This window comes from Paraburkholderia sp. BR10882 (genome assembly GCF_040948855.1).
GTDB lineage: Bacteria > Pseudomonadota > Gammaproteobacteria > Burkholderiales > Burkholderiaceae > Paraburkholderia > Paraburkholderia nodosa_A.
On sequence record NZ_JBFPKP010000011.1, the window covers coordinates 112,671 to 170,341 of the forward strand.

Here is a 57,671-nt window from a genome sequence, read left to right on the forward strand (position 1 = left end):
CTTGCGGTAGTTCGTTTCCAGGTTCTTCACCACGACCTGTTGCTGGCCGACCAGTTCGTCGATCAGCATGGCGAAGCGACGACCTTCGGTTTCCATGATCGTGACGATGCCCTGCGTCGGGTCCGTGCGCGCGCCTTCGACGTTGAACGCCTGATGCAGCGCCACGAGCGGGAGATACTCGCCGCGCACGCGCACCACGCGGTCGCCGTTGGTGACCGTGTAGATGTCTTCGTGGCGCGGCTGCAGCGACTCCATCACGAAGTTCAGCGGCAGGATGAAGATCTCGCTGCCGACCTTCACCGACATGCCGTCGAGAATCGCCAGCGTGAGCGGCAGCACGATGCGCGTGGTGCTGCCCTTGCCCGCGTGCGAGGTGATTTCCACGTGGCCGCCCATCGCCTGGATGTTGCGCTTGACCACGTCCATGCCCACGCCGCGGCCCGAAACGTCCGTCACCTGCTCGGCGGTCGAGAAGCCGGGCAGGAAGATGAGGTTCCAGACCTCGTCGTCGGACATGCTGTCGCTCACCTGCATGCCCTGCTTGATCGCCTTGGCGAGAATCTTGTCGCGGCGCAGGCCCGCGCCGTCGTCGCTCACCTCGATCACGATGTTGCCGCCGTGGTGCGCGGCGGACAGCACGAGCTGGCCCGTGGCGTCCTTGCCCGCGGCGCGGCGCGCTTCCACGGTTTCGATGCCGTGGTCGAGCGAGTTGCGCACGAGGTGCGTGAGCGGGTCGATGATGCGCTCGATCAGGCTCTTGTCGAGTTCGGTCGCCTGACCGAAGGTGACAAGCTCGACTTCCTTTCCGAGCTTCGCCGCGAGATCGCGCACGAGACGCGGGAAGCGGCTGAAGACGTAATCCATCGGCATCATGCGGATCGACATCACCGCTTCCTGCAGATCGCGGGCGTTGCGCTCGAGCTGCGCCATGCCGTTGTAGAGACGGTCGTGCAGCGCCGGGTCGAACGTGCTGGTGGTTTCCGCGAGCATGGCCTGCGTGATGACGAGTTCGCCCACGAGGTTGATCAGCTGGTCGACCTTTTCGACGCCCACGCGAATCGAACTGCCTTCCGCCGATGCGGCGGCGGCGGCCGGTCGCGCCTTGCGCTCGCCTTCGGCTTGCGCGGGCGCCGGGGCGCTCGCGGGCGGGCGCGGCATGTCTTGTTCGGCATGCGCGGCGGGCGGCGGGGCCGGGATCACGGCGCTCGCAGCAGGGGCCGCAGCCATCGGTGCCGCGGGAGGCGCGGCCGGTGTTGCCGCGGGCGCGGCGGCGGGTGCGGCCGCAGCCGGTTGCGCGTCGCCCTGCGGCGCGGCGCCACGGCCGATCGAAATCTGTTTCTCGTCGATCACGAAGCAGCACACCGCGATGATGTCGTCGGAGGTCACATCGGTTTCGAGCCACAGCGTGAGGTCGTCGCCGGTCTTCACCTGGCCGAGAATGCGGCCGAGGTTGCCGAGCTCTTCGACGAGCAGCTCCTGGTCCTTCGCGTCGACGGCACGCAGCGTGACGCGCAGGTGCGGACCTTCCACCGCAGCGTCGGCGCCGGCTGCGGGCGCCGACGCTGCCGCATCGATCGCCTCGCTCACGACGTGCTCGGGCGCGCCCGAACCTGCCGAGGCCAGCGTGCTGTGCATTTCGAAAGCGGCTTCGAGATCTTCTTCCGAATCGCCGGCGCTCGCCTGCGCAGCCGGTGCGGGCGCGGGGGCCGGCGCCGGTGCGGGTTCAGGCGCGGGTACGCCGCGGCTTTCCGCGTAGAGGCGCTCGAGCTTGGTGCGCACGGCGGCCGCTGCCTGCGCATCGGGCTCGGCGCTCGCGCGGTAGGCGCCGAGCTGGTCGGAAAGCACGTCCTTCGTTTCGAGGAACGTGTCGATCATGTCCTTGCGCAGCACGAGCTCGTTGTTGCGAGCGCGGTCGAGCAGCGATTCGAGAATGTGGGTCGTCTCGGTCAAGGCCGTGAAGCCGAACGTCGCCGCGCCACCCTTGATCGAGTGCGCCGCGCGGAAGATCGCCGCCAGATCCTCGGGATCCGGGCGACCGACGTTCAGGTTCAGGAGAAGCTGCTCCATCTGAGCGAGCAGCTCGTCCGCCTCGTCGAAAAACGTCTGATAGAACTGAGTGATGTCGAGAGTCATTGCTCTTTCACCGCGTTAATTGCCTGGGGGGTGCCTGGTCGTTCGCCGCGCGGCACCTCAAGGGTGGGCCTCGCCGAGTGCGCTCGCCAGATCGACGAGCAGCTCGGGGTCCACCGGTTTTTCGATCCAGCCGGTCGCGCCTGCGTCGCGTACGGCTGCCTTGAAGCCTTCGTCCGATTCCGTGGTCAACACGAGGATGGGCGTTTCGAAGTACGAAGGATTCGCCCTCAACTGCTTGATCAGGTCGAGTCCGCCCATGCGCGGCATGTAAAGGTCGGTAAGCACGAGATCGAAGCGCTGGGCGAGCGCATGCTCGAGCCCTTCTTCGCCGTCGCTCGCCACCGTCACCTCGTAGCCTGCCGAGCCGAGCGCCGCCTGCAGGATCTCCCGCATGGACACCGAATCGTCGATCGCCAGAATGTTCCTGATCATCCGTTCCTCGTTGTCATTGCGCTGCCGGCGCGACGGCCGGGGCGACCGCCGGCCCCACCGGCGCCACCGTGGTCGCCACCTTCGGCGCGATCGCGACCGGTGCCGGCGCCGCCCGGCCCATGCCGGCGTCCGGCGTGAGCGCGGGCAGGCTCTTGCCCGAACCCGCTGCGTCGTCGGAGAGCGTGGTAGTGGTCGAGTCGTCGTGCATGAGCGCGTCTTCGGACTTCTTGTTCAATACGATGATGCTGATGCGGCGGTTCTCCGGGTCGAGCGGATCGGCCTTGTTCAGGTTCTGCGTGGAAGCGAGACCGAGCACGCGCAACACCTTCGATTCGTCCATGCCGCCCGCGATCAGCTCGCGGCGCGATGCGTTCGCGCGGTCGGCGGAAAGCTCCCAGTTGCTATAGCCCTTGTCGCCGCCGGCGTAGGGCACGGCGTCGGTGTGGCCCTGCACGACGATGCGGTTGGGCACGTCGTTGAGCGTCTTGCCGATCGCCTGCAGGATGTCGCGCATGTACGGCTCGACCACGTCGCGCGCGGTGGCGAACATCGGGCGCTTCTGCGAGTCGACGATCTCGATGCGCAGGCCCTGCAGCGTGGAGTCGATGCGGATCTGCTGCTTGAACTGGCGCAGCACCGGGTTCGCCTCGATCGCCGCCATCAGCTTGACTTGCAGGTCGTGCAGGCGCACCTGCTCCTTGCGTTCGAGCGAGCCTTCGAGCTGCTTCGTGGCGTCGTCGTCGTTGTGCTTCGGCTGGTTGCGCTCGGAGCGCTCGGTCGCGCCGTCGCTGCGGCGCGTGACGCCCTGGTCCTGCGACGAGATGTCACGGCCGCCGCCCTTCAGGATGCTCGAGTCTTCCGCGCTGCGGTCGCCGCCCCAGAGCGTGATCTTCATCGGCTGGTTGAAGTAGTCGGCGATGCCCTTCAACTGCACCGTCGAAGCCGACGAAAGCAGCCACATCAGCAGAAAGAACGCCATCATCGCGGTCATGAAGTCCGCGTAGGCGAGCTTCCACGCGCCGCCATGATGGCCGGCCTTCTTCGGCGCGGCGCGCTTGACGACGATTGCGCGGTCCTTGTTGTTGCTCATGGGCCGTCCCTTACTTCGCCTTCACGCGGCGCACGTGCTCTTCGAGTTCCGTGAACGACGGACGCTCGGTCGAGAACAGCACCTTGCGGCCGAACTCCACGGCAATCGCCGGCGCGTAGCCGTTCAGGCTCGCGAGGATCGTGACCTTGATGCACTGGAACATCTTGGTCGACTCGGTCACGCGCTGCTCCGCGAGGCTCGAGAGCGGGCCGATGAGACCGTACGAAAGCAGAATGCCGAGGAAGGTGCCGACCAGCGCCTGGGCGATCATCTCGCCGAGCACTGCGGGCGGCTTGTCGGCGGACGCCATGGTGTGAACCACGCCCATCACCGCCGCGACGATACCGAACGCCGGCATCGCGTCGCCCACCTTCGCGAGCGCGTGGGCAGGCGCCTCGCCTTCGGCGTGGTGCGTTTCGATTTCCTCGTCCATGAGGCTTTCGATCTCGAAGGCGTTCATGTTGCCGCCCACCATGAGACGCAGGTAGTCGGTGAGGAATTCGACGATGTGGTGGTCGGCCAGGATCTTCGGATACTGCGTGAAGATCGGGCTCTTCTGCGGATCGTCGATATCCGCTTCGAGCGTGAGCGTGCCTTCCTTTCGCGCCTTCGCGAGCAGGACATAGAGCAGCGCGAGCAGCTCCATGTACACGTCCTTGTTGTATTTGGCGCCCTTGAACAGCGTGGGAAGCACGCGCAAGGTGGCCTTGATGGTCTTGATGCCGTTGCCGAGGATGAACGCGCCGACGCCAGCACCACCGATCATGAGCAGTTCCATCGGCTGCATGAGTGCGGCCAGATGGCCGCCCTCGAGTGCGTAGCCGCCGAAGACGCAAAGGATCGTCAAGAGGGTTCCAACGATAATCAGCACTGCCGGGTCCTCACTAGAAATGCGCCGCGAACCGCCGTCGGCCCGCGCCCTTAGCTGGGTTTACGGCAACGGCGCGAAAAACTTTGGGTTTGAATGGGCGCGGATCGCAAGCCGGCCGGGCGTCTGCCGTCTGCTCGACGTCGACATGCCGGATGAATCTGGGGCCGGTTCGCAAAGCCGCGCGGGAAGGGATTGCAATTCGTGTCTATGACTGCGTGTGACGATGCGCCGTGCTTGCGGCACGCGCCTTCCGGCGAAGCCGCAGGGGCCTCTGCGCCGGGACGGGCCGGGTTTATCCGGAGTCCCGGCCTGCATGGAGTGCGGCAAACCGCATCGATCAGGGACAAGCGGCGTTGATCTGCCTCAAGCGGCGATCTGCGACGCAAGCGCGTTGCGCCGTGTGCGCCCCGCCCGCGAGGGCGGCTGGCACAGCCCGCAGACGAAGCCACGCTGCGGGTCGTGCGCGTGAGCGACGTAGCGGCCGCCGCAACGGCTGCATGGCGTCATCTGCAGGAGGCCCGAGGTGAAATAGCGCACGAGCGTCCAGGCGCGCGTGAGGCTCAGCGCGGGCGTTTCGTCATGCAGCCGCAGGTGCTCGAGATAGAGCCGGTAGCTCTTCACGATCGCGTGGATCGGCTCGCAGCGCGCGTGGCGGCTCATGAACATGAACGTGTTGTAGAACAGCGAGGAATGGACGTTGGGCTGCCAGGTCATGAACCAGTCGGTCGAAAACGGCAGCATGCCCTTGGGCGGCGACTCGCCCTTCACTTCCTTGTAAAGCCGGATGAGCCGGTCGCGCGAGAGCGAGGTCTCCGCTTCGAGCAGTTGCAAACGCGCGCCCAGTTCGATCAGCTCGATTGCGAGCGCGATCTCTTTTACCTCCTGCACCACACTCTTTGTCGCCATAGACACCCGTTGGAAGCCGCAATGGAATGCGCCTGGCCCCTGCCGCCGTTCGCGGGCAGCAAGGGTGCAATGCGCCGCAGCGCGCTGCGGCGCTGGGCGAAGCGGTTCAGCCGATCTGTTCGACGTCCTGGCCCGCCATGATGATCGCCGAGTGCGTCAGCGCGGTTTTGCCCTTGTCGGCAAGCGCGCTCAGGATGGCGTGGTCGTCGAACCGGAAGCGGCAAAGCAGCTGGTTCGATGCGGCAAGGCGTACGGTCTGCGCGAAAGTGAGATTAGCGAGCACCTCGGCAGACTGCTCGGAGATGCCCATACGGAACATGCCCGTCGGCTTGTCCTCGCGCAAAAGACGTTGCGCGAGCAACAGATACGACAGGTTCACTTCCTTGATCTCATTGAGCATGTCGCTGTGCGTCGTCGCGCTCATGGATTCCCCCGAATCAAATCGCGGCGGCTGGTCAGACCGCCCGCGGAAAACGTTTGCTCGCCCAGATACGACTCAAGTGCATCCGAACGGCCTGTTTATGGTCGTGGGTCCATTGTGGCTGGGGCGGGAACAAATGGAAATCGGACGGATGCCGCGACGCGTTGCGAGAAAAAGTTTCGCAAACGTGTAGGAATTTTTCTGACAAAGAGGCGGGAGCAGCGGCGGGAGGCGGGGCGCGTCATGTCATGCGCATAGGCCGCGGATTTATCGGTTAATTATAGGCTTTTTCATGGATGCGTCACGCGTGCGTGCTATTCGCTGCGCGCGCGTCACTCGCGGCGTGCCTTTTGACCCTTGTTCCGGCGCAGCGGGCACGCGGCTTGCGCAATGCGCGCCCAAGCCGCGTCACGCTTTGCAATGGCCTCTTACACCTGCTGTATCCCGCTGTAACAACTTTAAGCGTTTGCAAAACCGCGTGTGTCGGGCCGCGAAATGGCCATAATCGGTCTCAGGGATAACCCGATACCGTTGTACCGCCGCAGTGCCGCATCACAGAGTTCGTTGCACACGCGGCTTTTTTGCCAGGAGATCGAACAATGCGAATCGCACAAATTGCGCCACTTTATGAAGCCGTTCCGCCCAAGCTTTATGGCGGCACCGAGCGCGTCGTGTCCTACCTGACCGAAGCGCTGGTCGACCTCGGCCACGACGTGACGCTGTTCGCCAGCGGCGATTCGGTCACCTCGGCAAACCTCGAAGCCGCCTGGCCGCGCGCACTGCGTCTGGACCCCACGATCCGCGACGCGCTGGCGCCGCACATGGTGCTGCTCGAGCGCGTGCGCCGCGTCGCGCACGAATTCGACGTGCTGCACTTCCACCTCGACTATCTGCCGTTCCCGCTCTTCACGACCATGGACACGCCGTTCGTGACGACGCTCCACGGCCGCCTCGACCTGCCGGAGCTGCAACCGGTATTCGAGCAGTTCCCGAACGCACCGGTCATCTCGATTTCGGACTCGCAGCGCCAGCCGTTGCCGCAGGCCGCGTGGCAGAACACGATCTATCACGGACTGCCAAAGAACCTGCTCACGCCGCAAGCTGATCGCAAGCCCGAGTACCTGGCGTTCCTCGGCCGGATCTGCCCGGAAAAGCGTGTGGACACGGCGATCAAGATCGCCGCGCTCTCCGGCCTGCCGCTGAAGATCGCCGCCAAGGTCGACAAGGTCGACCAGGACTACTTCAAGACCGAGATCGAGCCGCTGCTTTCGCAGGCCCACGTGGAGTTCGTCGGCGAGATCAACGAAGAGCAGAAGCCCGCGTTCCTTTCGGGTGCGAAAGCGCTGCTGTTCCCGATCGACTGGTCCGAGCCATTCGGCCTAGTGATGATCGAGGCGATGGCCTGCGGCACGCCGGTGATCGCCTTCAATCGCGGTTCGGTGCCGGAAGTGATCGACCCGGGCGTGACGGGCTATGTCGTCGAGGACGTGCAAGGCGCCGTGGCCGCGCTCCAGAGTATCGATTCGCTTTCGCGCGTGGCGATTCGCAACCAGTTCGAACACCGCTTTACGTCGCACATCATGGCCGGCAATTATGTCGACACTTATACGGCGCTGATCGAAGCCGCACAGCGTCCGGTACTGCGTCGCGTCGCCGCCGGTTGAGTGCGAAGCATTCCAGATTTCGCGATAAATCCAGACGAATGCGCGACGTGAATCGTTTGCGAGTCGCTGAATAGCGCCATTACGCGTTGATTACAGAAGACTCACAAAAAAGAGCCGCATGAAACATGCGGCTCTTTTTGCATTTTCGGCTACACCGCTATGACGGCCGGGCTGTTCCCCGGCGGCATGCGTCAGGCGATCAGGTAGCGTTCGCGGTTCTTGCCCGCGATCCACTTGGGCGGCTTGCCGCGGCCGCTCCAGGTCGCGCCGGACTTGGGGTCCTGATAGCGCGCAGGCAGCGGCGCCTTTTTCGGCGGACGCCCGCGGCGCGCGGCCTCGGCAAAGCCCAGGTCCTGGGCGGAAAGGCCGTATTCGGCGATCTTTTCCCGGATCGTGGCGATGACGTCCGCGATCTCCGTCCGCCGCGCCTCTTCGGCCTGAGCCTGGAGTTTTGCGATCTGCGCCTTGATCTCTGTATATTGCGACATTTCTATTCCCCCTTCATTGCTCTTGAAACCTGCTCTTGAAACCGGCTCGATCGGAGATTAGACGTAAATAACGGAATTCGCAATCGCTATTAATACTGCTTTTTCACGCTATTCTTCAATTTAACGTTCGACCGACTCCAGCGCAATTGCGTACACATCGATCGTAATAATTCGATCAATTACGTCGAAATTGACAATCCTTGACAGCATCGAAAAGGGCGACTGCCTAGAATCTGGCATTTCCCGGTGCCGGTGCTTTACGCGGCCCCTTCAAAAATCGACTTTTCGAGGTGTCACGCAATGCACTTATCCAGGCGGCTCATCGCCGAACTGATCGGCACTTTCTGGCTCGTTCTGGGCGGCTGCGGCAGCGCGGTGCTCGCGGCCAACTTCGCCGGGCCGGTTCACGGACTCGGGATCGGGTTCGTGGGCGTGTCGCTCGCCTTTGGCCTGACCGTGCTCACCATGGCCTACGCCATCGGCCACATTTCGGGCTGCCATCTGAATCCCGCCGTGAGCGTGGGCCTGACCGTGGCGGGCCGCTTCCCGGCGCGCGACCTCGTGCCCTATATCGCCGCGCAGGTGGTGGGCGCGGTGATCGGCGCTTTCGTGCTTGCGCTCATCGCGACGGGCAAGCCCGGCTTCGACCTCGTCGCGAGCGGCTTCGCGACCAACGGTTACGGCGAGCAGTCGCCGGGACACTACGCCATGGGCGCCGCGTTCGTGTGCGAAGCGGTCATGACCGCGGTCTTCCTGTTCGTCATTCTCGGCGCAACCGACAAGCGCGCACCCGCAGGCTTCGCGCCGATCGCCATCGGCCTGTGCCTCACGCTGATTCATCTGATCTCGATTCCCGTCACCAATACCTCGGTGAATCCGGCACGCTCGACCGGCCCCGCGCTGTTCGTGGGCGGCGAGGCGATCTCGCAGCTGTGGCTGTTCTGGGTCGCGCCGATCGTCGGCGCAGTGATCGCAGGCATCGTGTACCCGGCGGTGGCGGGGCGGGGCGAAGCGGTGGCGGCGGTCGGCGCGCGCGAGACGGCTTGACGGCCTCTGACGCGCGCTGACACGTCCGCGCGGCCCGAGCCGCGCCGCATTGCGACACGTTCTCCGTGCAGTTGCAAACGGGCGCTTCGGCGCCCGTTTGTCTTGCTGAGCGCGGGGCGCTCCGGGTGCGCTGCTGGCCGGGCCCGTGACGGCTGCGCTGCTAGAATCGGGCGACCTTCCCATTGTCTTGCGACCTGGAGCATCACGCCCAGCATGAAGCGCTCACGCCCCCGGCCAGGCCGGATCGCCTCGACGCTCGCCGCCGCGCTGAGCGCACTGCTATGCGCCTGCGCGCCGCTGCCACACGCCAACGGAGCCGCTAACGCCGGCGAGACAGCGCAGACGAATGCGAGCAGCGCGCCAGCCACGCGCAACGTCGAAACGCTCATCTTCGTGAGGCACGGTGAAAAGCCGCCAGAGGGATTCGGCCAACTTAACTGCAAGGGGCTGAACCGAGCGCTTGCGCTGCCGGCCGTGATCGCGGCCAAGTACGGCAAGCCCGATGCGATCTACGCGCCCGACCCCGGCGAGCAAAAGGAAGACAACGGCCATGCCTACAACTACGTGCGCCCGCTCGCGACGATCGAGCCGACCGCGATCCAGTTCGGCATGCCGGTCCAGACGCCGTATGGCTATTCGAAGATCGACGCGCTGCAAAGCGCACTCGTCGATCCGCAGTGGCGCGGCCGCACCGTGCTCGTTGCATGGGAGCATCGGGAAATCGAGACGCTCGTACGCCGCGTCGTCACCGCGCACGGCGGCAGCGCGAACGACGTACCGCGCTGGGAGAGCGCGGACTTCGACAGCATTTACGTGGTGCGTATCGACTGGAGCGGCGGCGCCGCGCGCGCGCGTTTCTCGCACGAGCGCGAAGGGCTCGACGGTCGCGCGGACGACTGCCCGTGCGCGCAACTGCCCGCCGCGCAGTAATCGTCCCGCGGTTATCGTTCGAATGGAATCGAGGTGGTGGCGGCGCTAGCGACCGCGCCCGCGTGAATTACGACGCGAGTTCGTCGCTGAGCGCGAACAGCTTGCGAAGATGATGCGCGACACCGGCTTCGAAGTTGTTGCCGATGCGCGGCACCCGAGGCAGTCGCTTGATGAGATCGGGATTGGCGTTGTTCATCATGAACGGATGACCCGCCGTTTCGAGCAGGTCGATATCGTTCATGTTGTCGCCGAACGCGACGCAACCCGCGGCGTCCACGCCGAGCCGGTCGAGTACGACGCGCAGCGCGCGGCCCTTCGAAACGCCGGCCACCATCACTTCGAGGCAATCGGGCAGGGAATAGGTGACGTAGAGCGCGTCGCCGAACTCGCGCGCGAGATTCTGCGCGACGTGCGCGAGATCTGCCGGATCGCCGATATAGAGCGCCTTGGCGATGCCTGCGCCCGCGTAATCGCGCAGATCCGCCACGCGGTACTCGAAGCCCGAGTCCTGGTGATACGCGAGCAGTTCGGGCGCGTCGCGGTCGATGAGCCAGGCGTCGTCGGTATAGATGCTCACGATCACGCGGCCGTGCTCGCCCACGGTGTCGGCGGCGACCAGACGCTCGACCATGGGCGCGCTCAGATTGCTCGCGTGGATCAGTGTGTCGTCGGGTGCGTGCACGCGCGCGCCGTTCGCGGTGATGAGATATGGCCGGATGCCGAGCACGTCGCGAATACCGGCCACGTCGCAATAGTGGCGGCCGGTCGCGATTACGAACGGCAGCCCCTGCGCATCGAGTGCGCCCAGCGTGGCAACCGTGAACGGATCGACCTGATGGTCGCTATTGAGCAGCGTTCCGTCGAGATCGGTTGCAATGACCTTGTACATGGTGATCAGACAGCCAGCGGGAAACGTTGAATCGTAGCATCTGCGGCACGGCTATGCCCTTGACCTACGTTCGCGCCCTTTCTCACTTGCCGCTCAGTTGTCCGCAGCAGCGCGCGCCAGCCGCTGGGCCTCCATCTGCGCGAGGCGAAGCGCGCCGGACGTGGAATCGGCGAGCGGCGCGCGCAGGCGATCGCGCACCGCTTGCGGCACCCACTCGCGCAGCGGTTGCCCAAGGCCGCCCGAGAGCGCCGCCGGCAGCTCGCCCGAAGGATCGAGCGCGGTGATGAGTTTCGCGATTTCCACGCCGGCTTCGGCGAGCAGCTTAGCGACGAACGGATGTTCGCGATGCGCGAGGACGACCGGTGCGAGGCTGGCGTAAGCTGTCTGGTTGGCCGCGCACTGCCATACGATGAGACTGTCGCGATCGGTGGCCCGCGCGTGTGCGAGGAGGGCCCGTGCGAAGTCGTCCATGGGCACGCGTGCATCGAGCGCCTGCTGCGCCCAGACGATCGCGCGCAGGCCGAACCACGCGCCACTCGCTTCGTCGCCCGAGGGAAAGCCGAAACCGCCCGCAATGCGGCACTGACCGTCCTCACCAAGCACCGCTGCGATGCTGCCCGTGCCGAGGGCGACCACCACGCCCGGCGCGCCGCCGTGCGCGCCCAGCAGCGTCGTGTAGGCGTCGCTTTCCACCGCCAGTCCGGCCACGGGAGGAGCGGCAGCGAGAAACGGCGCCAGCCAGTCGGGGTTGTTCACGCCCGCGAGCCCGCAGCCAAGCACGCATTGCGACCAGTCGAACGCAAGCCCCGCGTGCGCAAACGCCGCGCGGCAGCCCTCCTCGATCGATTGCCAGGCCCGCGCGATACCGAGCCCGAGCCCCGACGGCCCCGCAGCCGCGCGCGCGAGTTCGACGCCGTTCGCGTCGCCAAGCGCGATGCGCGTGCCCGTGCCGCCGCCGTCCACGCCAATCAACCAGGTGTATTTCTGCATGGTGTCCGCCGCGCCTCGCGCGCCTGTGAGTCCGGTTCGAAAGCCAAAATTCTTGTCGTGCCGCAGAGACTAACGGCTTCCCCGGGTTCGCACAATCGGCCATCCGGCCAGGGTGGCGGCGCTGCACCGATCCGCTATGCTTGCGTGGCTCGAACGATGTCTCGCAAGGAGAACTTACCGTGACACACCGCTGCAACTGGGTATCGGCCGGCGCGTCGCCGCAGTATGTGCAATACCACGACGAGGAGTGGGGCGTGCCGTCGCGGGACGACCAGCATCTGTTCGAAACGATCGTGCTCGAAGGCGCGCAGGCAGGGCTCTCGTGGTCCACGATACTCAACAAGCGCGAAGGCTATCGCCGCGCCTTCGCCGACTTCGACATCGAGAAGGTTGCGCGCTTTACGCCCAAACACGTCGAAACGCTCATGCAGGACGCCTCGATCGTGCGCAACCGGGCCAAGATCGAGGCCGCCATCGCCAACGCCCGCGCCGTGCAGCAAATCCAGACGGAGCACGGCTCGCTCGCGAAGTTTGTCTGGTCGTTCGTGAACGACACGCCCATCCAGAACGACCTTGCCTCGTATCGCGACGCACCAGCGTCTACCGAAGTCTCGGACGCCCTTAGCAAGGCGCTCAAAAAATACGGCTGCAAATTCGTTGGTACGACGATCTGCTACGCGTTCATGCAGGCTGTCGGCATGGTCAACGACCATGAGCGCGACTGCATGTGCCGCAAGGCCTGCGCGGCGCTTGGCAAAAAGAAGCGCCGCTCCTGAGCGCAGTGACACTTGCGCGACTCGGGTAACTCCCGAGCGAGGCAGGACGCGCCTTGGAAACCTTCGTCCCGCATGGCTTTGTGGCACGCCGGCGCGACTGCGCCCGGCACTGGCCAACCCAATTTTTGATCGCTACGGTGCGCCACCCCACGGTTTTCCGCTGGCGTGCCGTTATAACGGGAAGTGAATGCAGACGCGTCAGGGGAACGGTGAGGGATGTCGGCTGGAAGGCCGGCGGCGCCGCATTAGAAGGGAATTAACCTGTGCCCGGCAGCTGGGCAACAGGGGGTTGAAATGAAAAACGTCCACTTCCTGAGTCATCAGGAAATCTTCGACCGCGCGGTGGCCCATCTCTTTGGCCAGGGGCGCGCGGCACTTCTCCCACGCGGAGGCGGCGCCTACCGGGGCGGTGGCTGTGGCGGCGGCTCCGGCAGCGCGCACAGCTATGGCGGCGGTTGCCCGGTCGGCAGCTTCATCCGGCCACGCGACTATATGAGCGCCATGGAAGGCATACCCGTGCGCTACCTCGGCCGTGAGACGAACGACGTGCCGCTCTATATGGATGTGGGCGTCGCCGCGCTGAAGAAGGCGCTGCTGCGCGCCCATATCAACATATACGACCCCGCCACGATCACTCTGCTGAGTTGCCTGCAGAACGTGCACGACGTGTTTGGCGTGTGGGAATGGCGCGAACGCCTTTGTTCGATTGCCGCGCAGTTCGGCTTGTCGCCCGCGCAGCTGAAGAACGCTGCCTGAAATCGGCCGGCACGCGCAACACGCGCTGCGCATCGGCGCGGAGTTTCTAAGCGCAAATAGGCACAAACGCAAACGGCGGCGCAGCTTCTTGCGAAGCATGCGCCGCCGTCTGGCGGAACACCGAAAAGCGAAAAAGCTTAGTGGAGCTTCTTCGGCAGCATCTGGCTGCGCAGGCGCTTGTGCAGGCGCTTAACAGCAGCTGCCTTCTTGCGCTTGCGAACTGCCGTCGGCTTTTCGTAAGCTTGACGCTCACGCAGCTCGGCGATCAGGCCGTTCTTTTCGATTGCACGGCGGAAGCGGCGAATCGCCACTTCGAACGGCTCGTTTTCCTTCAGAAGAATCGTCGTCATGTATTTCCTAACTCAAATCGCTTAATACGGTTCAAAGGCGCGAGCGTCAAAGCCGCTCACGCGCCGGCCCTCCGGTCGTTCGCCACGCTGGGGCCGAACGAGAGGCAAGGCGGCCACGGAGGCCGGAAAAGAGAAGTAGGGGGTTCACAGCGGAACGCGATCAGGTCGACCTTGCTGCAACACACCTGACCGCCGGTTTGCGGCCGCCAACAGTAACGAACACGGCAACAAAACAGGCAAAGATCTCAATTCACTCCCAATGATATCAGGAAAAGATCCGCCTGACCAGGGTTTCTTGAGTCTACTCAGGGACTTGCGCGGCTTGCCGCGGCCGCCGCGCCCGCCCTGTCGATTAGGACACCTGGGTTAATGCCTTTGCCGTCAGGCGCTCGCGTCGTTGAGCGCCTGGATGTCGGCCGGATCGAGCTTCAGCCGTACCGCTGCTGCAAGGCTCTCCAGCTGATCCAGCGAGGTCGCGCTCGCGATCGGCGCGGTAATGCTCGGGCGCGCGATCAGCCACGCCAGCGCAACTGCCGCGAGCGTGCTGCCGTGACGCTCAGCCACATAGTCGAGCGCCGCGAGGATCCGGATGCCGCGGTGGTCGAGGTACTTTTCGACGCGCGAGCCGCGCGTGCTCTTCGCGAGATCCTCGCGCGAACGGTACTTGCCCGAGAGAAAGCCGCTCGCGAGGCTGTAATAGGGCACGACCGCGAGCTTCTGCGCCATGGCCACCGGTTCGAGATCGGCCTCGTAATGAGCGCGGTCGTACAGGTTGTATTCGGGCTGGATGATCTGGTACGCGGGCAGACCGGATTTCGTCGCAACCGCGAGCGCCTCCTCGACGCGCGCGCCCGTGTAGTTCGACGCGCCGATCACCCGCACCTTGCCGGCCTCGATCAGCCGTTGGTACACGCCGAGTGTTTCCTCGAGCGGGACTTTCTGGTCGTCCTCGTGCGAGAAGTACACATCGATGTAATCGGTCTGCAGACGACGCAGCGAATCCTCCACGGCAGCCGCGATGTTGGCGGCGGAAAGCCCCGGGCGGCGTGCATCTTTTGCGACCTTCGTTGCGATCACCACCTTGTCGCGTTTGCCGCTTTTCGCGATCCACTTGCCGATGATCGTCTCCGATTCGCCGCCCTGGTTGCCGGGCACCCACGCGGAATACACATCGGCGGTGTCGATGAAGTTGAGGCCGGCGTCGGTGAAGGCGTCGAGGATCGAGAACGAGGTGGCTTCGTCTGCGGTCCACCCGAAGACGTTGCCGCCGAACATGAGCGGGGCGACCTGCAACGAGGAAGTGCCGATCCTGCGTAGTTCCATGGGGCCTCCAGAAGAAAGGGCGGACGGGAATCGCTGAGGATACGCCGCCTCGCGGCGCGCTGCAGCGGGCAAGGGCGCGCAGCCGCGGAAGTGCACCGGCGCCCTGCACTAAACCACACGCGATACCTGCCGTAAACACGCTTGCAAACTGCAAGACGCAGAAATGCGTGAAGGAAGCGGGAAGCACGAAGCGCGGCGCAACCGGATTTTTTATGCACCGCGCAAATGAGGTCTCGATTGTCGGTGCTTCCCCTCAAGTTTTTTTTACCCACGCCGACAACCTTCACTGAGGCGGCCAGCAATGAAAGATTGCACCCGCCGCGGCCATAGTGGCTTGTAACGGGCTTTCAGCCCGCTTAGGAGAATTTCCATGCTCGGAATTAACAGCAACATCAACTCGCTCGTCGCGCAACAGAACCTGACGGGCTCGGGCAGCGCGCTGTCGCAAGCGATCACGCGCCTGTCGTCGGGTAAGCGCATCAACAGCGCAGCTGACGATGCAGCAGGCCTCGCGATCTCGAACATCATGCAGACCCAGATCAACGGTCTGAATCAGGGTGTGTCGAACTCGAACGACGGCGTTTCGCTGGTTCAAACGGCATCGAGCGGTCTGTCGTCGCTGACGAGCAGCCTGCAACGTATCCGCCAGCTGGCTACGCAAGCGGCCAACGGCTCGATGACCTCCGACGACCGCGCAGCACTGCAAAAGGAAGTGAACCAGCAAGTTTCGGAAATCAACCGTATCGCGTCGCAAACGACGTACAACGGCATGAACGTGCTGAACGGTTCGCTCGGTAACGTGTCGTTCCAGGTTGGCGCGAACGTCGGCCAGACGATCAGCCTGAGCCTGACGCAAAACATGTCGGCGGCTTCGATCGGCAGCGGCGTGCCGCAAGCTGGCCAAACGCTCGGCACGTTCAGCGGCCTGAGCCTGAGCTCGGCTGGCGCCACGGTCGCAGCCTCGGCAGCAACGATCACCTCCGTCAATGTGGTCTCCGACGGCAGCGGCGGCTTCACGTTCACGGACCAGAACAACCAGGCACTGAGCCAGACGGCGGTCGGCGCTCTGTTCACGGCCTCCAACGAAGCCAGCAGCACCGGCGGCGGCTTCCAGGGCTCGGGTACGGCGGTCACGCTCACCGACGGCGGCATGTCGGCGGCTATGGCTGCAGCAGCCGGCTCGGCGGGTTCCGCAGCGGCCGCCGCCGCTGGTGTCGCCATGGAAACGCAGATCGGCGCGTACAACGCACCGACGGACGTTGCTAACGTCAACATCAGCACGGCAAGCGGCGCAAGCATGGCCATGGAGTCGATCGACAACGCGCTGAACACGCTGAACAACCTGCAAGCAACGCTCGGCGCAGCGCAAAACCGCTTCACGGCAATCGGCACGACGCAGCAAGCTCAGTCGACCGACCTGTCGACCGCCCAGTCGTCGATCCAGGACGCCAACTTCGCGGAAGAAACGGCGAACCTGAGCAAGGCGCAAGTGCTGCAGCAAGCTGGTATCTCGGTGCTGGCACAAGCGAACTCGCAGCCGCAGCAGATCCTGAAGCTCCTCCAGTAATACGAGCTTCTGTAGCCCAAGCGTTGCGCGCCCGGCCGCCATACCCGTGAGCGCAACGCAAGCCAATCGGGAGGATCACCTCCCGATTGGCATTTTCCAGACCTGAACCGATTCACACTGCAACGCCGACGCACGGAGCCCCTTCATGTCCACCGTAACCAGCTCGACAGCCAGCACGATCGCAAGTAGCGTCGCCGCCACGACCGCAGCGAGCAACGCCGCTCTGCAGCAAGCAGCCCAGTCGATCGTCAGCGGCTCGACCGGCAACTCGTCGATGGACGTGAATTCGCTCGTTACGGCGCTCGTCAACTCCAAGATCGCCGGCCAGGCCGCCACGATCAGCGCCGAGCAGACGCAGGACAACACCGAAATCTCCGCGTACGGCGCGCTTTCCGCCGCGCTTTCCGCACTTCAGGCAGGCCTCTCGCCGCTCTCGGATGGCACGACCCTCAGCGCATTCAGCACGACGCTCAGCGGCACCGGCATCACCGCCACAGCAGGCAGCGGCGCGGCAGCAGGGTCATACTCGCTCGATGTCAAGCAGGTGGCACAAGCCCAGGTGCTCACCTCGACCGGCTACGGTGCAACAACGGCGCTCGCGTCGGGCTCGTCCACGATGACGCTGACGGTTAACGGCGCCAGCACCACGATCTCGCTCGACAGCACCAACAGCACCGTTGCGGGTATTGCATCGGCGATCAACTCGGCCACCAACAATCCGGGCGTGACGGCAACGGTCGTCAACGGCGCCGACGGCGCGCACCTTGTGCTGCATTCGACGTCGACCGGTTCGCAGAACGGCATCAGCATCGCGATCAGCGATTCGAATTCCAGCGACGCACTGAAGAACCTCGCCGTGACGACCACGGCAGGTACGGCGATCACGAGCTCGAGCGCGACTTCCGCCAACCTCACCGCTAACCAGTCGACGATCTCCAACACGACCAACTGGACACAGTCCACGGCCGCACAGGACGCCTATTTCACGATCGACGGCACGGGCGCGACCAGCACGACGAACACCGTAAAGACCGCGCTGTCTGGCGTGACGCTGACCCTCACCGCAGCGGCGGTCGACACGTCGAGCACGGGCAGCGGCGCACAAACGCTTACGGTTGCGCAGAACACGAGCGCGGAATCCAGCGCGATCAACAATTTCGTCACGCTGTACAACACGCTCGTGACGACGATGTCGACGCTCACGTCCTTCAGTTCGACCTCGACGTCGCAGGGCGTGCTGCTTGGCGACTCGACGCTGAACATGATCCAGAACCAGCTCGCGACGATCGTGGCGACGGGCGTGAAGAGCGGCAATACGACGACCAGCCTGGCATCGATTGGCGTCACCCTGAATTCGGACGGCTCGCTCTCGGTCGACAGCGACACGCTGAATACGGCACTGCAAAACAATCAGTCGACCGTGGCGGCGCTGTTCAATTCGACTAACGGCGTCGCCGCCCAGTTGAATAACAACATCACGAGCTATCAGTCGAGCACGGGCGTCATCACGACGCGTACGAACGCGATCCAGACTGACCTGACGAACCTTTCGACGCAGCAGTCCAATCTCGCGGAATACCAGTCGCAGCTCACCAGCATGTACACTGCGCAATTCACCGCGCTCAACACGCTGATGGCGACGATGAACAACAACCAGCAATACCTCACGCAGCTCTTCGGCGGCACCAACAGCGCAGGCGCGCTGGCCACCAACAAGAGCTGAGCGCATCCAGCAGGAGAGACGACATGGAATTCGGGGCGCCCATCGATCGCATCTGGCAGATCACGAAAGACATCGAGCAGGCGGCAGCCGTCGGCGAATGGGAAAAGGCGGCCGAGCTTGCGAACGAGCGCTCACCCCTTCTCATGTCGCTCTCCGCGAAGCAAACGGGCGCCGCGCTCGAGGTGCTCAAGCAGGTTCACGCGGTCGATACACTTGTCGCCGCGGCGGCGGAGTCGGCACAAAGCACGCTTAGCGCCGAGTATCGTTGCGCCATGCAGGCAACGCGGAACGTGAATCTGTATCAGCGCGTTGCGCAGTTCTGAAGTCCGGACCTCGCACAGCGTCCAGAAATAACAACCAACCATTGCGCCTTTCGGGGCGCATTTGCGTACCTCGGCCCGCCTCGTGCGGGCTTTTCTTTTACGCGCCCTCATTACACACGGCTCGGGCCGCCACGGCCGACTACCCAGCTTCATTTTCGCCCGTTGCTCGCGCCAACCGAATTGGCGGGCGTTTTGACGTCAACTCGGCAATTCGTTCCGACGGGGCGCCCTGGATAATTGCCCTACTTCTGCTACCTGCGGCGCAAGCACGCCTTCGTCATGACCGCTTTCCATACTCCGACCGACCTCACCGCGCTCGTCCCCCAATCGCAAATGGGGAGCGACATTCAGCTCGTCATGGAAGCCGGGATCGAGCACCATCGCAAGCAGGAATACGACGAAGCTGAAGCGCTCTACGCCATTGTGCTGGAAGCGGATAGCGATCATGTCGACGCCAACTACCACATGGGCGTGCTGTATATGCAAACGGACCGGCCAGCCGAGGCCGTGCCGCACTTCGAAGCAGTGCTCGGCCATACGCCGAACTTCGCGCAACTGTGGGTCTACTACTTCAACGCCCTGACCGCCAGCAACCAGTTCGAAGCCGCGCGGATGGCGCTCGACGTGGCGCAGAAATGCGGCGTTCCTGCGGACGCCATCGATGCGTTGAAGGCTCGCCTGCCCCAGCTTGACGCCGCGTCGGCGCCCGCGCGTGAACCTTCGCACACGGCCGAAGCGATCGAAGCTATGCCGAAACAGCAGACGGCGGACACGCCCGCAGCGAAAATCGATCCACGCCGCGCAAGCGCGACGGAGTTGCGTAAGTTTGCAGATCTCTTCAACAGCAAAGAGACCGAGGCTGCGCTGACGCTTGCCCGTCGCTTGACGAAACAAAACCCCTCGCATGGCGAATGCTGGATTATGCTCACGCACGCCCTGCAGCGCGCAGGCCAGTATGCGGAATCCGTGACGTCGGCCGAGCGTGCCACCAGCCTGCTGCCCAATAGTCTCCCCGCTCAGATCATGCTGGCCGACGCGCTGCATATCACGCGGCAGTCCCAGCGAGCCGTATCGCACTGCCGCAAAGCGCTCGAAAAGCATCCCGAGAGTCCACAGCTGCATCGCACACTGGGCGCCGCCCTGCAGGCAACGGGCCGAACAGGCGAGGGCATCGCCCAGATGCGCCACGCCGTGGAACTGGCACCTCGTGACGCTATCGAACTCGACGCGCTGGCTAACGCGCTGAACGAGGATGGCCAGTACGATGAAGCGGAAAGCGCCTTCCGCAAGGCACTCGAACTCGCGCCGATGCAGGCTGCAACGCACAGCAACCTGCTGTTCTGCCTGATGCACAAGACCGATCTCGATGCAAAAAGCGCATTCGCCGAATTCAGCGAATTCGGGAAGCGCCAGGAAGCCCCCCTGCGTGCGCAGCGTTCGGAGCACACCAATGTTCGTGACCCCGCGCGGCGACTGCGAATCGGCTTCGTTTCGGGCGACCTGATCAATCACCCGGTCGCCTATTTTTTCCAGTCGATCGTAGAGCATCTGGCCCGCGATACAAGCCTGTCACTGCACGTCTATTCGAATTACGTGATCACCGACGCGTTCACGAATACGATCCGGGAGCACGCGCAAGAGTGGCATGAAGTCTTCGGCATGACCGACGCCGCGGTCGCGGAAAAGATTCGCGAAGACGGTATCGACATCCTGATCGATCTGTCCGGCCATACAGGTCGCAACCGCCTCGTGGCCTTCGCGCATAAGCCCGCGCCCATTCAGGTGAGCTGGATCGGCAATCCGGCCACGACCGGCCTGACGTCCATCGACTATTACATGTCGGACCGGTTCGTCACGCCGCTCGAACAGTTCGCCAGCTGCTTCACGGAAAAGCTCGTGTTTCTGCCTGCTCTCGCGCCATTCAAGCCGTACAAACAAGCGCCGGACGTGAACGAGTTGCCCGCCTTGAAAAATGGCTTCGTGACGTTCGGCAGCTTCAGCCGTCTGGTCAAGATCGGGCCGGAAGTCGTGGCGCTCTGGGCGCGCGTGCTGCGCGAGATACCGACTTCGCGCATGCTCATTGGCGCGATCACGTCGGTCGAACAAATGAACAAACTGGCCAAGCTGTTCGCAAGCGAAGGCATCGACGTGAGCCGCATCAGCTTTATGCAGCGCAAGAATACCGAGGTCTACCTGCAACAGCACCAGCAGGTCGATGTCTGTCTCGACGCGTTCCCGTTCGCCGGCTCGACCACGACCATGCACGCCCTGTGGATGGGCGTTCCCACTGTGACGCTGCCCGGCGTTTCGATGGCGAGCCGTGGCAGCACGGGATGGCTCTCGCACCTCGGGCTCAACGAGGCGTTCGTCGCGCGCGACAAGGACGACTTTGTGAGCAAGTGCGTCGCGCTGGCTGACGATCTCGATGCGCTCGCAACGGTACGCCGCGAGTTGCGCCAGCACTGCATGCAGTCGCCCATCATCAGCGCGAGCACGATCGCCAACGCCGTATCGCGTGCACTGCGCACCATGTGGCGGCGCTGGTGCGACGGGCTTGCACCCGAGCATTTCGAGGTCCTGGCGCAGCCGCAAGATGCATCGGCGGAGCCAGTTGTGGAACCGGCGCGCGAGCAGCAGCAACCGGACATTGCGCCGACAGCTGGATCGATCACGTCGATCGACGCGGTGACCGACATCCCCGCAGCGATGAAACCCATCCGTATCGTCTGCGGCACCCGTCGCACCCGTGAGCAGTTCTCGAATGAAACGGCGCTTGGCCGCTCGCTAAAGCTCTATGCGCACCTGCCAAACGTCGAACTCCAACTGTTCGACAACAACACGCGCGGACTGTCCAGCATCTACAACACGGCGATCGAAGAGGCTAAGCAGCGCCCGGCCATCCTCGTCTTCATTCACGACGACGTCTGGCTCAACGACTTCTTCTGGACCGAGCGCATCCGCGAATCCCTCGCCCGTTTCGAGGTGGTGGGGCTCGCCGGCAACCTGCGCCGCGTGCCGCGCCAGCCTGCATGGGCCTTCGCCACGCCCGATCTGCAGTGGGACGAGCGCAAATATCTGAGCGGAACCGTGGGTCACGGCACGGGTTTTCCGTGCAACATCGCGTCGACGTTCGGGCCTTCCGGACAGGAATGCAAGCTCCTCGACGGCCTGTTGCTGATCGCGGATAGCGATACGCTGGTAAAGAGCGGCCTGCGCTTCGACGAGCAGTTCAAGTTCCACTTTTACGATATGGACTTCTGCCGCCAGGCTGAACTAAAGGGGCTCCGCATGGGAACCTGGCCACTGAGCGTGGTTCACGAGAGTGGCGGAGCCTTTGGGACACCCACCTGGCGGGAAGGGTACGCGTCTTATTTGGGCAAATATGGAGAGTGAGGCGCGCGGCGGGCGGTAGTCGTAATTGTCGAGATACCGCCGTCGTCGAAACGCCTTCACTGCCTCTCACAGCGATATCCACCGGAGCCTATATTGGATCAAACTCCTGTCCATCAGCATCACAATCCGGACTTACTTAACCTCATGCCGCAAGGCGCACGCCGCGTGCTGGAAGTCGGCTGCAGTTCCGGAGCGCTGGCGCGCGAATACAAAAAAACAAATCCGGGTGTGCACTACACCGGGATCGAGATTGTCCCGGCTTATGCCGAGATGGCACGCGAACACTGCGACCGCGTAATCGATGTAGACGTCGAGCGGGTAACTGTCGAGCAAATTCGTTCGGACCTCAATGCCGATTGCTGGGTCTTCGGGGACGTGCTCGAACACCTTCACGATCCCTGGGCACTACTGAGGAAAATTCGCGGGACGATGGATCGCGGCGGGTGCGTTGTTGCGTGCATTCCCAATGCGCAGCACTGGAGCGTGCAGGCTCGTCTGAGCTTTGGCGATTTCCGGTATCAGGACTCCGGCTTGTTCGACCGCACACATATCCGCTGGTTCACGCGCGTCACGATGCTGGAGATGTTTCGCGACGCGGGGTTTGTCGTCGATGCTGGCAAGGCGCGGATCTTCCACGAGCCGCAACGCGAGGCCTTTTTGCCCGTCATTCGTGCTATGGCGAGCGCAGCGGGTGCCGATGCAAACGCAGCGGTCGAGGACGCGAAGGCGTTCCAGTTCGTGTTTCGGGCGGTCGTACCTCCTCAGCTTTAAATATTCCCATTCGTTGCACCGACCAAGGCATGGAAATGACGGACGGCTTTCTGCACAAGTATTTTCTTAATAACCCGGACAAGCGACTGCATAAGTGGATTCATTACTTTGACATTTATGAGCGTCACTTCACGCGCTTCAGAAATAAAGCGCCCGTGATGATCGAAATCGGCGTATTTGGCGGTGGATCACTGGCAATGTGGAAGGAGTTCTTCGGAGCCGGATCCAGAATCATAGGGGTCGATATCAATCCTCAGTGCAAGGCCCATGAAGCAGAGGGTATCGAGATTTTCATCGGCAGCCAGGACGACCCTGCCCTGATCGATCAGATATTCCGCAAATATCCGGAAGTCGACATCGTTCTCGATGACGGAAGCCATGTCATGAATCACATGATCTCTTCCTTCGAGCTGATGTATGACCGGCTTCACAAGAACGGAATTTATATGGTGGAGGACACTCACACCTGCTACTGGCCTGAATATCAGGGCGGCGTGGGGAGGCCTGGGAGTTTTATCGAATTTGCCAAGAACAAGATCGACGAACTGAATGCGGTTCATTCGAGAGGCAAAATCCCAATTTCAACCTTCACGAAGAGTACCGATTACATCGCCTGCTACGACAGCATCGTTGCGTTCGAACGTCGTCCGCAAGGACAGCGGCAAGCACCGATTACTTGCGCCATGGTTGAAAACCCGGCGACTATGTAATTTCGACATCCCTTGCTATGGCGCTCAATGCGACTGTTTGCGGGTCGCCAAGCGCCATCCGCTGCACCTTTGGCGTTGGGCTCGGTTCTATTGCCTGGTGCCCGCGCGCAGTTGATCGGCGGGCTCGGTCGCAGCACGTCGCCGGTGAGAGTCGGCGAACTGCCGGGGGCTTTACGCAACGTCGCGCAAGGTCGCTACCGACCCGAAGCCGGACGGAAAAATTCGCTGGAGAACTCCCGCACGGCGTATGCGCGCGGCGTAGAAAATCGCTGAAATCTTCGACAGACTTTGGCGCGCCCGGCTGGGATCGAACCAGCAACCCCTGCCTTCGGAGGGCAGTACTCTATCCATTGAGCTACGGGCGCGTTGACTTGCTGGCGCCGCCGACTGACCGAAGAATACGGAAAAGGCAGCGCCGAAGAGAGACCGAGAGAATAACCGGTTTCGGTTAAACCGTCCACCGCACAGACTATTAAGGGTCGCATCTCCACGAGGCACAACCCAGGCGAAACAGCGCAGGCCACCGCCGGTCCGCTCCGGGTAAACGCCCGCTGAACTCCCTCCGCGCCCAGCCACCAGCCGGAAAACCTTCCGTCTATAATCGTCGGTGTTTGATCTGCCGCATGGCCATTGCCGTCCTGCTGTACCGCTCACCATAAAACCAACGGGAGTCGAGACAAGCATGAGCGAAGCACCCCACGGAGCCCCGATCAAAACGCCCGGCCAGCTGATCGCCGCTGTCATCGCCGGGTTTGCCGTCCCCATCGTCATCATCATTTTGCTCGTCTATTACGTCGACAACACGACGCGCACCGGCGCGGGCACCGACGAACTTTCCACCCAGCAGGTCGCCGCGCGCATCGCGCCGGTCGCGCAGGTCAACGTGCGCGACGCCAACGCGCCGCACGTCTACAAGACCGGCGAGCAGGTCTTCCAGGCTGTCTGCTCGGCGTGTCACGCCTCGGGCGCCGCCGGCGCGCCGAAGTTCGGCAACTCGGGCGACTGGGCGCCGCGCATCGCGCAGGGCTTCGACACGCTGTGGAAAACGGCGCTCTCCGGCAAGGGCGCGATGCCCCCGCGCGGCGGCACGAGCCCCGACGACTACAGCGACTACGAAATCGGCCTCGCCGTCGCCTATATGGCGAACCACGCGGGCGCGAACTTCCAGGATCCGCCCAAGCCCGCGCCAGGCGCTGCCAATGCAGCCAATGCGGCTTCGGGCGCGGCGGGCGCTGCACCGGCCTCCGGCGCATCGGGTGCCGATGCGAACGCCGCCCAGGCGCAAGCCGCCGCAGCGGCGATCGCGGCCATCCCGCAGGCTTCGTCCGCTCCCGCAGCAGGTGGCGGCTCGCAAAGCGCCGACGCCTCGCAGGCGGGCAAGGCACTCTATCAGCAGGTTTGCCAGGCGTGTCACGCCGCGGGCGTACTGGGCGCGCCGAAATTCGGCAACAAGGCCGACTGGGCGCCGCGCCTGAAGGACCCGATGGACACCGTCTACAACTACGCGCTGCACGGCAAGGGCCAGATGCCTCCCAAGGGTGGCTCGACGGCATCGGACGCCGACGTGAAGGCCGCCGTCGATTACATGGTCAGCGCGGCGAAGTAAGCCGTCACGCGCGCGCCAAAGCGCAAAACGATCCCCGCCCGCAGCGATACGGGGCGGGGATTTTTATCTGCGTCGATGAAACAGCGGTCGCGCGTCAGCGCACGGGACGCGCGAATTCGCGGGCAAAAGCGAACGCACCCGAAGCGTCCCCGGCGAGCGCGCCGTAACGCGCAGCCAGTTCGGCGGGAGCGAGCCACGGATAGCTCAAGCCCTGTTGCAGGCGCTCGAGCCGCGCACCGTCCGGGTCGTCGATCACGTCCATCCGGGCAATGTGAATGTGGAATGCCGATACGCGCGGCGCGATGTCGTTCGAATCGAAAGTCCAGCGATACGTGCCGTGACCGATGCGCAGCGCGCCCGCCGCGTCCTCGCGCATCACGACGAGCCAGGGCAGCGCTTCGATCGTGCGCTCGCGCGCAACGAGCGCAGTGGCCTCGCAAAGGTAGTAGGTGCGGCAGCGCGAATAGCGCTCGCCGAAATCGCTGACCAGCGTCTTCGCGATCGCTTCGGCGCCGACGCTGCGCGCCGGAAACGCGATGTTCGGTGTGGCCAGCGAGAACGTCAGTTCCGCATCCTGCGCGAACGCTTCGTAAATCCGTGCGGGCTTCGTGTTGTCCTTCGCGTCGATATACGTTTCAAGCGCGTGACGGTAATGCTGGAGTAATGGATCTTCCATCTGCGGCAGCGAGCGGGTCAGAGGCGTTCACTCTACAGCCGCCCGCGTCCCAAAAAAGCAAACACCCGCTGCATGCCAGGGTCATCACCCCTTCTGCAACAACGCCTTCAAACTCGCCAGCCGGTCCTTCGGCGTCATCGGCGCTTCTTCGGCGGTCGGCGGCGGCGCGTCGTCGAGGCCCATCTCCGGAATGAAGCGCGACGCCTCGCACACCACCGTCTCGCGCGCCCGCTTGCGCTTCTTGCACCAGTTCAGATGCAGGCTGCGCTGCGCCCGCGTGATCGCCACGTACATGAGGCGCCGCTCTTCCTCGATGCGTCCTTCGTCGATCACATCGTCTTCCGAGCCGCCGCGGTGCGGCATGATCCCCTCTTCCACGCCAACCAGGAACACGTGCGGATACTCCAGTCCCTTCGACGCATGCACGGTCGAAAGCCGCACGGCGTCCGGGTCCTCTTCCTTGCCTTCGAGCATCGACATCAGCGCGACGGTTTGAATCAGCCCCATGAGGTTCTTGCCGGTGTCGGCGAGACCGTCGGCGTTGTCATATCCGGTGGCTTCGCTGTCTTCGCCGATCTCCTGCTCGGGCTTGGTGCCCTTGCGCTTGAGCCACTCGAGGAATTCGAGCACGTTCTGCCACTTCGACTGCGCCTGGCGCTCGTCGAAGGCGTCGTAGAGATACGCCTCATAGTGAATCGCATCCATGAGGTCGTCGAGCACGACCGTCGCCGGGTCCTTCTGCGCGCGCTCGGCGAGGCGCTGCATGAAATCGCAGAACACGCGCATCGGCTCGACCTGGCGCGCCGAAAGCCGCGCCTCGATACCGCCCATGTACACGGCCTCGAACAGCGACACCTTCGCCTGCCCCGCGAACGAACCAAGCGCTTCGAGCGTGGTGTTGCCCACGCCGCGGCGCGGCGTGGTGATCGCGCGGATGAACGCGGGATCGTCGTCGTGGTTGGCGATCAGACGCAGGTAGGCGCAGATGTCCTTGATCTCGGCCTTGTCGAAGAACGACTGGCCGCCCGAGAGCACGTAGGGAATGCGCTCGCGACGCAGCACCTGTTCGAAGATGCGCGCCTGGAAATTGCCGCGATACAGAATCGCGTAATCGCGAAACTGTGCACGGCGCTCGAACTTGTGCGCCGAAAGCCGGAACACGACCGACTCGGCTTCGTGCTCTTCGTCGTTGCAGGGCGTGACGGTGATGGTGTCGCCCATGCCGTGCTCGGACCACAGCTTCTTCTCGAACAGCTTCGGATTGTTCGCGATGACGTTGTTCGCGGCCGTGAGAATGCGCACCGTCGAGCGGTAATTCTGCTCGAGCTTGATGACGTGCAGCTTCGGAAAGTCCTTGCCGAGCTGCGCGAGATTTTCGAGCGTGGCGCCGCGCCAGCCGTAGATGGCCTGGTCGTCGTCGCCCACGGCCGTAAACGCCGCGCGCGGGCCCGCCAGCAGTTTCAGCAGTTCGTACTGGCAGGCGTTGGTGTCCTGGTATTCGTCGACCAGCAGGTAGCGCAGCTTGTTCTGCCAGCGATCGCGCACCTGCTCGTTCTTCGCGAACAGCTCGGCAGGCAGGCGGATCAGGTCGTCGAAGTCCACCGCCTGATACGCGTGCAACGTCGCCATGTAGTTGCGATAGACGATGGCCGCCTGGTGCTCGTCCTCGTTCGAGGCCGTGGCCAGCGCCTGCTCGGGCATCACGAGTCCGTTCTTCCAGAGCGAGACGATCGACTGGATCTTGCGGATGAAGCCTTTGTCCGTCGAGCCCACCTGCTCCTGGATCATGGCGAAGCAGTCGTCGGCGTCCATGATCGAGAACTGGGGCTTCAGGCCCAGGTGCTCCGCCTCCTGGCGCAGGATCTGCACGCCGAGCGAGTGGAACGTGCAGACCGTCAGCTGGTTGGTCGGCACCTTGCGGCCTTCCTTGCCGGGCGTGGTGAGCGTCTTGCCTTCGAGCAGCTTGCCCACGCGCTCGCGCATTTCGGCGGCGGCCTTGTTGGTGAAGGTGACGGCGGCGATATGGCGCGGCTCGAAGCCTTTCGCTTCGATGAGGTGCGCGATCTTCTGCGTGATGACACGCGTCTTGCCGCTGCCCGCGCCGGCGAGCACGAGACAGGGACCGTCGAGATAGCGCACCGCTTCGTTTTGGGCGGAATTGAGGCCTGCGGACATCGTTGCTGGATTGGAAAAACGGGTGGTACGGCTGGGAGGCGTGCGAACGGGGCGCGTAGCCTTTCGTGACGCCGCACGGCGCGAGGCGTGCGTACGTCGCAGCGGCCTCTCACGCGGGAGGTGCGATGTTAACACGGTACAGCGATACGCCGATGGCGCCCCCGATGTTCCTCTTTCCACAGCTCACCCGTCCCTCGCCTCGCTCCGCACGCTCTACGCGCCGTGCCACAATAACGGGCTCCCGCCACCCGCACTCGCTGGAAAGAGGAAGCGCTCAATGACTGCACCGCAACCGCTGCAAATCGGCCTGATGGGCTACGGCTTCGCCGGCCAGACTTTCCACGCCCCCGTGATCGCGCATAGCGGCGCCGCGCAGCTCGCCGCCATCGCCACGAGCCAGGCCGAACGCGCCCAGGCCGATTACCCCGACGCCGCGATCGTGCCCGACCTCGACACGCTGCTCTCGATCGACGCCATCGAATGCGTCGTGATCGCCACGCCCAACGACACGCACTACGACCTCGCGCGCCGCACGCTCGAGCGCGGCAAACACGTGCTGGTCGACAAGCCGGTCACGCTCACTTCCGAGGAAGCGCGCACGCTCGCGGCCATCGCGAAGCAGCGCGGCCTCGTGTTCGCACCGTTCCACAACCGCCGCTGGGACGGCGATTTCCTCACCGTGCGCGAGCTGATCGAGCGCGGCGAACTCGGGCGCATCACGCACTACGAATCGCACTTTGACCGCTTCCGCCCGCAAGTGAAGCAGCGCTGGCGCGAAGACGCCACGCGCGGCGGCGGCCTGCTCTACGATCTCGGCCCGCATCTGATCGACCAGACGCTCGCGCTCTTCGGCGCACCCGAGTCGATCACCGCATTCGTTCACACGCGCCGCGAAAACGCGAGCGCGCCGGATTACGCGCACCTCGTGCTGCGCTACCCGCACCACGACGCGGTGCTGCACGCCAGCGCGCTCGCCGCGTACGCGCCGCGCTTCGCGATTCATGGCACGCGCGGCAGCTATCTGAAGAACGGGCTCGACACTCAGGAAGATCAGCTCAAGGACGGCCTGCGCCCCGGTCAGGCCGGCTTCGGCGCGGGCAATGAGACGGGCCGCCTGCACGTGCTGCGCGACGACAGCCAGGAGGCCGATCTCGAAGTGCCCAACGCTGCGGGCAACTACGCCGATCTGTACCGCGCGCTTGCGGCGGCGATCCGCGAAGACAAGCCGTTCCCGGTGAGCCCGCAGGACGCCATCGACGTCATGACGCTCATCGAACTCGCCATGCAAAGCGCGAAGGACGGCCGCACGCTGGCGTTCGTGCGCCAGTCCTGAGCGCACCGGCGCGCGCTTTCGGCTGCGACGTCGACCTTGCATGGCGCCGACGCCGCTGAAAGGTCCATACAAATGGTTACATCTGGTTGCCGCGGTGGGGTCATCACGCGGCAATCGCCAGACGTTTGTGGACATGCAAGACCCAAAAAAGCAACGACAAGCCAAGGAGAGTCTGAATGACCCGCTACATCCACGCTCTACGCCTGATCGCCGCCGGCGCGCTCGTTTCGACCCTCGCCGCGTGCGTGGTCAACCAGCCGGCGCACCACGCCGCTGCACCGCCGCCGCCCGGCCCGAATCCCCACGAAGTCGCCGTCGATCGCCTGCATCAGGTCGACAGCCGCATCGACAACCTGGGCCATCGCATCGATATGCGCGTGAGCCAGGGCTACTACCCGCCGCCCCAAGGCGGCGCGCTCCATCACCGCCTCGACACGATCCGCGGCGAAGCTCACGACATGGCCGCGCAGCACGGCGGCGGCATCTCGCCCGACGAGCAACACGTTCTGAACGAGGAACTCGACACGGCCGCTCGTGCCATCGGCGAGTAAGCGCCACACGCATTGGCCTGTCGGCACGGACCGCGCGCTCGCGGCTCGTGCCGACCCATCTGCCCACCCGAACCGCCCCCGTTTTTCTCCGGCGCGATGCATGGCGCGTTATTCATCTGCGCAAGCCAATGCCAGCAAGGCTCACGCCCCTTTGCTGGCGCCGCGCGCAGAATTTTTCCGCATTGACATAGCCCCGAGGCGTCGCGCACAATCGCTGCGCGCGCCGGGAGAGCGCGCCGTTTGCCTTAGCTTGCTTTCGCAAGTGCAACCGGCGCCGCCGAAGGGGCAACCCACAAACTCTCAGGCAAAAGGACCGTGCGCGCCGGACCGCTGATTCGCTGCCTTTGCGCTTTTTGCGCGAGATGACGCGAAGCGGCACACAGTCCGCAACTCTGGAGAGCGGCAGTAGAACCGGCGGCGGCGGATCGTAACCCCCACGCGTTCAGGCTGCCCACCGAAGGGGCGCGCGCCAACTGCAACAGGGCGCAATCTCTCAGGTACCGAGGACAGAGGGGCCATGCAAGAACCGACCACGGGCATCGTGCCTGCGGCGCTTCCTGCATGGCCTTTTTCGTTTTCGCGCGAATTTTCGCGACCGCCTGAGGCCCCATGACCGAACTCAAACGCACCCCGCTGAACGACACGCACCGCGCGCTGAATGCCCGCATGGTCGACTTCGGCGGCTGGGACATGCCCGTCAACTACGGCTCGCAGATCGACGAGCATCGCGCCGTGCGCACCGACGCCGGCATGTTCGACGTCTCGCACATGTGCGTCGTCGACTTTTCGGGCCCGAAGACGCGCGAGTTCTTCTCCCGCGCGCTCGCCAACAACGTCGCCAAGCTCACCACGCCGGGCCGCGCACTCTACTCGTGCATGCTGAACCCCGAAGGCGGCGTGATCGACGACCTGATCGTCTACTTCTTCGCCGACGACCAGTTCCGCACCGTCGTCAACGCCGGCACAGCCGAAAAAGACATCGCCTGGTTCGAGAAGCTCAACGCCGAAGGCGGCTTCGGCCTCACCATCACGCCGCGCCGCGATCTCGCGATCGTCGCCGTGCAGGGCCCGAACGCGCGCGAAAAGGTCTGGCAGGTCGCGCCCTCGTCGCGCAGCGCCACCGAAGTTCTCAAACCCTTCAACGCCGCGAAGATCGAAGCCACGCCGTTCGGCGAGCTGATGATCGCGCGCACGGGCTACACCGGCGAAGACGGCTTCGAAATCGTGGTGCCCGCCGCCGCCGTTTGCGAACTCTGGGACGCCCTGCAGCGCCAGGGCGTGAAGCCCTGCGGCCTCGGCGCGCGTGACACGCTGCGCCTCGAAGCGGGCATGAACCTCTACGGCCAGGACATGGACGACGGCGTCTCGCCGCTCGACGCCGGCCTCGCCTGGACCGTCGACATGAAGGAGCCGCGCGACTTCGTCGGCCGCGGCGCGCTGGAGGCGAACGGTTCGCGTTCGGCCTTCGTCGGCCTGATCCTGCAGAAGGAAAACGGCAAGGCCGGCGGCGTGCTGCGCGCGCACCAGAAAGTGCTCACGCCGCACGGCGCGGGCGAGATCACGAGCGGCACGTTCTCGCCGAGCATGCAGGAATCGATCGCCTTCGCGCGCGTGCCGCAGGGCGTGCAGCCGGGCGATGTCGTGCAGGTGCAGATCCGTGACAAAGCCCTTCCCGCAAGCGTGGTAAAACTGCCGTTCGTGCGCAACGGCAAGGTGCTCGCCGCCTGATCCGCGAGGATCCTGCCAGCGCGCACGCCCTCCCCCTTTCGAGCAACAAAAACCGAACCACGCACTGGAGCAACCATGAGCATCCCGGCCGAACTGAAATACACCGAATCGCACGAGTGGATCCGCACCGAAGCCGACGGCACGCTGACTATCGGCATCACCGACCACGCGCAGGAAGCGCTCGGCGACATCGTCTTCCTCGAACTGCCTGAAGCGGGCCGTGCCGTCACGGCCGGCGACGCCGTTGCCGTGATCGAGTCGGTCAAGGCCGCCTCGGACATCTACGCGCCGGTCGCAGGCGAAATCATCGAAGCGAACACGTCGCTCGTCGACACGCCCGACCAGGTGAACGGCGCGCCGTACGAGTCGTGGCTCTTCAAGATCAAGCCCGCCGCCGACGCCAAGCTCGACTCGCTGATCGACGCCGCCGCCTACGAAAAGGCGATCGGCGCGTAAATCGCAACCTTGCCTTAACCGCCATGGCGCGGCGGCGCGCTCAGAACGCCGCCCGCGCCCGCAGGAATCCCTATGAAGCTCGAACACCCGGATCGTCTGATGAACTCCCCGCTCTCGCTTGCTGCACTTGAAGCGCACGACGCTTTCGCCGCCCGCCACATCGGCCCCGACACGGCCGACCAGCAGGCGATGCTCGACGCGCTCGGCTTCGCCTCGCGCGCCGCGCTGATCGATGCGGTGATTCCGGCGAAGATCCGCCGCAACGAGACGCTGCCGCTCGGGCCGTTCTCGCAGCCGCGCTCGGAAGCCGAGGCGCTCGCCGCCCTGCGCGCGCTCGCGGACAAGAACCAGGTGTTCCGCTCCTATATCGGGCAGGGCTACTACGACACGCACACGCCGGCCGTCATCCTGCGCAACGTGCTCGAAAACCCGGCGTGGTACACCGCGTACACGCCGTACCAGCCGGAAATCTCGCAGGGCCGCCTCGAAGCCCTCTTGAACTTCCAGCAGATGATCACCGACCTGACCGGCCTCGCGATCTCGAACGCGTCGCTGCTCGACGAAGCCACTGCCGCCGCCGAAGCCATGACGCTCGTGCAGCGCGTGGGCAAGTCGAAGTCGAACGTGTTCTTCGTCGCCGACGACGTGCTGGCGCAGACCATCGAAGTCGTGAAAACGCGCGCCAAGCCGATCGGCATCGAGGTAAAGGTCGGTCCGGCCGCTGAAGCAGTCAATGCAGGTGCCTTCGGCGTGCTGCTGCAATATCCGGGCGTGAACGGCGACGTGCGCGACTACCGCGCGCTCGCACAAGCCGTGCACGCAGCCGGCGGCGCGGTGATCGCCGCCGCCGATCTGCTTGCACTCACCGTCCTCACGCCGCCGGGCGAATGGGGCGCGGACGTGGCCGTGGGCAACTCGCAGCGCTTTGGCGTGCCGATGGGCTTCGGCGGCCCGCACGCCGCCTACCTCGCGGTGAAGGACGAATTCAAGCGCCAGATGCCGGGCCGTCTCGTCGGCGTGACCATCGACGCGCAAGGCAACCCGGCGCTGCGCCTCGCGCTGCAAACACGCGAACAGCACATCCGCCGCGAAAAAGCGACGTCGAACGTCTGCACGGCACAGGCGCTGCTCGCGATCATGGCGAGCATGTACGCCGTCTACCACGGCCCGCAAGGCTTGAAGCGCATCGCGCAACGCGTGAACCGCGTCGCCGCGATCCTCGCCGCGGGCGCGAAGCAACTGGGCTACACGCTCGTGAACGAAGCGTTCTTCGACACGCTCACGTTCGAAGCCGGCCCGCGCACCCAGGCGCTCCACGACGCGGCCCTCGCGCGCGGCATGAACCTGCGCCACGTGAGCGAGACGAGTGTGGGCGTGTCCGTCGACGAAACCACCTCGCGCGCCGATCTGGCCGACCTGCTCGCCGTGTTCGCGCAAGCCGCGTTCGCCGGCGAAGCGCCGTCGGTCGACAAGCTCGACGCCGAACTCACGCAAGCCGCCGCGTTGACCTTCCCGGCCGCGCTGGTGCGCGAAAGCGCGTACCTCACGCATCCGGTGTTCAATCGTCACCATTCGGAAACGGAAATGCTGCGTTACCTGCGCAGCCTCTCCGACAAGGACCTCGCGCTCGACCGCTCGATGATCCCGCTCGGCTCGTGCACGATGAAGCTCAACGCGACCTCGGAAATGCTGCCGGTGACGTGGCCCGAGTTCGGCCGCATCCACCCGTTCGCGCCTGCGGAGCAAACGGTTGGCTATCGCGAGATGGTCGATCAGCTCGAACAGATGCTCGTGGCCGCAACGGGCTACGCCGCCGTTTCGCTGCAGCCGAACGCAGGCTCGCAGGGCGAATACGCGGGCCTGCTCATCATCCAGGCGTACCACGCCTCGCGCGGCGAAGCGCATCGCAACGTCTGCCTGATTCCCGCTTCGGCGCACGGCACGAACCCCGCATCGGCGCAGATGGCCGGCATGCAGGTGGTCGTGGTCGCGTGCGACGCGCAAGGCAACATCGATCTCGCCGACCTCAAGGCCAAGGCCGAACAGCACGCGGCCAAGCTCGCGGCGATCATGATCACGTACCCGTCCACGCACGGCGTGTTCGAAGAGAACGTGCGGGAAGTCTGCGAGATCGTGCATGCGGCGGGCGGCCAGGTGTACGTGGACGGCGCGAACATGAACGCGATGGTGGGTCTGGCGGCGCCGGGCCAGTTCGGCGGCGACGTCTCGCACCTGAACCTGCACAAGACCTTCTGCATTCCGCACGGCGGCGGCGGCCCGGGCGTCGGTCCGGTGGCGGTGGGCGCGCACCTCGCGCAGTTCCTGCCGAACCAGCTTTCGTCGGGCTACAAGCGCTCGACCGATAAGGGTCACGGCATCGGCGCGGTGAGCGCGGCGCCTTACGGCTCGGCCTCGATCCTGCCGATCTCGTGGATGTACATCGCCATGATGGGCGCGGCCAACCTGACCGCTGCGACCGAAAACGCGATCCTCAACGCCAACTACGTGGCGAACAAGCTCGCGCCGCACTTCCCGGTGCTCTACAGCGGCCCGGGCGGGCTCGTCGCGCACGAGTGCATTCTCGACCTGCGCCCCATCAAGGATGCAAGCGGCATCACCGTGGACGACGTGGCCAAGCGCCTGATGGACTACGGCTTCCACGCCCCGACCATGAGCTTCCCGGTGCCGGGCACGCTGATGGTCGAGCCGACCGAGTCGGAGTCGAAGGAGGAGCTCGACCGCTTCATCGACGCGATGGTTGCCATCCGCGAGGAAATCCGCGCCGTGGAAGACGGCCGCGCGGACAAGGAAGACAATCCGCTGCGTCACGCGCCGCACACGGCCGCCGTGGTGGTCGCCGACGACTGGAAGCACGCCTACTCGCGCGAGCAGGCCGCCTACCCGGTCGCATCGCTCGTCGCGCGCAAGTACTGGCCGCCGGTCGGCCGCGCCGACAACGCTTACGGCGACCGCAACCTGTTCTGCTCGTGCGTGCCGCTTAGCGAATATGCGGGCGAACATGCAGACGAAACCGCCGGCGAATAAGCCCTTGTGAAGCCGCCGCGTGACCTTCGGCTCACGCGGCGGCGGTCATCCCTCTCACATTTGCCGCCGCAAACCGCTAACATCACACACCTGTCAGCCTTGAATCAGGGAGTCGCGCATGGCGCGGAAGGTGCGAATGGTTCCATTGCGGAACTCGGTGCGGGACTTGCCGCATGCCGCAACGCGGAATTCGGTCCGGCAGGCCCGGCACGCGCGCGGTGCGCTGTTACGCCGCCCGCAGCGCCTTGCCGCTGCGCTGGCGCTTGCCTGCGCCACCTTCACCGCGACCTTCGCCGGTGCGGCCCATGCGGCCATGAACTTCTGCGCGGCCCCCGCGCTGCAATCGAGCGAGCGCACCAACTCCGATCCGGGCGTGAAGGCGCTCGTGGCCGAGGTGCTGACGCACGTGAACGACACGCCGCGCCCGCTGCCGCGCCTGCACACCGAGGGCACGCTGCCGCACGAGGGCATCTACGACCAGAGCGTCGAGGCGGCGAAGGAACTCGACCTCATGCGCAACGCCGCGCTCGCGTGGCGCGCGACGAGCGACGAGCGCTTCCTGAAGCTCGTGGACCGCTTTCTGCTCGCCTGGGTCACCACGTACAAGCCGAGCTTCAATCCCATCGACGAAACGCGTTTCGAGGGGCTGATACTCGCCTACGACATGACCGCGAGCGCGCTGCCCGTGAAAACGCGCAACGCGACCATGCAGTTCCTGAACAGCTTCGCGACCGGCTATATCGCGCAGATCGACGCGCAGCCGCGCCCGCTCAAGGGAAATTTTGCGAACAACTGGCAGAGCCATCGGGTCAAACTGATAGCGATGATCGCGTTCACGCTCGACAACCGCAAGATGATCGCGACGGCGCAGCGGCTCTTCGTCGAGCATCTCGGCGACAACGTCGCGCCCGACGGCTCGACACTCGACTTCTCCGAGCGCGATGCACTGCACTACGTGACCTACGATTTGCAGCCGCTCGTGACCGCCGCGCTCGCCGCGCGCCGCCACAACCGCAACTGGCTGACCGAACGCGCGGCCAACGGCGCGACGCTCGCGGGCGCGCTCGACTGGCTCACGCCGTATGCGCTCGGCCAGTGGGACCCCAAAAACGCCGCCGAACTGTTTCACCTCGCGGCGCGACTCGACGGCCGCTTTGCACCAGTCGCGCTGAAACTCGCGCCCACGCCGCCCGCGTGGCTCGCCGTCTGTCTGCCGTTGCCGGCGCGGTAAAACGCGCGCGGGATGCGGCGGCGGCACGGGAAATAACGATGCCGCCGAACGCGCCGCATCCCTACAAACCAACGTCAGACAAGCAGGAGCAGTACCCATGGCAGTAAGCGTTTTCGATCTCTTCAAAGTCGGCATCGGGCCCTCCAGCTCGCACACGGTCGGGCCGATGCGCGCAGCGCTGATGTTCGCCGAAGGACTCGAGCGCGACGGTCTGCTTGCGAGCACGGCCGCCGTGAAGGTCGAGCTGTACGGCTCGCTCGGCGCCACCGGCAAGGGCCACGGCACTGACCGCGGCGTCATGCTGGGCCTCATGGGCGACGCGCCCGACACCGTCGATCCCGACACCATCAGCGAGCGCCTCGAAGCCGTGCGCACCTCGCGCCAGCTCGCGCTGCTCGGCCGCCATCCCATTGCGTTCGTTCCGAAGGAGCACGTGGCGTTCTATCGCCAGGCGCTGCCCGAGCACCCGAACGGCATGAAGCTGCGCGCGCTCGATGCGAACGGCGACACGCTGCGCGAAAGCACGTATCTGTCGGTAGGCGGGGGCTTCGTCGTCACGGCCGGCGCGCCGAACACGAAGGTGCTCGCGGCGGCCCAGCAATTGCCGAATCCGTTCACCACGGGCGCGGAGATGCTCGCGCTGTGCGCCTCGACGGGCAAGAGCATCGCGCAGTTGATGCTCGAAAACGAGCGCGTCTGGCACAGCGACGAGCAGATCCGCTCAGGTCTCCTGCACATCTGGAACGTGATGCAGTCGTGCGTATCGCGCGGTTGCGGCATCAACAATCCCGACGCCGACGGCACGCTGCCCGGCCCCTTCGCCGTGAAGCGCCGTGCGCCGCAGCTTCATCGCGCGCTGACCAGCAACCCCGAGCGCGCGCTGCAAGATCCGCTCTCGATGATCGACTGGATCAACCTGTACGCCATCGCCGTGAACGAGGAAAACGCCGCGGGCGGGCGCGTCGTGACTGCGCCGACCAACGGCGCAGCGGGCATCATCCCCGCCGTGCTGCACTACTACGTGCGCTTCACGCCGGGCGCGAACGAACAGGGCGTGATCGACTTCCTGCTCACCGCGGCCGCCATCGGCATTCTCTACAAGCTCAACGCGTCGATTTCGGGCGCCGAAGTGGGCTGCCAGGGCGAAGTGGGCGTGGCCTGCTCGATGGCCGCCGGCGCGCTCGCCGCGGTGCTGGGCGGCACGCCGCTGCAGGTCGAAAACGCCGCCGAAATCGGCATGGAGCACAACCTCGGCCTCACCTGCGACCCCGTGGGCGGCATGGTGCAGATTCCCTGCATCGAACGCAACGCCATGGCCTCGGTGAAAGCCGTGAACGCCGCGCGCATGGCGCTGCGCGGCGACGGCGCCCATTACGTCTCGCTCGACTCGGTGATCAAGACGATGCGCGAGACCGGCGCCGACATGAAGACGAAGTACAAGGAGACCTCGCGCGGCGGCCTCGCGGTGAACATCGTCGAGTGCTGATTCGCTGAAGCGCTGTCGCCTTGCCTGAAGCATCCGAACGTAATCACGTAACGATTGAAGGAGACTTGACCGCCATGCAGCAGCCGAACGCATCCGCCACCACCGAAGCCACTACCACCGGGGCTCGCCTCGTCGTCGATGCGCTCGTCGCCAATGGCGTCGAGCGCGTGTTCTGCGTACCGGGCGAGAGCTATCTTGCGGTGCTCGATTCGTTGTCCGACGAAACCGCAAAGATCGAAACCGTGGTGTGCCGTCACGAGGCAGCGGCGGCGAACATGGCGGAAGCGATCGGCAAGCTCACGGGCAGGCCCGGCATCGCGCTCGTCACGCGCGGGCCGGGCGCCACGCACGCCTCGATTGGCGTGCACACGGCGTTTCAGGACTCCACGCCGATGATCCTCCTGATCGGCCAGGTCGCCCGCGAGCAGATGGACCGCGAGGCGTTCCAGGAAATCGACTATCGACGCATGTTCGGCCAGATGGCGAAGTGGGTCGCGCAGATCGACGACGCGCGCCGCGTGCCCGAATACCTGAGCCACGCGTTCCATGTCGCGATGTCGGGACGGCCGGGTCCGGTCGTGCTCGCGCTGCCCGAAGACATGCTGAGCGGCGCGATTCCCGCGTCCGAAGCGCAGCCCATCGCGCCGAGCGCGCAGCGCGTGCAGGCGTCGCCTTCCGCTGCGCAGATGGAGCGCGTGCGCGAACTGCTCGCGGGCGCGAAAAAGCCGTTCGTGATCGCGGGCGGCCATGGCTGGAACCCGCAGGCTTGTGCGGACTTCCAGCGCTTCGTCGAGAACTGGCAATTGCCCGTCGGCCTCGCGTTCCGCTTTCAGGACACGCTCAACAACGATCACCCGAACTACGCGGGCGACGTGGGCCTCGGCATCAATCCGGCACTCGCGAAGCGCATCCGCGAAGCCGACGTGCTGCTCGCACTCGGTCCGCGTCTGGGCGAATCGACGACGGGCGGCTACACGCTCTTCGACATTCCCAAAACGAAGCAAACGCTCATCCACGTGCATCAGGGCGCGGAGGAGCTCGGCCGTGTCTATGCAGCCGATCTGCCAATCGTTTCGGGCCTCGCGGAATTCGCGGCGCTGCTCGCAACCCTCCCGGCGCCCGCTCAACCCGCGTGGGCCGGCAGCGCCGCGGAAGCACACGAGGCGTGGCACGCATGGCGCAAGCCGCTGCCGATGCCCGGCGACGTGCAGCTCGGCGAAGTCATGCAGCAACTGCGCGCGCGCCTGCCCGACGATGCGATCGTCACGAACGGCGCGGGCAATTACGCAACGTGGCTGCATCGCCATTTCGCGTATCGCCACTTCCGCTCGCAACTTGCACCCACGAGCGGCGCGATGGGCTACGGCGTGCCCGCCGCGATCGCCGCGAAGTCGCAATACCCCTCGCGCACCGTGGTTGCGCTCGCGGGCGACGGCTGCTTCATGATGGCCTCTTCGGAACTCGCCACGGCGGTGCAGTACGGCCTGAATGTCGTGTTCATCGTCGTGAACAACGCGCACTACGGCACGATCCGCATGCATCAGGAGCGCCACTATCCGAACCGCGTGCACGGCACGCAACTCACGAACCCCGACTTCGCGGCGTTTGCGCAGTCGTTCGGCGCGCACGGCGAAGTCGTCACGACCACGGCGCAATTCGCCCCCGCGCTCGAGCGTGCCCTCACGGCAGGCAAGCCCGCGCTGATCGAGATCCGTGTGACGAAGGAAGCGAGCACGCCTGCGGCCACGCTCGAACAGATTCGCGAAGCGGGCAAGAAAATGCGCGGAGAATGACTGAAAAGAAATCCTGAACAAGCTCACCTGTCGCGCTGGACGAGCAGCAGTGAGCGCACAAACAAAAGCCCCGCAGATCTTTCGATTCTGCGGGGCTTTTTACTTCAGCTAAAGCTCAGGCGCTTACTTGCCGCCCACGCTTTGCAGCGTCGTCCACTTGCCGTCGACGACCTTGTACAGCGTGATGCCGCCGTTCTTCAGGTCGCCGCGCGTGTCGTACGCGAGGTCCGACGTCGTGACTGCCGGCATGCTGGTCTTCGCGAGGAACGGCAGGTACTTCGCCGGATCCGTCGAGTTGGCCTTCTTCATCGCGTCGAACATCGCCATGGCGCCGTCGTAGGCGTACGGCGAGTACGTCTGCACGTCTTCGCCGAAGCGCTTCTTGTACTTCGTGACGTAGTCCTTGCCACCCGGCATCTGGTCGAGCGGCAGGCCGGCGAGCGACGCCACCGTGCCGTTCGCCGCGTCACCCGCGATCTGCAGGAAGGTCGGCGTGTGCACCATTTCGCCGCCCATCAGCGGGGCCTTGATGCCCAGCGACTTCATCTGCTTGACCATCGGTGCCGCTTGCGAATCCGCGCCGCCGAAGTAGACCAGGTCGGGGTTCATCGCCTTCGCCTTCGTCAAGACCGACTTGAAGTCGACGGCCTTGTCGTTGGTGTATTCACGGTCGATGATGTTGCCGCCGGCAGCCTTTGCAGCCTTCGAGAATTCGTCGGCGAGACCCTGGCCGTAGGCCGTGCGGTCGTCGATCACGACGATCTTCTTCAAGCCGAGGTTCTTCACTGCGAACGTGCCGGCGACCGAACCCTGCTGCGTGTCCGAGGTCATCATGCGGAACGTCGTCTTGAAGCCTTGTTGCGTGTACTCAGGCGCCGTCGCCATGGCGATCTGCGGGATGCCTGCGTTCGCGTAGATGCGCGAAGCCGGGATCGTCGTGCCCGAGTTGAAGTGACCGAGCATGCCCTTGATGCCGTCGTCGACGAGCTTCTGCGCGACCGTCGTGCCCGTGCGCGGGTCGGCCTGATCGTCGGCCGAGTCGAGCACGAAGTGAACCGGCTTGCCGCCGATCACGGGCTTCGTCGCGTTCATGTCTTCGACTGCGAGCGTGATGCCGTTCTGGAAGTCCTTGCCATAGTGCGCCTGCGCGCCCGTCATCGGACCGGCGAAACCGATCTTCACGTCTTCGGCTTGTTGTGCCTGCGCAGTCCCCGCCAGCGACAGGGCGGCAACAAGCGTTGCGCCTGCCAGCTGCTTCATCGTGTGTTGCATTGCTTCTCCTTGGTACCAGGTATCGAACGAGCGGCTTCGGATTTCAATGGACCTTGCCGCTTCCTTGTCTTGAGACGACCGACAGTATGGCTGGTGCTTAACCGATCGTCATCAAGTTTGCATTACCGCCCGCTGCTGCCGTATTCACGCTGACCGAACGTTCCGCGAGCAGTCGTTCGAGAGCGTAATCTTCATCGCCGTTGGCGAGCGCGTGCGCTGCCACGCCCTGCACCGAGACGATCGGGCCAGGACGTTTGGCCACTTCCTTCACGAGTGCGAGCAGCTCGTCGCTGTCGCCTTCGAAGAGGACCGCATCGAAGTCGGCATCCGCCGTCTTCTTGATCGCTACGTGCGCCTTCAGTGCCGCCGGCAACGCGCTCACCAGCGCTTCGCCTGCCGCGCCCTGGAACAGCGCGCGGTTGCCCGTTGCGAGCGCAACGGCGAGCTGTGCGCGGGCGCCCGTGGCCGTCGACGGCACGCACAGCACCGTGCCGCGCGCCGAAAGCGTGTAGGTGTTGCGCTCGCCCGTCGGGCCCGGCAGAACCGCCGTGGCGCCCGCGAGCACGTATTCGAGGTAGCCGTCGCAGCGTGCCGCGAGCGCGGGCTCGCGCTCGGCGATGAGCCAGTCGCGCAGCGTCGTGAGCGCAGCCTGTGCCGATTGCGGCGCGCCGTTGCCGTCAGCCGCTTGCGGCGCGTCGACGACGAGCACATCGGCGAGCGACTTCGGCAAACCGGCCGGACGCTTCGCGAGCAGACGCGACAGATACAGTGCGCCACCCGCCTTCGGACCCGTGCCCGAGAGACCTTCGCCGCCGAACGGCTGCACCCCCACCACCGCGCCGATCACGTTGCGGTTCACGTAGATGTTGCCCACGTGCGCGCGGCCGATCACGTGCGCGATCGTTTCGTCGATACGCGTGTGAATGCCGAGCGTGAGGCCGTAGCCCGTTGCGCGGATCTGCTCGAGCAGCTTGTCGAGCTGGCTGCGGCGATAGCGCACCACGTGCAGCACCGGGCCGAACACTTCGCGCTTGAGTTCGTCGAGGCTGTCGAGCTCGATGAGCGTAGGCGGCACGAATGTGCCTTGCGCGCAGGAGTCGGGCGTCGGCATCTGCTGGACCTTGCGGCCCTTTTCGCGCATGCCTGCCACGTGCGTATCGATACCGCGCTTCGCGTCGATGTCGATCACGGGGCCGACGTCGGTCGAGAGGCGGTCGGGATTGCCCACCGCGAGTTCCTTCATCGCGCCCGTGAGCATTTCGAGCGTGCGGTCGGCCACGTCGTCCTGCAGGCACAGCACGCGCAGCGCGGAACAACGCTGGCCGGCCGAGTCGAAGGCGCTTTGCAGCACGTCGGCCACGACCTGCTCCGCGAGTGCCGACGAATCGACGATCATCGCGTTCTGGCCGCCGGTTTCGGCGATCAGCGGAATCGGGCGGCCTTCGGAATCGAGGCGCTCGGACAGCGTCTTGTTGATGAGGCGCGCGACTTCGGTCGAGCCCGTGAACATCACGGCACGCGTGCGGTGATCGGCGACGAGCGCCGCGCCCACGGTTTCGCCGTTGCCCGGCAGCAGTTGCACCGCGCCCGCCGGCACGCCGGCTTCGCGCAGGATGCGCACGGCTTGCGCGGCGATCAGCGGCGTTTGTTCCGCGGGCTTCGCGAGCACCGTGTTGCCGGCTGCGAGCGCGGCGGCCACCTGGCCCATGAAGATCGCGAGCGGGAAGTTCCACGGGCTGATACATACCACCGGGCCGAGCGGACGGTGCGTGTCGTTCGAGAACTCTTCGCGGATCTGCGTGGAGTAGTAGCGCAGGAAGTCGATCGCTTCGCGGATTTCGGCCACGGCGTTCGGCAGCGACTTGCCCGCTTCACGCACGATCAGGCCCATCAGCGTATGCATTTGCGCTTCGAGCAGATCGGCGGCGCGTGCGAGGCAATCCGCGCGCGCTTCGACGGGCGTGGCCTGCCAGATCGGCGCGGCGGCCACGGCGTGCGAGAGCGCGGCGCTCACGTGCTCGCTCGTCGCTTCCGCTACGGTGCCGACGAGATCGCGATGATCGGCGGGGTTGCGCACGTCGCGTGCGGCGCTGTCTGCGATCTCGCTGTCGGCGAGCATCGGCGCGGCGCGCCACGGATGATGCGCGCTCGCCAGCAGCGCCGACGAGAGCGACGCGAGACGATGCTCGTTCGACAGATCGAGGCCCATCGAATTGAAACGCTCGTTGCCATACAGCTCGCGCGGCAGTGGAATCTTCGCGTGCGGCGCGCCGAGCGGCACGACCTTGGCGGCGTCGTCGATGGGGTTCGTGACCAGTTCGGCGACCGGCACGGAGGCATCGGCGATGCGGTTCACGAACGACGTGTTCGCGCCATTTTCGAGCAGACGCCGCACGAGATACGCGAGGAGCGTTTCATGCGTGCCGACCGGCGCGTAGACGCGGCACGGACGGTTGAGCTTGCCCTGCGAGAGCGGGCCCGTGACTTCTTCGTACAGCGGCTCGCCCATGCCGTGCAGGCACTGGAATTCGTACTGGCCGGGATAGTAGTTCTGGCCCGCGAGGTGATAGATCGCCGAGAGCGTGTACGCGTTGTGCGTGGCGAACTGCGGATACACGGCATCCGGCGCGCCGAGTAGCTTCTTCGCGCAGGCGAGGTAGGAGACATCCGTGTAAATCTTGCGCGTGTACACGGGATAGCCTTCGAGGCCGTCCACCTGGGCGCGCTTGATTTCCGTATCCCAGTACGCGCCCTTCACGAGGCGCACCATGATGCGGTGACGGCTGCGCCGCGCGAGATCGACGATGTAGTCGATCACGAACGGGCAGCGCTTCTGGTAAGCCTGCACCACGAAGCCGATGCCGTTCCAGCCCGCGAGTTCCGGATCGAAGCACAGCGCTTCGAGCAGGTCGAGCGAGAGTTCGAGGCGGTCGGCTTCTTCGGCGTCGATATTGAGGCCGATGTCATAGCGGCGAGCGAGCACGGCGAGTGCGCGCACGCGCGGCAGCAGCTCGCCCATCGTGCGTTCCTGCTGCGCGCGTGAGTAGCGCGGGTGCAGCGCAGAGAGCTTGATCGAGATGCCGGGGCCCTCGTAGATGCCGCGGCCGCCCGCGGCCTTGCCGATCGCGTGGATCGCCTGCTCGTACGATGCGTAGTAGCGCTGGGCATCGGCTTCCGTCGTCGCGGCTTCGCCGAGCATGTCGTACGAGTAGCGGAAACCGCGCGCTTCGAACTTGCGGCTGTTGGCCAGCGCCTCGGAGATGTTCTCGCCCGTGACGAACTGCTCGCCCATCAGGCGCATGGCCATATCCACGCCCTTGCGGATCAGCGGCTCGCCGCCCTTGCCGATCATGCGCGTGAGCGCCGACGACAGACCCGTCTCGCTGTTCGTCGTGACGAGCTTGCCGGTGATCATGAGGCCCCAGGTGGCGGCGTTCACGAACAGCGACGGCGCGTGGCCCACGTGCGATTTCCAGTCGCCCTTGCTGATCTTGTCGCGGATGAGCGCGTCGCGCGTCGCGCGATCGGGAATGCGCAGCAGCGCTTCGGCGAGGCACATCAGCGCCACGCCTTCCTGGCTCGACAGCGAAAACTCGTGGATCAGGCCTTCCACGCCGCCGCCGGTACCCTTCGCACGCAGCGTTTCGACGAGCTTCGTGGCGAGCTTCGTCACGTCGCCCGTGAGGTTGGCCGGCAGGCGCGCTTCACCGATCAGGAATGGCACGCACTCCGGCTCCGGACGGCGGTACGCCGCCGTGATGGCCGCGCGCAGCACCGACTGCGGTTGCACATTTTGCGCGAATTCGAGGAACGGGTGCGACGCCGCTTCGTCGTCGTCAGCGGTAGCACCTTCCGCGAGATCGGTCGCGCCGACATGACCATTGAGTTCGGGAGGCAGCTGGCCGTGCTCGATTTTCTCGAGGTAGGCAAAGATGGCTTGCTTGATGAGCCAGTGCGGCGTGCGCTCGAGCCGCGTGGCGGCGTCCTTGAGGCGCGAGCGGAGGAGATCGTCGACTTTGACGCCAAGTGTGGTGCTAGCCATGTTTCCTTCATATGCCGGCAGACCCGCACCGGCGGTGACCAAAAAGTTGGCGAATCGTAACCCTACCAATAAAAAGGTGCAACCACTCTCGCAAAATGGTTGCACCACGGTTGAGGCCTTGTGCAGCCTGGGTTTGCGGCCGATGACCGCCCACCGGGCCGCGCGGGTCGCATTCGGTATTTTCCCTGGCCCAGCAACACGCTGGACAACCCTAATCGATTCCGCGGCCGTGCCGTTATACAAACAGAGCGGGGTTGTTGATCACAAGAAAATGCGTAGGGACCAAAAAATGGAAAAGCTGCTGGTAATTGCAGGGATCTGGACGTTGTGCGCCACGTGCGCCGTGCTGTTCATGCGCGGCGCGACGGCGCCGGATGAACGCCGCATGAGTTTGAAGCGCGCGGCGCGCACTGATGCGGCCGATACGGTCGGCCAGTAAGGAAGAAACGGGAAGTTGATACCGGGTGGCCCCGCTGTTGCGGCAACGGGGCCATGGCGGCGGCTGTCCGCGGCTAGATATCGAGCGGATCGACTTCGAGATTCCAGCGCAGCACGCCGCGCAACGCGCGCAGCGCGGGCTGCCATGCGCGCAGCGTTGCCTGCAGCGCGGCACGCGACTGGCTTTCCACGAGCAGTTGCGCGCGATGCACGTTCATCACCTTCACGATGGTGAGCGGCACCGCGTCGTAGGCCATGACACGCTCGGCGCCCGGAATCGCGGTGAGCGCCTCCGCGGCCTGGGCGAGAAACGCCAGCGCCGCTTCCAGCGTGCGCCCTTCGGCGCGCAATAACGCCTGATAGACGAACGGCGGCAGGTGCGCGTCGCGCCGCTCCGCGACCTGCGTATTCGCAAACCCCACGTAGTCCTGACGCGCCAGCGCGTGATAGAGCGCGTGGCGCGGATAGCGCGTCTGCACGAGCACCTCGCCAGCCAGGCCGGCGCGCCCCGCCCGTCCGCTCACCTGCATCAACTGCGCGAACAGGCGCTCGCTCGCCCGGAAATCGTGCGAAAAGAGCGCATTGTCGGCGTTCAGCACGCCGACGAGCGACACGCGCTGGAAGTCGTGCCCCTTCGCGATCATTTGCGTGCCCACCAGGATGTCGACCTCGCCCGCGTGCACGTCGGAAAAGAGCGCCTGCGCGCTGCCCTTGCGGCGCGTGCTGTCGGCGTCGATGCGCAGCACCCGCGCGCCCGGCACCGCGCTCGCGAGCGCCTCCTCGATGCGCTGGGTGCCGCGCCCCATCGGCGCGATGTCGACGTTGCCGCACTCGGGGCACGAATGCGGAATGCGCGATTCCCAGCCGCAGTGATGGCAGCGCAGCGCGCGCTCGGGCTTGTGCAGCACGACGTACGCGCTGCAGCGCGGGCAGCCCGCCACCCAGCCGCAGGCGTCGCAAGCGAGCGTAGGCGCATAACCGCGACGGTTCAGGAACACGAGACTCTGCTCGCCGCGCTCGAGGCGCGCCTTCATCGCCGCGACCAGGGGCCCGGAGAGCCCTTCGAACGAAGCGCGGCCCCGCCGGCGCTCCTCTTCGAGATCGATCAGCTTGACGGTGGGCAGCACCGCGTCGGCAATTGCGCGGCGCGAGAGCGTGAGGCGCGTGTAGCGGCCCTGCTCGGCCTGCCACCAGCTTTCGAGCGACGGCGTGGCCGAGCCGAGCACGACCGGCACGCCCAGCTGCTTCGCACGCCATACCGCGAGGTCGCGCGCCGAGTAGCGCAGCCCTTCCTGCTGCTTGTAGGCGGGGTCGTGCTCCTCGTCGATCACGAGCATCGAGAGACGCGGCAGCGAGGCCAGCACCGCGAGCCGCGTGCCGAGCACGATGCGCGCGCGGCCCGTGTGTGCCGCGAGCCAGTTGCGGGCGCGCTCGCCTTCCGCGAGGCCGCTGTGAAGCGTGACGATGGCCTCGTCGGCGAGCGTGGCCGCGAAGCGCGTGCGAAACGCCGCCTCGAACTGCGGCGTGAGATTGATTTCCGGGACCAGCACGAGCGCCTGCGCGCCCAGGTCGCGCTCGAGCAGCGCCGCGAGCGCGCGCAGATAGACCTCGGTCTTGCCACTGCCCGTCACGCCGTGCAACAGGAAGGGCGCGAAGCCGCTCGCCGCGCCGATGGCTTCCACGGCTTCGGCCTGTTCGTCGCTCAGGCGCGGGACGTCCACCATGGCCGCAGTCTGCGGTGCGCTGTGGGCTGCACTTGCGGCCGCGCCGACCTCGACGGACTCGTGCTCGACCCAGCCGGCTTCGCACCAGGCTTCGAGCGTCGCAATCGCCTTCGGATGCAGCGCGCGGGCCGCGGCGGCGTCGAGTTCGCCGGCATCAACGAGCGCCTGCGCGAGACGGCGCAGCGCCTGGGCGCGCGCCGGCAACGCGTCGGGCAACTCGGCGCGCCCTTGCGGCGACAGACGGTAGCGCTCCTCGGGGGCGAGCATGCGCGCCCAGCGCGACGGATCGCGCAGCGCCTGTGGCAGCGCCGGCAACGCGACCTCGCCCAGGCCCCGCTGATAGTAGTCGGCGGCAAAGCCAGCCAGCGCGAGCCATTGCGCCGAAAGCGGCGGACAGGCGGCGCACACCGCGCTCACGTCGCGGAGCTTGTTCGCGGGCACGTCGCTGTGAGTGGTCACTTCGCAGATCAGGCCGACGACGTCGCGACGTCCGAACGGCACGCGCACGAGCATGCCGGGCTCCGGCGCGCTGTCGAGGCCATAGCGATAGTCGTAGAGCGCATCCAGTGGATGGTCCAGCGCCACGCGCACGTACTGCCCTGTCATGCCTCACTCCCAGGGAAGTTCCGTACGCCACCGCACAGACATGCAAACCTCAAGTAATACTTGAGATTTCGCGCTAAGTTTTGGATTCCGCAGAACAATCGCGCCCCCGAATCTGCGCCTGTGGATAACTTTGTTGAGAACTTCCCGGGCGCCGCCGCAGCGCGCCCGCGTGTCGTCGTTATGTGGGATACCGCACACAGCGCCGTGGAGCGCCGAAAGCCTTGTCTGTCAAGGGTCTGATTGATTCTGCGCAGACCTGAACGGGCGCCTGCGACAACCTTTCCCTCTTGCGCGCCGCAACGAGGCAAGTGTGTATAAGTCAAGTCTTGACAGGACCGCGATGGCGTCTGGATGGCCTCTTGAGCCCGGTCATACCCTGACGCCCGGAGCCCAGCTTGGTGCGGCGCATCAAAAACGTCACGCACCGGTCGCGCGGATCGCGCGGCTGTGGCGATGCACTTCGTCCACGAGTTCGGCCACGCTTTCGGGCGGCGTGAACTGCGAAATGCCGTGGCCGAGGTTGAACACGTGGCCCGGGTGCGCGCCAAAGCTGTCCAGTACCGCGCGCGCCTGCTCGCGAATCGCGGCCGGCGAAGCGAACAGCACCGTGGGGTCGAGGTTGCCCTGCAGCGCCACGCGCTCGCCCACGCGCTCGCGCGCGCGCCCGAGGTTGACGGTCCAGTCGAGGCCAACGGCGTCCACGCCCGTATTGGCGATTTCGTCGAGCCAGAGGCCGCCGCCCTTCGTGAAGGTGATCACGGGCACGCGCTCGCCGTCGTGCTCGCGCTTGAGCTGCGCCACGACCTGCGCGATGTACGCCAGCGAGAAGCGCTGGTACGCGCCGTCCGCGAGCGCGCCGCCCCAGGTGTCGAAGATCATCACGGCCTGCGCACCGGCTTCGATCTGCGCGTTCAGATAGGCCGCCACCGCCTGCGCGTTCACTTCGAGAATGCGTTGCATGAGGTCGGGGCGCGCGTACAGCATCGACTTCACCGTGCGGAAGTCGTCCGAGCCGCCACCTTCGACCATGTAGCAGGCGAGCGTCCAAGGGCTGCCCGAGAAGCCGATCAGCGGCACACGCTGGCGCCCTTCTGCATTGGTGAGCGCACGGCGGATTTCGCGTACGGCGTCGGTCACGTAGCCGAGCGTCGCGCCGATATCCGGCACGGCGAGCCGCGCCACGTCTTCTTCGGTGCGCACGGGGTGCGCGAACTTCGGCCCTTCACCCGCCTGGAACGAGAGGCCAAGGCCCATCGCGTCCGGAATCGTGAGAATGTCGGAGAACAGGATCGCGGCGTCGAGCGGATAGCGCTCGAGCGGCTGGAGCGTGACCTCCGTCGCGTAATCGGGATTCTTCGCGAGGCCGAGGAAGCTGCCCGCGCGGCTGCGCGTGGCGTTGTACTCCGGCAGATAGCGGCCTGCCTGGCGCATCAGCCAGATCGGCGTGTACTCGGTCGGCTGGCGCAGCAGCGCGCGCAGGAAGGTGTCGTTCAGGAGAGTGTGGGCCACGTGCTGGATGCGCGAAGTCGCGCCAAGGTTCGGAAGCAAGCGGCCATTTTACCGGAGCGGCCGTCGCGTCATGCCCCTGATGGGCGGGATCAGAAAGCGCAATGCCACTGAAGTATAGGCCTGCCTACCTAGGTAAGTCCGCGCTTAACGGCCGCGTACGCGAGGACTATCATCAGACGGCTTTCCAAAACATTACATCAACCAAAACCAGATCTGGAGACACGATGAATAAAGCCGCCCTCGGCCTGACGATCGTTAGCGCCGCTTTGCTGAGCGCGTGCGCCACGAGCCAGTCCGCCGGTACCCCCGCCAACGGTGCGCAGAGCGCCACGGCCCCGTCGCGCCTCGACGAAATCATCGCGCGCGGCACGCTGCGCGCCTGCACGACCGGCGACTACAAGCCCTACTCGTTCTACAGGCAGGACGGCACGTTCGAAGGCATCGACATCGACATGACCCAGTCGCTTGCGAAGTCGCTGGGCGTGAAGGCCGAGTTCGTGAAGACGTCGTGGTCGAACCTCATGAACGACTTCCTCGCGAAGTGCGACGTTGCAGTGGGCGGCGTCTCCACGACGCTCGAGCGCCAGAAGCGCGCGTTCTTCACCGAGGCCTATCAAGTCGACGGCAAGACGCCGATCGTGCGATGCGCGGACGTCAAGAAGTATCAGACCGTTGAGCAGATCAACCAGCCTTCGGTGCGCGTGATCGTGAATCCGGGCGGCACGAACGAGCGCTTCGCGAAGCAGTTCCTGCCGAATGCGAATCTCATCATGTACCCGGACAACGTGACGATCTTCAAACAGATTCTCGCGGGCAAGGCCGACGTAATGGTGACCGACGCCTCCGAGACCATGTTGCAGCAGAAGCTCAACCCGGGGCTGTGTTCGGTGCATCCCGACAAGCCGTTTCAGTACGGCGAAAAAGCGTGGATGGTGCCGCGCGGCGACGTGGTGTTCCAGCAGTATGTCGATCAGTGGCTGCACCTTGCGCGCGCGAGCGGCGAATATCAGGCAATCTCCGACAAGTGGCTGAAGTGAAGTGTTGAATCGCGCCGCATTGTTATGGCCCTTCGAATTGCTACGATGAGTTGCAGAACATGGGTCACACGAGGCACGCAAAGTTTGCATTCCACGCGCGAGCGCAATGCCGACGCATTGCGCATGTGCGCACCCGGTAAATCTGTACCGTACGCGTCATGCGTAAAAAGGCCCATGCGGTGGGCCTTCCTTCATGCGATTCGAATCCTCGCGCGCGAGTTGCGATTAAGGCTGTCAGGCAGCCTCGAAAAATAGCGGTAAAAATGACTTCCGCGAAACGCTCAGGATGGCAAAAAGCGCCGCAGAGCCTTATCTGACGGGCGTTACAACCTGAAACACTTTGTTACCGCGAACCTATCTTAATTCGCCCACAATGCCTTCAACGGTTTCAACACGGATGTGGCGCGGTGCCAGTGTGAGCGGACACAAAACACCAGCCGGTCGGCCCTACGCCGAAGCCCTCTCGAGGGGCATCCTTGTTGGAGCCGTGACCGGCGTCGAAGACGTTTCATGACCCGGCTCCTCCTTTGGTCTCCTCGCGCTAACCCCGTAGCGTGTGGTTTTTAGCGGGCTCCAGGCCCGCTTTTTTTTCGCCTGTACGTTTCGTTATTCAACAGGCATCGCTCTGCCCCCACTCCCTCCAGCGTCAAATGATCGTTCGGTGTCCGACTATTTTTGCGCGTTCTGCAATGCCGCAGCGACGCCTTGAATCGTCCGCAGCGGCATTGCATCGAACCTCGTATCAAGCCGTTTTCTGCTCGTTGATCTTGAGTTCGTCGATCATGCGCGCGCGCATCACGAACTTCTGCACCTTGCCTGTCACGGTCATCGGCAGTTCGTCGACGAAGCGGATGTACTTCGGGATCTTGTAGTGGGCAATCTGCCCCTGGCAGAACGCCTGAATCTCCTCGGCCGTTGCCGCTTCGCCCGGGCGGAGCACGATCCACGCGCACACTTCCTCGCCGTACTTCGCATCGGGCACGCCGAACACCTGCGCGGACTGCACCTTCGGGTGGCGGAACAGAAACTCTTCGATCTCTCGCGGATAGATGTTCTCGCCGCCGCGGATCAGCATGTCCTTGAGGCGACCGACGATGTTGCAGTAGCCTTCGGCATCGATCGTCGCGAGATCGCCCGTATGCATCCAGCCATCGACGATCGACTCGGCCGTCTTCTCCGCGTCGCCCCAGTAGCCCTGCATCACCGAATAGCCCTTCGTGCACAGCTCGCCCGTTTCGCCCACCGGCACGATATTGCCGAGCGCGTCGACGATCTTCACTTCGAGATGCGGCTGAATGCGGCCCACGGTGGTCGTGCGCTTGTCGAGCGGGTCGGTGGTCGAGCTCTGGAACGACACCGGGCTCGTTTCCGTCATGCCGTAGGCGATCGTGATTTCGGCGAGATGCATCCTGGAGACCACGCGCTTCATCGTCTCGATCGGGCACGGCGAGCCGGCCATGATGCCCGTGCGCAGCTTCGAAAGATCGAAGCGTGCGAACTCCGGATGATCGAGCTCCGCGATGAACATCGTGGGCACGCCGTGCAAGGCCGTGCAGCCCTCTTCCGAGACGGCTTCGAGCGTCGCGCGCGGATCGAACGCCTCGCCGGGGAACACCATGTTCGCGCCAACGGATACGCACGCGAGCACCGCGAGCACCATGCCAAAGCAGTGATAGAGCGGCACCGGAATGCAAAGCGAATCTTCTTCGGTGAGGCGCATCGCCTGGGCGATGAAACGTCCGTTGTTGAGCACGTTGCGGTGCGTGAGCGTCGCGCCCTTCGGATTACCGGTCGTGCCGCTCGTGAACTGGATGTTGATGGCCTCGTCGGGCGATAGCGTCGCGTTGATGGCGTCGAGCCACGCCGTGCCGTCGCGCGCGATGCGCTCGCGGCCCATCTCCACGAGTTCGCTGAAGCAGAGCATGCCGGGCGTGGCCGTGTCGCACATGCGCACGACCGCGCGCAGTTCGGGCAGGCGCGCGGCCTGCAACTGGCCGGGCGTGGCGCTCGCAAGCTCGGGCGCGAGCGTCTGCAGCATTTCCAGATACTTCGAGGTCTTGAAGCTCTCCGCCGAGACGATCGCCTTGCAGCCGACCTTGTTCAGCGCGTATTCGAGTTCGGCAAGACGATAGGCGGGATTGATGTTGACGAGCACCGCACCGATGCGCGCGGTCGCAAACTGGGTGAGCAGCCATTCGACGCGATTGGGCGACCAGATGCCGACGCGATCTCCCTTGACGATGCCTAGCTCGGCAAAACCGGCCGCGAGCACGTCCACTTCTGCGGCGAACTCGCGCCAGTTCCAGCGGATGCCCTGCTCGCGGAACACCACGGCAGGCCGCTCGGGGAAGCGGTTGGCGGTCTCCTGCAGGAACGTGCCGAGAGTCGCGTCGCTGAGCGGTACGTCGGACGTGCCTCGCACGTAGGAAAGCCCGTCTTTCGGCGCGATGAGCGGCTCATGTACACCGGGCGCGGCGCGCGCGCCTGCTGCGTCGATTGCCATGATGGCTGTCTCCTGGGGAGCGTCACTCCCGCGTTTGAAATGAATTTGAAAACCATTGTGCCACCGGCTTGACTGGGGGCGGCATCAAGTCTTACCCGCAGGGTCTGGGCCGGCTGCGAACGCATGATTTGGCATTACCTTTCCGTAAACGTCAAGTATGCCGGAGCGTTTTGGTCGACCTCCGTGGCTCACGGCATTTATGCCGCGTTTTTCATCGCGGTGCCATTGGGCCGTGCCCGCCCACCGGCGCGCACATGCAAAAAGGGCTCCCCAACCGGGGAGCCCTTTTTTGCTTCGAACGCGGCCCCACGAGGGGGCGCGTACGAGAACCCATTAGTGCTGGTTCATCTTGCGCAGGCGCTGGATCGCCGCGAGCTGCGCGACCGCGTAGGCCAGTTCGGCCTGGGCGGTGGCGTACTCGAGGTTCGAGCCGGCGTTCTGCAGCGTCTCTTCAGCGCGCTTGCGCGCTTCCGTAGCCTTCGCCTCGTCGAGATCCTTGCCGCGGATCGCGGTGTCGGCGAGCACCGTGACGGCGCCCGGCTGCACTTCGAGAATGCCGCCGGCGACGAACACGAACTCTTCACCGCCGTCTTCCGCCACGATGCGCACTGCACCCGGACGAATACGCGTGATGAGCGGCGTGTGCCCCGGCAGAATGCCCAGCTCGCCCGCCTCGCCCGGAAGCGCGACGAACTTCGCCTGGCCGTCGAAGATGCTCTCTTCGGCGCTGACGACGTCTACCTTGATGGTTGCTGCCATATGTGTCGACTCCTTGGGGATTAATTGGCTGCTGTGGCGGATAAGTCGCGCGACTTATCCGCACTTCGGCAACTAACCCTTACTGGATCTTCTTGGCCTTTTCGAAGGCTTCGTCGATCGTGCCGACCATGTAGAACGCCTGCTCCGGCAGGTGATCGCATTCGCCGTCAACGATCATCTTGAAGCCGCGAATCGTTTCCTTGAGCGGCACGTACTTGCCCGGCGAGCCCGTGAAGACTTCCGCGACGTGGAACGGCTGCGACAGGAAACGCTGGATCTTGCGAGCGCGGGCCACCGTCAGCTTGTCTTCCGGCGACAGTTCGTCCATGCCCAGAATCGCGATGATGTCGCGCAGTTCCTTGTAGCGCTGCAGCGTTTGCTGCACGCCGCGCGTGATCGAGTAGTGCTCTTCGCCGATCACGTTCGGGTCGATCTGGCGCGAGGTCGAGTCGAGCGGGTCGACTGCCGGGTAGATACCCAGCGAGGCGATGTCACGCGACAGCACGACGGTTGCGTCCAGGTGGCCGAAGGTCGTAGCCGGCGACGGGTCGGTCAAGTCGTCCGCAGGGACGTACACGGCCTGAACCGACGTAATCGAGCCCTTCTTGGTCGACGTGATGCGCTCTTGCAGCTTGCCCATTTCTTCAGCCAGCGTCGGCTGATAGCCCACTGCCGACGGCATACGGCCGAGCAGTGCCGACACTTCGGTGCCAGCCAGCGTGAAACGGTAGATGTTGTCGACGAAGAACAGCACGTCGAGGCCTTCGTCGCGGAAGTGCTCGGCCATCGTCAGACCGGTCAGCGCGACGCGCAGACGGTTGCCCGGCGGCTCGTTCATCTGGCCGTACACCAGCGCGACCTTGTCGAGAACGTTCGAGTCCTTCATTTCGTGGTAGAAGTCGTTGCCCTCACGGGTACGCTCGCCCACGCCCGCAAACACGGAGAAACCACCGTGTTCCTTGGCGATGTTGTTGATGAGCTCCATCATGTTGACGGTCTTGCCCACGCCAGCACCACCGAACAGACCGACCTTGCCGCCCTTTGCGAACGGGCAGATCAGGTCGATAACCTTGATGCCGGTTTCGAGCAGTTCCGCCGACGGCGACAGCTCGTCGAACGCCGGAGCCTTCTGGTGGATCGAGCGCGTCGTTTCGCTCACGATCGGGCCAGCTTCGTCGATCGGACGGCCGAGCACGTCCATGATGCGGCCGAGGGTCGGCTTGCCGACCGGCACGCGGATGGGGTTGCCCGTGTTCTTGACCACGGTGCCGCGGCGCAGGCCGTCAGCCGAACCCAGACAGATGGTGCGGACGACGCCGTCGCCCAGCTGCTGCTGCACTTCCAGGGTCAGTTCCGACCCTTCGAGAATCAGCGCGTCGTAGATCTTCGGCATGCTCTCGCGCGGGAATTCCACGTCGATCACCGCGCCGATGCACTGTACGATCTTGCCTTCTACCAAAGCAGTTGTACTCATCGATTTTCCTTTAGATACCTGAATTCTTCACTCGCTCACCGGCATACACCGGCGCGGTTTCGCAATCGGTTCGCGCTCGTCGCTTGATCAAACGGCTGCTGCGCCGCCGACGATTTCCGAAAGTTCCTTCGTAATCGCGGCCTGGCGGCTCTTGTTGTACGAGAGCTGCAGTTCGTTGATGACCGTCTTCGCGTTGTCCGACGCCGCCTTCATCGCCACCATACGGGCCGACTGCTCCGAAGCCATGTTTTCCGCCACGGCCTGATAGACCAGGGCCTCGACATAGCGCACCAGCAGTTCGTCCACGACGGTTTGCGCATCCGGCTCGTAGATGTAGTCCCACGCCGACTTCGGCGTCGTGCCGTCGTCATCCGCTTCCAGACGCTCGGCCGACAGCGGCAGCAGTTGCTCGATTACAGGCTCCTGCTTCATCGTGTTGACGAAGCGCGTGTACGCGAGGTACACGGCGGAAAGCTTGCCTTCCGAGTACTGGTCGAGCTGCACCTTGATCGCGCCGATCAGCTTTTCGAGGTGCGGCGTGTCGCCGAGTTGCACAACGTTCGAGACGACCTTCGCGCGCAGACGATTCAGGAAACCGAGGCCCTTGCTGCCGATCGCAGTTGCTTCGATCGTCGTGCCGGATGCTTCCAGCTCCTTGAACTTCTGCAGCGTCGCGCGCAGCACGTTGGTGTTCATCCCGCCGCACAGACCCTTGTCGGTCGTGACGAGAATCACGCCTGCGACCTTCGCACCGGTGTTTTCCACCATGAACGGGTGGCGGTACTCGGGGTTCGCACGGCTCATGTGCGCAGCGATGTCGCGGACCTTGTCGGCATACGGGCGGGCGGCGCGCATGCGCTCCTGGGCACGGCGCATTTTCGACGCCGCGACCATTTCCATCGCCTTGGTGATCTTGCGCGTGTTTTGCACGCTCTTGATCTTGCCGCGAATTTCCTTCATTCCAGCCATTGCTTTGCTCCTTTGTCGACCCGGGTCAGCGCTTCATTCGGCACTTACCCGGGTCCCAGTCCGTTTATCGTGTTTGATTCCCGGACGGATCAATATGCGCCGGACTTCTTGAAGTCCTTGAGAGCCGCGTGGAGCGCGTTCTCGTCGTCCTTCGACAGGTCCTTCTTGTCCTCGATGCGCGCGACGAGGTCAGCGTGCTTCGACTTCAGGTATTCGCGCAGGCCCTTTTCGAACGGCAGGACGTCCTTGACGTCGATGTCGTCGAGGTAGCCGTTGTTTGCCGAGAACAGCGCAACAGCCAGTTCCCACACTTGCAGCGGCTGATACTGCGGCTGCTTGAGCAGTTCCGTCACGCGGCGGCCGCGCTCGAGCTGCTTGCGGGTCGCTTCGTCGAGGTCCGATGCGAACTGGGCGAATGCAGCCAGTTCACGGTACTGCGCGAGGTCGGTACGGATACCGCCCGACAGCTTCTTCACGACCTTCGTTTGAGCCGCACCACCCACACGCGACACCGACACGCCGGCGTTGATTGCCGGGCGGATGCCCGCGTTGAAGAGGTCGGTTTCCAGGAAGATCTGGCCGTCGGTAATCGAGATCACGTTCGTCGGAACGAATGCGGTCACGTCGCCGGCTTGCGTTTCGATGATCGGCAGTGCCGTGAGCGAACCCGTCTTGCCCTTCACTTCGCCGTTCGTGAACTTCTCGACGTAATCGGCCGACACGCGCGCGGCGCGCTCGAGCAGACGCGAGTGGAGATAGAACACGTCGCCGGGGTAAGCTTCACGGCCCGGCGGGCGGCGCAGCAGCAGCGAGATCTGACGGTATGCCCAGGCTTGCTTGGTCAAGTCGTCATAGATGATCAGGGCGTCTTGACCGCGGTCGCGGAAGTATTCGCCCATCGTGCAGCCGGCGTACGGCGCGAGGTACTGCAGCGCGGCCGATTCCGAAGCCGAAGCGGCAACGACGATCGTGTATTCGATCGCGCCCGTTTCTTCGAGCTTGCGCAGCACGTTCTGGATCGACGAAGCCTTCTGACCGATGGCGACGTAGATACAGATGAGGTCCTTGCCCTTCTGGTTGATGATCGTGTCGACGGCCACCGCGGTCTTGCCGCACTGACGGTCGCCGATGATCAGCTCACGCTGGCCACGGCCGATCGGCACCATCGAGTCGATCGACTTCAGACCCGTTTGCACCGGCTGCGACACGCCTTCACGCCAGATCACGCCCGGAGCGATCTTTTCGATCGCGTCGGTCATCTTGGCGTTGACCGGGCCCTTGCCGTCGATCGGGTTGCCGAGCGGGTCGACCACGCGGCCGATCAGTTCGGGGCCAACCGGCACTTCGAGAATGCGGCCCGTCGTCTTGACGATGTCGCCTTCCGAGATGTGCTCGTACTCACCCAGAATCACGGCGCCGACCGAGTCGCGCTCGAGGTTCAGCGCGAGGCCGAAGGTATTGCCCGGGAATTCGAGCATTTCGCCCTGCATCACGTCCGACAGGCCGTGGATACGCACGATACCGTCGGTCACGGAGATCACGGTGCCCTGATTGCGAACGTCTGCGCTCGCTTCAAGGCCCTGGATCCGGCTCTTGATCAGCTCGCTGATCTCAGAGGGATTGAGTTGCATTATTCGCTCCTGATGTTCAATTCTGTTGCGTGCCAGCCGCCGCGCCCGATTTCTGGAATCGAGGCGCTCAGGCG

At 64.7% G+C, this 57,671-nt stretch carries 45 protein-coding genes, 1 tRNA gene and 2 riboswitches (2 of these 48 cut by a window edge); of the genes, 22 read left to right on the top strand and 24 right to left on the bottom strand.

The features are described from left to right. The 6 genes from cheA to flhD all read right to left on the bottom strand — a co-directional run. Window positions 1-2,133, bottom strand: partial view of a chemotaxis protein CheA gene (gene cheA, locus AB3X99_RS25880; protein WP_069264374.1) — the 5' portion only. 144 nt of this gene lie to the left of the window's left edge; only the first 2,133 of its 2,277 coding nucleotides appear in the window; it begins with the start codon at window positions 2,131-2,133; the stop codon falls past the left edge of the window. A 57-nt stretch (window positions 2,134-2,190) separates the two neighbouring features. Next, complete coding sequence (locus AB3X99_RS25885) at window positions 2,191-2,565, bottom strand: response regulator (RefSeq protein ID WP_069264375.1); 375 nt, start codon at window positions 2,563-2,565, stop codon at window positions 2,191-2,193. 13 nt (window positions 2,566-2,578) lie between these two features. Continuing rightward, window positions 2,579-3,655, bottom strand: coding sequence for a flagellar motor protein MotB (gene motB, locus AB3X99_RS25890; protein ID WP_368618535.1), 1,077 nt, complete (start codon window positions 3,653-3,655; stop codon window positions 2,579-2,581). Window positions 3,656-3,665: 10 nt separating this feature from the next. Beyond that, entirely contained in the window at window positions 3,666-4,526 is an 861-nt protein-coding gene (motA, locus tag AB3X99_RS25895; RefSeq protein ID WP_042265911.1) for a flagellar motor stator protein MotA, read from the bottom strand. Between the two features lie 363 nt (window positions 4,527-4,889). Beyond that, entirely contained in the window at window positions 4,890-5,432 is a 543-nt protein-coding gene (gene flhC, locus AB3X99_RS25900) for a flagellar transcriptional regulator FlhC (protein WP_069264379.1), read from the bottom strand. Window positions 5,433-5,538: 106 nt separating this feature from the next. Continuing rightward, on the bottom strand, window positions 5,539-5,856 hold the full coding sequence (gene flhD / locus AB3X99_RS25905; RefSeq protein WP_069264381.1) for a flagellar transcriptional regulator FlhD: 318 nt from the start codon (window positions 5,854-5,856) through the stop codon (window positions 5,539-5,541). A gap of 596 nt (window positions 5,857-6,452) precedes the next feature. Here flhD and AB3X99_RS25910 point away from each other — a divergent pair. Next, on the top strand, window positions 6,453-7,517 hold the full coding sequence (locus AB3X99_RS25910; protein ID WP_069264383.1) for a glycosyltransferase family 4 protein: 1,065 nt from the start codon (window positions 6,453-6,455) through the stop codon (window positions 7,515-7,517). A gap of 191 nt (window positions 7,518-7,708) precedes the next feature. Here the strand turns inward: AB3X99_RS25910 and AB3X99_RS25915 are convergent, their stop codons facing one another. Next, entirely contained in the window at window positions 7,709-8,005 is a 297-nt protein-coding gene (locus AB3X99_RS25915; RefSeq protein ID WP_028203342.1) for an H-NS family nucleoid-associated regulatory protein, read from the bottom strand. A gap of 300 nt (window positions 8,006-8,305) precedes the next feature. Between AB3X99_RS25915 and aqpZ the strand changes: the two genes are divergently transcribed. Then, window positions 8,306-9,052, top strand: coding sequence for an aquaporin Z (gene aqpZ, locus AB3X99_RS25920; protein WP_069264385.1), 747 nt, complete (start codon window positions 8,306-8,308; stop codon window positions 9,050-9,052). 213 nt (window positions 9,053-9,265) lie between these two features. Next, window positions 9,266-9,982, top strand: coding sequence for a histidine phosphatase family protein (locus AB3X99_RS25925; RefSeq protein ID WP_368618536.1), 717 nt, complete (start codon window positions 9,266-9,268; stop codon window positions 9,980-9,982). Between the two features lie 67 nt (window positions 9,983-10,049). Here AB3X99_RS25925 and AB3X99_RS25930 read toward each other — a convergent pair whose 3' ends face one another. Beyond that, a complete protein-coding gene (locus AB3X99_RS25930) occupies window positions 10,050-10,871 on the bottom strand; it encodes a Cof-type HAD-IIB family hydrolase (RefSeq protein WP_368618537.1) in 822 nt (273 codons plus the stop codon). 93 nt (window positions 10,872-10,964) lie between these two features. Then, window positions 10,965-11,861, bottom strand: coding sequence for a BadF/BadG/BcrA/BcrD ATPase family protein (locus AB3X99_RS25935; RefSeq protein WP_368618538.1), 897 nt, complete (start codon window positions 11,859-11,861; stop codon window positions 10,965-10,967). A 179-nt stretch (window positions 11,862-12,040) separates the two neighbouring features. On the opposite strand from AB3X99_RS25935, the gene AB3X99_RS25940 reads away from it, so the two are divergent. Then, the gene (locus AB3X99_RS25940; protein ID WP_368618539.1) at window positions 12,041-12,637 is read left to right on the top strand and encodes a DNA-3-methyladenine glycosylase I; all 597 of its coding nucleotides are present in this window, start codon (window positions 12,041-12,043) and stop codon (window positions 12,635-12,637) included. A 294-nt stretch (window positions 12,638-12,931) separates the two neighbouring features. Next, window positions 12,932-13,393 (top strand): hypothetical protein, encoded by a 462-nt coding sequence (locus AB3X99_RS25945; RefSeq protein WP_368618540.1) that lies wholly within the window; start codon window positions 12,932-12,934, stop codon window positions 13,391-13,393. Window positions 13,394-13,530: 137 nt separating this feature from the next. Here the strand turns inward: AB3X99_RS25945 and rpsU are convergent, their stop codons facing one another. Then, a complete protein-coding gene (gene rpsU / locus AB3X99_RS25950) occupies window positions 13,531-13,743 on the bottom strand; it encodes a 30S ribosomal protein S21 (protein WP_004198205.1) in 213 nt (70 codons plus the stop codon). 381 nt (window positions 13,744-14,124) lie between these two features. Further along, entirely contained in the window at window positions 14,125-15,066 is a 942-nt protein-coding gene (locus AB3X99_RS25955; RefSeq protein ID WP_368618541.1) for an aldo/keto reductase, read from the bottom strand. A 370-nt stretch (window positions 15,067-15,436) separates the two neighbouring features. On the opposite strand from AB3X99_RS25955, the gene AB3X99_RS25960 reads away from it, so the two are divergent. The 6 genes from AB3X99_RS25960 to AB3X99_RS25985 all read left to right on the top strand — a co-directional run bounded on the left by AB3X99_RS25960 (window position 15,437) and on the right by AB3X99_RS25985 (window position 23,553). Continuing rightward, entirely contained in the window at window positions 15,437-16,633 is a 1,197-nt protein-coding gene (locus AB3X99_RS25960; protein ID WP_342949196.1) for a flagellin, read from the top strand. Window positions 16,634-16,778: 145 nt separating this feature from the next. Then, entirely contained in the window at window positions 16,779-18,356 is a 1,578-nt protein-coding gene (fliD, locus tag AB3X99_RS25965; RefSeq protein WP_342949195.1) for a flagellar filament capping protein FliD, read from the top strand. Window positions 18,357-18,379: 23 nt separating this feature from the next. Further along, the gene (gene fliT / locus AB3X99_RS25970) at window positions 18,380-18,679 is read left to right on the top strand and encodes a flagellar protein FliT (protein ID WP_342949194.1); all 300 of its coding nucleotides are present in this window, start codon (window positions 18,380-18,382) and stop codon (window positions 18,677-18,679) included. 279 nt (window positions 18,680-18,958) lie between these two features. Next, window positions 18,959-22,072 (top strand): tetratricopeptide repeat protein, encoded by a 3,114-nt coding sequence (locus AB3X99_RS25975; protein WP_368618542.1) that lies wholly within the window; start codon window positions 18,959-18,961, stop codon window positions 22,070-22,072. Between the two features lie 93 nt (window positions 22,073-22,165). Further along, complete coding sequence (locus tag AB3X99_RS25980; RefSeq protein WP_368603709.1) at window positions 22,166-22,843, top strand: class I SAM-dependent methyltransferase; 678 nt, start codon at window positions 22,166-22,168, stop codon at window positions 22,841-22,843. Window positions 22,844-22,872: 29 nt separating this feature from the next. Beyond that, the gene (locus tag AB3X99_RS25985; protein WP_342949191.1) at window positions 22,873-23,553 is read left to right on the top strand and encodes a CmcI family methyltransferase; all 681 of its coding nucleotides are present in this window, start codon (window positions 22,873-22,875) and stop codon (window positions 23,551-23,553) included. A 289-nt stretch (window positions 23,554-23,842) separates the two neighbouring features. Here AB3X99_RS25985 and AB3X99_RS25990 read toward each other — a convergent pair. Next, window positions 23,843-23,918, bottom strand: a tRNA-Arg gene (locus AB3X99_RS25990). A gap of 317 nt (window positions 23,919-24,235) precedes the next feature. Here AB3X99_RS25990 and AB3X99_RS25995 point away from each other — a divergent pair. Further along, window positions 24,236-25,159, top strand: coding sequence for a c-type cytochrome (locus AB3X99_RS25995; protein ID WP_342949179.1), 924 nt, complete (start codon window positions 24,236-24,238; stop codon window positions 25,157-25,159). A gap of 94 nt (window positions 25,160-25,253) precedes the next feature. Here the strand turns inward: AB3X99_RS25995 and AB3X99_RS26000 are convergent, their stop codons facing one another. Together AB3X99_RS26000 and AB3X99_RS26005 are read right to left on the bottom strand one after the other, a co-directional pair. Beyond that, the gene (locus AB3X99_RS26000) at window positions 25,254-25,835 is read right to left on the bottom strand and encodes a hypothetical protein (RefSeq protein ID WP_368618543.1); all 582 of its coding nucleotides are present in this window, start codon (window positions 25,833-25,835) and stop codon (window positions 25,254-25,256) included. 84 nt (window positions 25,836-25,919) lie between these two features. Then, complete coding sequence (locus AB3X99_RS26005) at window positions 25,920-28,010, bottom strand: UvrD-helicase domain-containing protein (RefSeq protein WP_254319173.1); 2,091 nt, start codon at window positions 28,008-28,010, stop codon at window positions 25,920-25,922. A 277-nt stretch (window positions 28,011-28,287) separates the two neighbouring features. On the opposite strand from AB3X99_RS26005, the gene AB3X99_RS26010 reads away from it, so the two are divergent. From AB3X99_RS26010 to AB3X99_RS26045, 8 genes are all read left to right on the top strand, one after another. Next, window positions 28,288-29,343, top strand: coding sequence for an oxidoreductase (locus AB3X99_RS26010; protein ID WP_368618544.1), 1,056 nt, complete (start codon window positions 28,288-28,290; stop codon window positions 29,341-29,343). A gap of 176 nt (window positions 29,344-29,519) precedes the next feature. Beyond that, a complete protein-coding gene (locus AB3X99_RS26015; protein ID WP_368618545.1) occupies window positions 29,520-29,894 on the top strand; it encodes a hypothetical protein in 375 nt (124 codons plus the stop codon). Between the two features lie 214 nt (window positions 29,895-30,108). Then, a riboswitch (glycine riboswitch) is annotated at window positions 30,109-30,219 on the top strand. Window positions 30,220-30,276: 57 nt separating this feature from the next. Then, window positions 30,277-30,414, top strand: a riboswitch (glycine riboswitch). 89 nt (window positions 30,415-30,503) lie between these two features. Beyond that, a complete protein-coding gene (gene gcvT, locus AB3X99_RS26020; protein WP_342949175.1) occupies window positions 30,504-31,622 on the top strand; it encodes a glycine cleavage system aminomethyltransferase GcvT in 1,119 nt (372 codons plus the stop codon). A 75-nt stretch (window positions 31,623-31,697) separates the two neighbouring features. Then, on the top strand, window positions 31,698-32,078 hold the full coding sequence (gcvH, locus tag AB3X99_RS26025; protein ID WP_069264425.1) for a glycine cleavage system protein GcvH: 381 nt from the start codon (window positions 31,698-31,700) through the stop codon (window positions 32,076-32,078). A gap of 72 nt (window positions 32,079-32,150) precedes the next feature. Continuing rightward, entirely contained in the window at window positions 32,151-35,123 is a 2,973-nt protein-coding gene (gcvP, locus tag AB3X99_RS26030; protein WP_368618546.1) for an aminomethyl-transferring glycine dehydrogenase, read from the top strand. 313 nt (window positions 35,124-35,436) lie between these two features. Continuing rightward, a complete protein-coding gene (locus AB3X99_RS26035; protein WP_368618586.1) occupies window positions 35,437-36,354 on the top strand; it encodes an alginate lyase family protein in 918 nt (305 codons plus the stop codon). A gap of 97 nt (window positions 36,355-36,451) precedes the next feature. Continuing rightward, a complete protein-coding gene (locus AB3X99_RS26040) occupies window positions 36,452-37,840 on the top strand; it encodes an L-serine ammonia-lyase (RefSeq protein ID WP_069264429.1) in 1,389 nt (462 codons plus the stop codon). A gap of 74 nt (window positions 37,841-37,914) precedes the next feature. Next, the gene (locus tag AB3X99_RS26045) at window positions 37,915-39,633 is read left to right on the top strand and encodes a thiamine pyrophosphate-binding protein (protein WP_368618547.1); all 1,719 of its coding nucleotides are present in this window, start codon (window positions 37,915-37,917) and stop codon (window positions 39,631-39,633) included. A gap of 123 nt (window positions 39,634-39,756) precedes the next feature. Here the strand turns inward: AB3X99_RS26045 and AB3X99_RS26050 are convergent, their stop codons facing one another. Both AB3X99_RS26050 and putA read right to left on the bottom strand, forming a co-directional pair. Beyond that, window positions 39,757-40,905: a branched-chain amino acid ABC transporter substrate-binding protein gene (locus tag AB3X99_RS26050; RefSeq protein WP_069264433.1), complete on the bottom strand. Its 1,149-nt coding sequence runs from the start codon at window positions 40,903-40,905 to the stop codon at window positions 39,757-39,759. Between the two features lie 97 nt (window positions 40,906-41,002). Further along, window positions 41,003-44,947 (bottom strand): trifunctional transcriptional regulator/proline dehydrogenase/L-glutamate gamma-semialdehyde dehydrogenase, encoded by a 3,945-nt coding sequence (gene putA, locus AB3X99_RS26055; RefSeq protein WP_069264435.1) that lies wholly within the window; start codon window positions 44,945-44,947, stop codon window positions 41,003-41,005. A 289-nt stretch (window positions 44,948-45,236) separates the two neighbouring features. Here putA and AB3X99_RS26060 point away from each other — a divergent pair, with 289 nt between their 5' ends. Beyond that, the gene (locus tag AB3X99_RS26060) at window positions 45,237-45,386 is read left to right on the top strand and encodes a hypothetical protein (RefSeq protein WP_368603720.1); all 150 of its coding nucleotides are present in this window, start codon (window positions 45,237-45,239) and stop codon (window positions 45,384-45,386) included. 73 nt (window positions 45,387-45,459) lie between these two features. Here AB3X99_RS26060 and AB3X99_RS26065 read toward each other — a convergent pair whose 3' ends face one another. Beyond that, the gene (locus AB3X99_RS26065) at window positions 45,460-47,715 is read right to left on the bottom strand and encodes a primosomal protein N' (RefSeq protein WP_368618548.1); all 2,256 of its coding nucleotides are present in this window, start codon (window positions 47,713-47,715) and stop codon (window positions 45,460-45,462) included. Window positions 47,716-48,132: 417 nt separating this feature from the next. After that, window positions 48,133-49,224 carry a uroporphyrinogen decarboxylase gene (gene hemE, locus AB3X99_RS26070; protein ID WP_368618549.1) on the bottom strand — a complete coding sequence of 364 codons (1,092 nt, stop codon included), beginning with the start codon at window positions 49,222-49,224 and terminating at the stop codon, window positions 48,133-48,135. A 224-nt stretch (window positions 49,225-49,448) separates the two neighbouring features. On the opposite strand from hemE, the gene AB3X99_RS26075 reads away from it, so the two are divergent. Beyond that, window positions 49,449-50,261 (top strand): transporter substrate-binding domain-containing protein, encoded by an 813-nt coding sequence (locus tag AB3X99_RS26075; RefSeq protein ID WP_368618550.1) that lies wholly within the window; start codon window positions 49,449-49,451, stop codon window positions 50,259-50,261. A gap of 742 nt (window positions 50,262-51,003) precedes the next feature. On the opposite strand, the gene AB3X99_RS26080 is transcribed toward AB3X99_RS26075, so the two are convergent. The 6 genes from AB3X99_RS26080 to AB3X99_RS26105 all read right to left on the bottom strand — a co-directional run. Next, on the bottom strand, window positions 51,004-52,764 hold the full coding sequence (locus tag AB3X99_RS26080; protein WP_342949169.1) for an AMP-binding protein: 1,761 nt from the start codon (window positions 52,762-52,764) through the stop codon (window positions 51,004-51,006). Between the two features lie 333 nt (window positions 52,765-53,097). Then, a complete protein-coding gene (locus tag AB3X99_RS26085) occupies window positions 53,098-53,523 on the bottom strand; it encodes a F0F1 ATP synthase subunit epsilon (RefSeq protein WP_028203314.1) in 426 nt (141 codons plus the stop codon). Window positions 53,524-53,602: 79 nt separating this feature from the next. Then, window positions 53,603-54,997: a F0F1 ATP synthase subunit beta gene (gene atpD, locus AB3X99_RS26090; RefSeq protein ID WP_069264444.1), complete on the bottom strand. Its 1,395-nt coding sequence runs from the start codon at window positions 54,995-54,997 to the stop codon at window positions 53,603-53,605. A gap of 87 nt (window positions 54,998-55,084) precedes the next feature. Then, the gene (gene atpG, locus AB3X99_RS26095; RefSeq protein WP_069264446.1) at window positions 55,085-55,966 is read right to left on the bottom strand and encodes a F0F1 ATP synthase subunit gamma; all 882 of its coding nucleotides are present in this window, start codon (window positions 55,964-55,966) and stop codon (window positions 55,085-55,087) included. Between the two features lie 89 nt (window positions 55,967-56,055). Continuing rightward, a complete protein-coding gene (gene atpA, locus AB3X99_RS26100) occupies window positions 56,056-57,597 on the bottom strand; it encodes a F0F1 ATP synthase subunit alpha (protein WP_069264448.1) in 1,542 nt (513 codons plus the stop codon). Window positions 57,598-57,664: 67 nt separating this feature from the next. After that, a protein-coding gene (locus AB3X99_RS26105) for a F0F1 ATP synthase subunit delta (protein WP_028203310.1) crosses the window boundary here: on the bottom strand, window positions 57,665-57,671 show its final stretch. It continues 533 nt past the right edge of the window; the window shows 7 of its 540 coding nt (coding positions 534-540); its start codon lies beyond the right edge, outside the window; the stop codon is at window positions 57,665-57,667.

Bases quoted from the DNA above. Each gene is read 5' to 3' on its own strand.
- gcvH (WP_069264425.1), top strand. From the start codon at position 31,698: ATGAGCATCCCGGCCGAACTGAAATACACCGAATCGCACGAGTGGATC.
- gcvP (WP_368618546.1), top strand. From the start codon at position 32,151: ATGAAGCTCGAACACCCGGATCGTCTGATGAACTCCCCGCTCTCGCTT.
- AB3X99_RS25930 (WP_368618537.1), bottom strand. From the start codon at position 10,871: ATGTACAAGGTCATTGCAACCGATCTCGACGGAACGCTGCTCAATAGC.
- AB3X99_RS25955 (WP_368618541.1), bottom strand. From the start codon at position 15,066: ATGGAACTACGCAGGATCGGCACTTCCTCGTTGCAGGTCGCCCCGCTC.
- rpsU (WP_004198205.1), bottom strand. From the start codon at position 13,743: ATGACGACGATTCTTCTGAAGGAAAACGAGCCGTTCGAAGTGGCGATT.
- AB3X99_RS26065 (WP_368618548.1), bottom strand. From the start codon at position 47,715: ATGACAGGGCAGTACGTGCGCGTGGCGCTGGACCATCCACTGGATGCG.
- AB3X99_RS25945 (WP_368618540.1), top strand. From the start codon at position 12,932: ATGAAAAACGTCCACTTCCTGAGTCATCAGGAAATCTTCGACCGCGCG.
- AB3X99_RS26035 (WP_368618586.1), top strand. From the start codon at position 35,437: ATGAACTTCTGCGCGGCCCCCGCGCTGCAATCGAGCGAGCGCACCAAC.
- AB3X99_RS25915 (WP_028203342.1), bottom strand. From the start codon at position 8,005: ATGTCGCAATATACAGAGATCAAGGCGCAGATCGCAAAACTCCAGGCT.
- AB3X99_RS26015 (WP_368618545.1), top strand. From the start codon at position 29,520: ATGACCCGCTACATCCACGCTCTACGCCTGATCGCCGCCGGCGCGCTC.
- AB3X99_RS25960 (WP_342949196.1), top strand. From the start codon at position 15,437: ATGCTCGGAATTAACAGCAACATCAACTCGCTCGTCGCGCAACAGAAC.
- AB3X99_RS26040 (WP_069264429.1), top strand. From the start codon at position 36,452: ATGGCAGTAAGCGTTTTCGATCTCTTCAAAGTCGGCATCGGGCCCTCC.
- AB3X99_RS25910 (WP_069264383.1), top strand. From the start codon at position 6,453: ATGCGAATCGCACAAATTGCGCCACTTTATGAAGCCGTTCCGCCCAAG.
- AB3X99_RS26045 (WP_368618547.1), top strand. From the start codon at position 37,915: ATGCAGCAGCCGAACGCATCCGCCACCACCGAAGCCACTACCACCGGG.
- AB3X99_RS26010 (WP_368618544.1), top strand. From the start codon at position 28,288: ATGACTGCACCGCAACCGCTGCAAATCGGCCTGATGGGCTACGGCTTC.
- aqpZ (WP_069264385.1), top strand. From the start codon at position 8,306: ATGCACTTATCCAGGCGGCTCATCGCCGAACTGATCGGCACTTTCTGG.
- AB3X99_RS25925 (WP_368618536.1), top strand. From the start codon at position 9,266: ATGAAGCGCTCACGCCCCCGGCCAGGCCGGATCGCCTCGACGCTCGCC.
- AB3X99_RS25985 (WP_342949191.1), top strand. From the start codon at position 22,873: ATGGAAATGACGGACGGCTTTCTGCACAAGTATTTTCTTAATAACCCG.
- AB3X99_RS26075 (WP_368618550.1), top strand. From the start codon at position 49,449: ATGAATAAAGCCGCCCTCGGCCTGACGATCGTTAGCGCCGCTTTGCTG.
- AB3X99_RS25935 (WP_368618538.1), bottom strand. From the start codon at position 11,861: ATGCAGAAATACACCTGGTTGATTGGCGTGGACGGCGGCGGCACGGGC.
- motB (WP_368618535.1), bottom strand. From the start codon at position 3,655: ATGAGCAACAACAAGGACCGCGCAATCGTCGTCAAGCGCGCCGCGCCG.
- AB3X99_RS26050 (WP_069264433.1), bottom strand. From the start codon at position 40,905: ATGCAACACACGATGAAGCAGCTGGCAGGCGCAACGCTTGTTGCCGCC.
- AB3X99_RS26080 (WP_342949169.1), bottom strand. From the start codon at position 52,764: ATGGCAATCGACGCAGCAGGCGCGCGCGCCGCGCCCGGTGTACATGAG.
- atpG (WP_069264446.1), bottom strand. From the start codon at position 55,966: ATGGCTGGAATGAAGGAAATTCGCGGCAAGATCAAGAGCGTGCAAAAC.
- atpA (WP_069264448.1), bottom strand. From the start codon at position 57,597: ATGCAACTCAATCCCTCTGAGATCAGCGAGCTGATCAAGAGCCGGATC.
- flhD (WP_069264381.1), bottom strand. From the start codon at position 5,856: ATGAGCGCGACGACGCACAGCGACATGCTCAATGAGATCAAGGAAGTG.
- AB3X99_RS26060 (WP_368603720.1), top strand. From the start codon at position 45,237: ATGGAAAAGCTGCTGGTAATTGCAGGGATCTGGACGTTGTGCGCCACG.
- atpD (WP_069264444.1), bottom strand. From the start codon at position 54,997: ATGAGTACAACTGCTTTGGTAGAAGGCAAGATCGTACAGTGCATCGGC.
- AB3X99_RS26005 (WP_254319173.1), bottom strand. From the start codon at position 28,010: ATGTCCGCAGGCCTCAATTCCGCCCAAAACGAAGCGGTGCGCTATCTC.
- fliT (WP_342949194.1), top strand. From the start codon at position 18,380: ATGGAATTCGGGGCGCCCATCGATCGCATCTGGCAGATCACGAAAGAC.
- fliD (WP_342949195.1), top strand. From the start codon at position 16,779: ATGTCCACCGTAACCAGCTCGACAGCCAGCACGATCGCAAGTAGCGTC.
- AB3X99_RS26085 (WP_028203314.1), bottom strand. From the start codon at position 53,523: ATGGCAGCAACCATCAAGGTAGACGTCGTCAGCGCCGAAGAGAGCATC.
- AB3X99_RS25885 (WP_069264375.1), bottom strand. From the start codon at position 2,565: ATGATCAGGAACATTCTGGCGATCGACGATTCGGTGTCCATGCGGGAG.
- AB3X99_RS26000 (WP_368618543.1), bottom strand. From the start codon at position 25,835: ATGGAAGATCCATTACTCCAGCATTACCGTCACGCGCTTGAAACGTAT.
- gcvT (WP_342949175.1), top strand. From the start codon at position 30,504: ATGACCGAACTCAAACGCACCCCGCTGAACGACACGCACCGCGCGCTG.
- AB3X99_RS25975 (WP_368618542.1), top strand. From the start codon at position 18,959: ATGACCGCTTTCCATACTCCGACCGACCTCACCGCGCTCGTCCCCCAA.
- AB3X99_RS25995 (WP_342949179.1), top strand. From the start codon at position 24,236: ATGAGCGAAGCACCCCACGGAGCCCCGATCAAAACGCCCGGCCAGCTG.
- flhC (WP_069264379.1), bottom strand. From the start codon at position 5,432: ATGGCGACAAAGAGTGTGGTGCAGGAGGTAAAAGAGATCGCGCTCGCA.
- putA (WP_069264435.1), bottom strand. From the start codon at position 44,947: ATGGCTAGCACCACACTTGGCGTCAAAGTCGACGATCTCCTCCGCTCG.